General features: G+C 53.1%; 57 protein-coding genes (1 of these 57 cut by a window edge). 43 read left to right on the top strand and 14 right to left on the bottom strand.

Going from position 1 to position 56784, the window contains the following annotated elements:
• The 6 genes in view from prmB to JTI85_RS15555 are tightly spaced (at most 39 nt apart) and all read left to right on the top strand, a layout consistent with a single transcriptional unit that may run on beyond the window.
• Positions 1-765: the 3' portion of a 50S ribosomal protein L3 N(5)-glutamine methyltransferase gene (prmB, locus tag JTI85_RS15580; protein WP_043017082.1), read on the top strand. Its footprint begins 168 nt before the window's first position; 765 of the gene's 933 nt are visible here — the last part of the coding sequence; its start codon lies beyond the left edge, outside the window; the stop codon is at positions 763-765.
• A gap of 39 nt (positions 766-804) precedes the next feature.
• Positions 805-1890 (top strand): chorismate synthase, encoded by a 1086-nt coding sequence (gene aroC, locus JTI85_RS15575; RefSeq protein ID WP_048211043.1) that lies wholly within the window; start codon positions 805-807, stop codon positions 1888-1890.
• A gap of 2 nt (positions 1891-1892) precedes the next feature.
• Entirely contained in the window at positions 1893-2717 is an 825-nt protein-coding gene (gene mepA, locus JTI85_RS15570) for a penicillin-insensitive murein endopeptidase (RefSeq protein ID WP_219351713.1), read from the top strand.
• Positions 2717-3526: a sulfite exporter TauE/SafE family protein gene (locus tag JTI85_RS15565; RefSeq protein ID WP_048211044.1), complete on the top strand. Its 810-nt coding sequence runs from the start codon at positions 2717-2719 to the stop codon at positions 3524-3526. Before mepA ends, JTI85_RS15565 begins: the two co-directional genes overlap by 1 nt.
• The gene (locus JTI85_RS15560) at positions 3526-4074 is read left to right on the top strand and encodes an elongation factor P hydroxylase (RefSeq protein WP_005129723.1); all 549 of its coding nucleotides are present in this window, start codon (positions 3526-3528) and stop codon (positions 4072-4074) included. Before JTI85_RS15565 ends, JTI85_RS15560 begins: the two co-directional genes overlap by 1 nt.
• Positions 4075-4106: 32 nt before the next feature.
• Positions 4107-4385: a YfcL family protein gene (locus tag JTI85_RS15555; protein WP_172742500.1), complete on the top strand. Its 279-nt coding sequence runs from the start codon at positions 4107-4109 to the stop codon at positions 4383-4385.
• A gap of 120 nt (positions 4386-4505) precedes the next feature.
• On the opposite strand, the gene mnmC is transcribed toward JTI85_RS15555, so the two are convergent.
• Positions 4506-6506: a bifunctional tRNA (5-methylaminomethyl-2-thiouridine)(34)-methyltransferase MnmD/FAD-dependent 5-carboxymethylaminomethyl-2-thiouridine(34) oxidoreductase MnmC gene (gene mnmC / locus JTI85_RS15550; RefSeq protein ID WP_219351712.1), complete on the bottom strand. Its 2001-nt coding sequence runs from the start codon at positions 6504-6506 to the stop codon at positions 4506-4508.
• Between the two features lie 159 nt (positions 6507-6665).
• Between mnmC and fabB the strand changes: the two genes are divergently transcribed.
• On the top strand, positions 6666-7886 hold the full coding sequence (gene fabB / locus JTI85_RS15545) for a beta-ketoacyl-ACP synthase I (RefSeq protein WP_199953920.1): 1221 nt from the start codon (positions 6666-6668) through the stop codon (positions 7884-7886).
• Between the two features lie 47 nt (positions 7887-7933).
• Here fabB and JTI85_RS15540 read toward each other — a convergent pair whose 3' ends face one another.
• The 3 genes from JTI85_RS15540 to JTI85_RS15530 form a co-directional block, all read right to left on the bottom strand.
• Positions 7934-8452, bottom strand: a complete 519-nt coding sequence (locus JTI85_RS15540; RefSeq protein ID WP_086523400.1) for a YbjP/YqhG family protein — start codon at positions 8450-8452, stop codon at positions 7934-7936.
• The gene (locus JTI85_RS15535) at positions 8452-8820 is read right to left on the bottom strand and encodes a hypothetical protein (protein WP_048211048.1); all 369 of its coding nucleotides are present in this window, start codon (positions 8818-8820) and stop codon (positions 8452-8454) included. The genes JTI85_RS15540 and JTI85_RS15535 overlap by 1 nt, the downstream gene beginning before the upstream one ends.
• Before the next feature lie 163 nt (positions 8821-8983).
• Positions 8984-9229 (bottom strand): helix-turn-helix domain-containing protein, encoded by a 246-nt coding sequence (locus tag JTI85_RS15530; RefSeq protein ID WP_048211049.1) that lies wholly within the window; start codon positions 9227-9229, stop codon positions 8984-8986.
• A gap of 171 nt (positions 9230-9400) precedes the next feature.
• Here JTI85_RS15530 and JTI85_RS15525 point away from each other — a divergent pair, with 171 nt between their 5' ends.
• Both JTI85_RS15525 and JTI85_RS15520 read left to right on the top strand, forming a co-directional pair.
• Entirely contained in the window at positions 9401-9775 is a 375-nt protein-coding gene (locus JTI85_RS15525; RefSeq protein ID WP_048212552.1) for a hypothetical protein, read from the top strand.
• A gap of 179 nt (positions 9776-9954) precedes the next feature.
• Positions 9955-11133, top strand: a complete 1179-nt coding sequence (locus tag JTI85_RS15520) for an MFS transporter (RefSeq protein ID WP_219351710.1) — start codon at positions 9955-9957, stop codon at positions 11131-11133.
• On the opposite strand, the gene flk is transcribed toward JTI85_RS15520, so the two are convergent.
• Complete coding sequence (gene flk / locus JTI85_RS15515) at positions 11130-12137, bottom strand: flagella biosynthesis regulator Flk (protein ID WP_219352587.1); 1008 nt, start codon at positions 12135-12137, stop codon at positions 11130-11132. The genes JTI85_RS15520 and flk overlap by 4 nt on opposite strands.
• Before the next feature lie 108 nt (positions 12138-12245).
• Here flk and pdxB point away from each other — a divergent pair, with 108 nt between their 5' ends.
• The 15 genes from pdxB (at position 12246) to hisP (ending at position 26533) form a co-directional block, all read left to right on the top strand.
• Positions 12246-13382: a 4-phosphoerythronate dehydrogenase PdxB gene (gene pdxB, locus JTI85_RS15510; RefSeq protein ID WP_219351708.1), complete on the top strand. Its 1137-nt coding sequence runs from the start codon at positions 12246-12248 to the stop codon at positions 13380-13382.
• A gap of 68 nt (positions 13383-13450) precedes the next feature.
• Positions 13451-14464 carry an aspartate-semialdehyde dehydrogenase gene (locus JTI85_RS15505; RefSeq protein WP_048211052.1) on the top strand — a complete coding sequence of 338 codons (1014 nt, stop codon included), beginning with the start codon at positions 13451-13453 and terminating at the stop codon, positions 14462-14464.
• The gene (truA, locus tag JTI85_RS15500; RefSeq protein ID WP_061068229.1) at positions 14464-15276 is read left to right on the top strand and encodes a tRNA pseudouridine(38-40) synthase TruA; all 813 of its coding nucleotides are present in this window, start codon (positions 14464-14466) and stop codon (positions 15274-15276) included. The genes JTI85_RS15505 and truA overlap by 1 nt, the downstream gene beginning before the upstream one ends.
• A gap of 24 nt (positions 15277-15300) precedes the next feature.
• Positions 15301-15960, top strand: a complete 660-nt coding sequence (locus tag JTI85_RS15495) for a DedA family protein (RefSeq protein ID WP_003028140.1) — start codon at positions 15301-15303, stop codon at positions 15958-15960.
• A gap of 149 nt (positions 15961-16109) precedes the next feature.
• Complete coding sequence (gene accD, locus JTI85_RS15490; RefSeq protein WP_115601722.1) at positions 16110-17024, top strand: acetyl-CoA carboxylase, carboxyltransferase subunit beta; 915 nt, start codon at positions 16110-16112, stop codon at positions 17022-17024.
• Positions 17025-17216: 192 nt separating this feature from the next.
• Entirely contained in the window at positions 17217-18485 is a 1269-nt protein-coding gene (gene folC, locus JTI85_RS15485; RefSeq protein ID WP_124021812.1) for a bifunctional tetrahydrofolate synthase/dihydrofolate synthase, read from the top strand.
• On the top strand, positions 18475-19143 hold the full coding sequence (gene dedD / locus JTI85_RS15480; protein WP_061068227.1) for a cell division protein DedD: 669 nt from the start codon (positions 18475-18477) through the stop codon (positions 19141-19143). Before folC ends, dedD begins: the two co-directional genes overlap by 11 nt.
• Positions 19144-19363: 220 nt before the next feature.
• The gene (gene cvpA / locus JTI85_RS15475; RefSeq protein WP_005129678.1) at positions 19364-19852 is read left to right on the top strand and encodes a colicin V production protein; all 489 of its coding nucleotides are present in this window, start codon (positions 19364-19366) and stop codon (positions 19850-19852) included.
• A 33-nt stretch (positions 19853-19885) separates the two neighbouring features.
• Complete coding sequence (gene purF, locus JTI85_RS15470) at positions 19886-21403, top strand: amidophosphoribosyltransferase (protein ID WP_005129677.1); 1518 nt, start codon at positions 19886-19888, stop codon at positions 21401-21403.
• 96 nt (positions 21404-21499) lie between these two features.
• On the top strand, positions 21500-22069 hold the full coding sequence (locus JTI85_RS15465; protein ID WP_101742317.1) for a UbiX family flavin prenyltransferase: 570 nt from the start codon (positions 21500-21502) through the stop codon (positions 22067-22069).
• A gap of 287 nt (positions 22070-22356) precedes the next feature.
• The gene (gene argT / locus JTI85_RS15460; protein ID WP_003028123.1) at positions 22357-23139 is read left to right on the top strand and encodes a lysine/arginine/ornithine ABC transporter substrate-binding protein ArgT; all 783 of its coding nucleotides are present in this window, start codon (positions 22357-22359) and stop codon (positions 23137-23139) included.
• Positions 23140-23386: 247 nt separating this feature from the next.
• Positions 23387-24169 carry a histidine ABC transporter substrate-binding protein HisJ gene (hisJ, locus tag JTI85_RS15455; RefSeq protein WP_003028120.1) on the top strand — a complete coding sequence of 261 codons (783 nt, stop codon included), beginning with the start codon at positions 23387-23389 and terminating at the stop codon, positions 24167-24169.
• 186 nt (positions 24170-24355) lie between these two features.
• On the top strand, positions 24356-25042 hold the full coding sequence (locus JTI85_RS15450; RefSeq protein WP_003028118.1) for a histidine ABC transporter permease HisQ: 687 nt from the start codon (positions 24356-24358) through the stop codon (positions 25040-25042).
• Positions 25039-25746, top strand: coding sequence for a histidine ABC transporter permease HisM (hisM, locus tag JTI85_RS15445; protein WP_003028116.1), 708 nt, complete (start codon positions 25039-25041; stop codon positions 25744-25746). The genes JTI85_RS15450 and hisM overlap by 4 nt, the downstream gene beginning before the upstream one ends.
• A gap of 13 nt (positions 25747-25759) precedes the next feature.
• Positions 25760-26533, top strand: coding sequence for a histidine ABC transporter ATP-binding protein HisP (gene hisP, locus JTI85_RS15440; RefSeq protein WP_061068225.1), 774 nt, complete (start codon positions 25760-25762; stop codon positions 26531-26533).
• A 33-nt stretch (positions 26534-26566) separates the two neighbouring features.
• Here hisP and JTI85_RS15435 read toward each other — a convergent pair whose 3' ends face one another.
• From JTI85_RS15435 to yfcG, 4 genes are all read right to left on the bottom strand, one after another.
• A complete protein-coding gene (locus JTI85_RS15435; protein ID WP_071887365.1) occupies positions 26567-27082 on the bottom strand; it encodes a GNAT family N-acetyltransferase in 516 nt (171 codons plus the stop codon).
• A gap of 71 nt (positions 27083-27153) precedes the next feature.
• Entirely contained in the window at positions 27154-28047 is an 894-nt protein-coding gene (locus JTI85_RS15430; protein ID WP_105242182.1) for a TIGR01777 family oxidoreductase, read from the bottom strand.
• Between the two features lie 19 nt (positions 28048-28066).
• On the bottom strand, positions 28067-28429 hold the full coding sequence (gene folX, locus JTI85_RS15425; RefSeq protein ID WP_005129505.1) for a dihydroneopterin triphosphate 2'-epimerase: 363 nt from the start codon (positions 28427-28429) through the stop codon (positions 28067-28069).
• A 54-nt stretch (positions 28430-28483) separates the two neighbouring features.
• Entirely contained in the window at positions 28484-29119 is a 636-nt protein-coding gene (gene yfcG, locus JTI85_RS15420; protein ID WP_048211061.1) for a GSH-dependent disulfide bond oxidoreductase, read from the bottom strand.
• A 134-nt stretch (positions 29120-29253) separates the two neighbouring features.
• On the opposite strand from yfcG, the gene yfcF reads away from it, so the two are divergent.
• From yfcF to yfcD, 3 genes are read left to right on the top strand one after another with little or no spacing between them, the layout of a single operon-like run.
• Positions 29254-29898: a glutathione transferase gene (yfcF, locus tag JTI85_RS15415; protein ID WP_219351706.1), complete on the top strand. Its 645-nt coding sequence runs from the start codon at positions 29254-29256 to the stop codon at positions 29896-29898.
• Positions 29899-29953: 55 nt separating this feature from the next.
• On the top strand, positions 29954-30505 hold the full coding sequence (gene yfcE, locus JTI85_RS15410; protein ID WP_048211063.1) for a phosphodiesterase: 552 nt from the start codon (positions 29954-29956) through the stop codon (positions 30503-30505).
• A 56-nt stretch (positions 30506-30561) separates the two neighbouring features.
• Positions 30562-31116, top strand: a complete 555-nt coding sequence (gene yfcD / locus JTI85_RS15405) for an NUDIX hydrolase YfcD (protein WP_048211064.1) — start codon at positions 30562-30564, stop codon at positions 31114-31116.
• A gap of 86 nt (positions 31117-31202) precedes the next feature.
• Here yfcD and yfcC read toward each other — a convergent pair whose 3' ends face one another.
• The 3 genes from yfcC to ackA all read right to left on the bottom strand — a co-directional run bounded on the left by yfcC (position 31203) and on the right by ackA (position 36347).
• Positions 31203-32723, bottom strand: coding sequence for a putative basic amino acid antiporter YfcC (yfcC, locus tag JTI85_RS15400; RefSeq protein WP_219351705.1), 1521 nt, complete (start codon positions 32721-32723; stop codon positions 31203-31205).
• Positions 32724-32924: 201 nt separating this feature from the next.
• Positions 32925-35069 carry a phosphate acetyltransferase gene (pta, locus tag JTI85_RS15395; protein ID WP_137364508.1) on the bottom strand — a complete coding sequence of 715 codons (2145 nt, stop codon included), beginning with the start codon at positions 35067-35069 and terminating at the stop codon, positions 32925-32927.
• Between the two features lie 75 nt (positions 35070-35144).
• On the bottom strand, positions 35145-36347 hold the full coding sequence (gene ackA / locus JTI85_RS15390) for an acetate kinase (protein WP_061068223.1): 1203 nt from the start codon (positions 36345-36347) through the stop codon (positions 35145-35147).
• Between the two features lie 339 nt (positions 36348-36686).
• On the opposite strand from ackA, the gene yfbV reads away from it, so the two are divergent.
• The 4 genes from yfbV to JTI85_RS15370 all read left to right on the top strand — a co-directional run bounded on the left by yfbV (position 36687) and on the right by JTI85_RS15370 (position 40300).
• Positions 36687-37142 (top strand): terminus macrodomain insulation protein YfbV, encoded by a 456-nt coding sequence (gene yfbV, locus JTI85_RS15385; protein ID WP_003028087.1) that lies wholly within the window; start codon positions 36687-36689, stop codon positions 37140-37142.
• Between the two features lie 83 nt (positions 37143-37225).
• The gene (locus JTI85_RS15380; RefSeq protein WP_003028086.1) at positions 37226-37720 is read left to right on the top strand and encodes a YfbU family protein; all 495 of its coding nucleotides are present in this window, start codon (positions 37226-37228) and stop codon (positions 37718-37720) included.
• The gene (locus JTI85_RS15375) at positions 37713-38390 is read left to right on the top strand and encodes a sugar phosphatase (RefSeq protein ID WP_086523398.1); all 678 of its coding nucleotides are present in this window, start codon (positions 37713-37715) and stop codon (positions 38388-38390) included. The genes JTI85_RS15380 and JTI85_RS15375 overlap by 8 nt, the downstream gene beginning before the upstream one ends.
• Positions 38391-38467: 77 nt before the next feature.
• Complete coding sequence (locus tag JTI85_RS15370; protein ID WP_048211069.1) at positions 38468-40300, top strand: SLC13 family permease; 1833 nt, start codon at positions 38468-38470, stop codon at positions 40298-40300.
• A 102-nt stretch (positions 40301-40402) separates the two neighbouring features.
• Here JTI85_RS15370 and yfbR read toward each other — a convergent pair whose 3' ends face one another.
• Both yfbR and alaA read right to left on the bottom strand, forming a co-directional pair.
• Entirely contained in the window at positions 40403-41002 is a 600-nt protein-coding gene (gene yfbR / locus JTI85_RS15365; RefSeq protein ID WP_219351704.1) for a 5'-deoxynucleotidase, read from the bottom strand.
• Between the two features lie 83 nt (positions 41003-41085).
• On the bottom strand, positions 41086-42303 hold the full coding sequence (gene alaA / locus JTI85_RS15360; protein WP_003028082.1) for an alanine transaminase AlaA: 1218 nt from the start codon (positions 42301-42303) through the stop codon (positions 41086-41088).
• 926 nt (positions 42304-43229) lie between these two features.
• Here alaA and lrhA point away from each other — a divergent pair.
• The 12 genes from lrhA (at position 43230) to nuoL (ending at position 56783) form a co-directional block, all read left to right on the top strand.
• Complete coding sequence (gene lrhA / locus JTI85_RS15355; RefSeq protein ID WP_005129482.1) at positions 43230-44168, top strand: transcriptional regulator LrhA; 939 nt, start codon at positions 43230-43232, stop codon at positions 44166-44168.
• A 626-nt stretch (positions 44169-44794) separates the two neighbouring features.
• Positions 44795-45238 carry an NADH-quinone oxidoreductase subunit NuoA gene (nuoA, locus tag JTI85_RS15350; RefSeq protein WP_040230134.1) on the top strand — a complete coding sequence of 148 codons (444 nt, stop codon included), beginning with the start codon at positions 44795-44797 and terminating at the stop codon, positions 45236-45238.
• A 15-nt stretch (positions 45239-45253) separates the two neighbouring features.
• Complete coding sequence (gene nuoB / locus JTI85_RS15345; protein ID WP_003028075.1) at positions 45254-45916, top strand: NADH-quinone oxidoreductase subunit NuoB; 663 nt, start codon at positions 45254-45256, stop codon at positions 45914-45916.
• An 85-nt stretch (positions 45917-46001) separates the two neighbouring features.
• Positions 46002-47804 carry an NADH-quinone oxidoreductase subunit C/D gene (gene nuoC, locus JTI85_RS15340; protein WP_075551358.1) on the top strand — a complete coding sequence of 601 codons (1803 nt, stop codon included), beginning with the start codon at positions 46002-46004 and terminating at the stop codon, positions 47802-47804.
• A 2-nt stretch (positions 47805-47806) separates the two neighbouring features.
• Entirely contained in the window at positions 47807-48307 is a 501-nt protein-coding gene (gene nuoE, locus JTI85_RS15335) for an NADH-quinone oxidoreductase subunit NuoE (RefSeq protein WP_003028069.1), read from the top strand.
• Complete coding sequence (gene nuoF, locus JTI85_RS15330) at positions 48304-49641, top strand: NADH-quinone oxidoreductase subunit NuoF (protein ID WP_005129472.1); 1338 nt, start codon at positions 48304-48306, stop codon at positions 49639-49641. Before nuoE ends, nuoF begins: the two co-directional genes overlap by 4 nt.
• A 181-nt stretch (positions 49642-49822) precedes the next feature.
• Complete coding sequence (gene nuoG, locus JTI85_RS15325; RefSeq protein WP_219351702.1) at positions 49823-52549, top strand: NADH-quinone oxidoreductase subunit NuoG; 2727 nt, start codon at positions 49823-49825, stop codon at positions 52547-52549.
• Positions 52546-53523 carry an NADH-quinone oxidoreductase subunit NuoH gene (gene nuoH, locus JTI85_RS15320; protein WP_003028063.1) on the top strand — a complete coding sequence of 326 codons (978 nt, stop codon included), beginning with the start codon at positions 52546-52548 and terminating at the stop codon, positions 53521-53523. Before nuoG ends, nuoH begins: the two co-directional genes overlap by 4 nt.
• A gap of 14 nt (positions 53524-53537) precedes the next feature.
• Positions 53538-54080, top strand: a complete 543-nt coding sequence (nuoI, locus tag JTI85_RS15315; RefSeq protein WP_003028062.1) for an NADH-quinone oxidoreductase subunit NuoI — start codon at positions 53538-53540, stop codon at positions 54078-54080.
• Between the two features lie 11 nt (positions 54081-54091).
• Positions 54092-54646: an NADH-quinone oxidoreductase subunit J gene (nuoJ, locus tag JTI85_RS15310; protein ID WP_003028059.1), complete on the top strand. Its 555-nt coding sequence runs from the start codon at positions 54092-54094 to the stop codon at positions 54644-54646.
• A complete protein-coding gene (gene nuoK, locus JTI85_RS15305; protein WP_000612644.1) occupies positions 54643-54945 on the top strand; it encodes an NADH-quinone oxidoreductase subunit NuoK in 303 nt (100 codons plus the stop codon). The genes nuoJ and nuoK overlap by 4 nt, the downstream gene beginning before the upstream one ends.
• Positions 54942-56783 carry an NADH-quinone oxidoreductase subunit L gene (gene nuoL / locus JTI85_RS15300; protein WP_048211071.1) on the top strand — a complete coding sequence of 614 codons (1842 nt, stop codon included), beginning with the start codon at positions 54942-54944 and terminating at the stop codon, positions 56781-56783. The genes nuoK and nuoL overlap by 4 nt, the downstream gene beginning before the upstream one ends.
• Position 56784 lies beyond the last annotated feature (1 nt).

Here is a 56784-nt window from a genome sequence, read left to right as displayed (position 1 = left end):
CTGGATATCCCAGAAGATATGCGTACCGCGCGTCTGACCTCCAGCGAGCGCCATCGTATTGTTGAACGCGTGATTCGCCGCGTCAACGAGCGCATTCCGGTGGCTTATCTGACCAACAAAGCCTGGTTCTGCGGGCATGAATTTTATGTTGATGAACGCGTGCTGGTTCCACGTTCACCGATCGGCGAGCTTATCAATAACCGCTTTGCGGGCCTGATTAATGAGCAGCCGCAGCATATCCTCGATATGTGTACCGGCAGCGGCTGTATTGCCATTGCCTGCGCGTATGCCTTCCCGGAAGCCGAAGTCGATGCGGTGGACATTTCCACTGATGCGCTGGCGGTGACCGAGCACAACATTGAAGAGCACGGCCTGATCCATCATGTTACGCCGATCCGCTCCGATCTGTTCCGCGATCTGCTGAAAGTCCAGTATGACCTGATAGTGACCAATCCGCCGTATGTCGATGCAGAAGATATGTCCGATCTGCCAAACGAATATCGCCATGAGCCTGAGCTGGGCCTGGCCTCCGGTAGCGATGGGCTGAAACTTACCCGCCGCATTCTGGGTAACGCCCCGGACTACCTGTCAGATAACGGTATTCTGATTTGTGAAGTCGGAAACAGCATGGTACATCTGATAGAGCAATATCCGGATGTACCGTTCACCTGGCTGGAGTTCGATAACGGCGGTGACGGCGTATTCATGCTGACCAAAGAGCAGTTGATCGCCGCTCGTGAGCACTTCAGCATTTACAAAGACTAAATACACGCGCACATACACAACACGCATAACGGAGCCGTGATGGCAGGAAATACAATTGGGCAACTCTTTCGCGTAACCACCTTCGGCGAATCACACGGGCTGGCGCTCGGTTGTATTGTCGATGGTGTTCCGCCGGGCATTTCTCTGACAGAAGCTGACCTGCAGCACGATCTCGACAGACGTCGTCCTGGCACTTCGCGTTACACTACGCAGCGCCGCGAGCCGGATCAGGTGAAAATCCTCTCCGGCGTATTCGAGGGCGTTACTACCGGCACCAGCATTGGCCTGCTAATCGAAAATACCGATCAACGTTCACAGGATTATGGCGCGATCAAGGATGTTTTCCGTCCAGGACACGCCGACTATACCTATGAGCAGAAATATGGCCTGCGCGATTACCGTGGCGGCGGACGTTCATCCGCACGTGAAACGGCGATGCGCGTTGCGGCTGGCGCGATTGCCAAAAAATATCTGGCGGAAAAATTCGGCGTCGAAATTCGCGGTTGCCTGACGCAGATGGGTGATATTCCGCTGGAGATCAAGGACTGGTCTCAGGTCGAATTGAATCCCTTCTTTTGCCCGGACCCGGATAAAATTGAAGCACTGGATGAACTGATGCGCGGGCTGAAGAAAGAGGGCGACTCCATCGGGGCGAAAGTAACCGTTGTTGCAAGCGGCGTACCTGCGGGTCTCGGCGAACCTGTATTCGACCGTCTGGATGCCGACATCGCCCATGCGCTGATGAGCATTAATGCCGTTAAGGGCGTTGAGATTGGCGACGGATTTGACGTTGTAGCGCTGCGCGGCAGTCAGAACCGCGATGAAATCACCAAAGACGGTTTTCAGAGCAACCATGCGGGCGGCATTTTGGGCGGGATCAGCAGCGGGCAACAAATTATTGCCCATATGGCGCTGAAACCGACGTCCAGTATTACCGTACCAGGGCGCACCATTAATCGCTTTGGTGAAGAAGTCGACATGATCACTAAAGGTCGTCACGATCCGTGCGTTGGGATCCGCGCAGTGCCGATCGCTGAAGCAATGCTGGCGATCGTGTTGATGGATCACTTGCTGCGTCAGCGGGCGCAAAATGCGGATGTGAAGACCGATATTCCACGCTGGTAAAAATGAAAAAAACGGCACTTGCGGCGCTGGCTCTGTTTGCCAGTACCGCCTGTCTGGCGGCGACGCCCTGGCAGAAAATTACCCATCCGGTTGCGGGCAGCGCGCAGTCTATCGGCGCGTTTTCCAATGGCTGTATAGTTGGCGCAGAGACGCTGCCTGTACAGTCAGAACACTATCAGGTAATGCGCACCGATCAGCGTCGTTACTTTGGCCATCCGGATCTGGTGAGGTTTATCCAGCGTCTGAGTAATCAGGCTAATAGTCAGGGGCTGGGCACGGTGTTAATCGGCGATATGGGTATGCCGGCCGGTGGGCGATTTAATGGCGGTCATGCCAGTCACCAGACCGGGCTGGATGTGGATATTTTCCTGCAGCTGCCGAAAACGCGCTGGACCCAGTCACAACTGCTGCGGCCACAGGCGTTAGATCTGGTCTCGCAGGATGGTAAACGTGTTGTACCGTCCCTGTGGAAGCCGGAGATTTTCAGCCTGGTAAGGCTGGCTGCAAAAGATAATGAAGTAACGCGTATTTTCGTGAATCCGGCGATTAAGAAGCAACTTTGTCTGGATGCAGGAACCGACAGGGACTGGTTGCGTAAAGTGCGGCCATGGTTCCAGCACCGTGCGCATATGCACGTCCGGTTACGTTGCCCTGCCGACAGCCTTGAGTGCGAAGATCAACCGTTACCGCCACCGGGTGACGGCTGCGGCGCGGAGCTGCAAAGCTGGTTCGAACCTCCGAAACCTGGAACCACCAAGCCTGAGAAGAAGACACCGCCGCCGTTGCCGCCTTCCTGCCAGGCGCTACTGGACGAGCATGTACTCTAATGGATCATTTTGCCTCTCTGTTTATGGTGACGCCACTGCTGTTAGGTGTGCTTTTTTTTGTGGCGATGCTGGCAGGTTTTATTGATTCTCTGGCCGGAGGCGGTGGTTTACTCACCATCCCGGCATTGATGGCGGCTGGGATGCCACCTGCGCAAGCTCTGGCCACCAATAAATTGCAGGCCTGCGGGGGATCTATCTCTTCCTCCCTCTATTTCATTCGCCGGGGAGTGGTTAACCTGGCAGATCAGAAGCTCAATATCTTCATGACCTTTATTGGGTCAATGAGCGGCGCGCTGCTGGTTCAGCATGTGCAGTCAGACATTTTGCGCCAGATCCTGCCGGTTCTGGTTATCTGTATTGGCCTTTACTTTCTGTTAATGCCGAAAGTAGGGGAAGAGGACCGGCAGCGTCGATTGCACGGGCTGCCTTTCGCGCTGGTGGCCGGAGGCTGCGTCGGTTTTTACGATGGCTTTTTTGGCCCGGCAGCGGGGTCGTTCTACGCGCTGGCCTTTGTCATGCTGTGCGGCTACAACCTGGCGAAATCGACGGCCCACGCCAAAGTATTAAATGCCACATCGAATATCGGTGGGCTGCTGTTGTTTGCCCTCGGCGGTAAAGTGATTTGGGCGACCGGATTTGTGATGCTTATTGGCCAGTTTATTGGCGCACGGATGGGCTCACGGCTGGTACTCAGCAAAGGACAAAAACTCATTCGGCCAATGATCGTTATTGTCTCCGCCGTGATGAGCGCCAAGCTACTTTATGATAATCATGGACAGGAGATTCTCCACTGGCTGGGGATGAACTAATGAATAATACCCATCACTACGAACAGTTAATTGAGATTTTTAACGGCTGCTTTGCCGATGAATTTAATACCCGTCTGATTAAAGGCGACGACGAACCGATCTATCTTCCTGCGGATGCGGAATTACCGTATCACCGTATCGTTTTTGCGCATGGCTATTACGCCAGTGCGTTACACGAAATTTCACACTGGTGTATTGCGGGAAAGGCGCGTCGTGAACTGGTCGACTTCGGTTACTGGTACTGTCCGGACGGACGCGACGCGAAGACGCAATGCCAGTTTGAAGATGTAGAAGTGAAGCCGCAGGCGTTTGACTGGCTGTTTTGCATGGCGGCGGGCTACCCGTTTAACGTCAGTTGCGACAACCTGGAAGGGGACTTTGAACCGGATCGCGTGGTATTCCAGCGCCGTGTTCATGCTCAGGTGATGGAGTATCTGGACAAGGGGATCCCTGAACGCCCGGCGCGTTTCATTAACGCGTTACAGAATTATTATCACACGCCTGAACTTAAGGCGGAACAATTCCCGTGGCCCGAAGCGCTCAACTGACGCCGCTGCCACGTTTACAATGAGGAAAGAAGATGATCGCGGAGTTTGAATCACGCATTCTGGCATTAATCGACGATATGGTAGAGCACGCCAGCGATGATGAGTTGTTTGCCAGTGGTTATTTGCGTGGACACCTGACGCTGGCCGTTGCTGAGCTGGATGCTGGCGAGGACCATTCGGCTGAGGCATTGTACGCCAATGTGACCAGCAGTCTGGAGAAAGCCATCAGCGCGGGCGAACTCTCGCCGCGTGACCAGGCGTTAGTGAAAGAGATGTGGGACGCCTTGTTCCTGAAGGCGACAAAACAATAAGTACAGTAGCGTGTGCCGGATGGCGACACTGAGGTGTCTTATCCGGCCCACGTGGGCGGGTGTTTGTAGGCCTGATAAGCGTAGCGCCATCAGGCAATGATCGGCTGACACCCTATCCTTTTATTTCACCGTTTTACCCTTCAATAACTTCCGTACCCACAGACGATTCGGATTCAGCGCCGCCAGCGTGCTGGCATCCATTGGGATCGGTTCATCACTCATTTGCGCGGCCAGAATTTCTGCACATAGCGGGGCAGAACATAACCCACGTGACCCCAGCGCGCCAAACATGAACAAATCCGGGTATACCGGTGCGCTTAAAGCATGCTCTTTGTCTTCGGCAAGCGTGGCGTACTGGCTGAGTGTGGCGTTATAGTCCGGCACATTACCGACCATCGGCATGTGATCGCGCGTGGCGCAGCGCACTCCACAACGTGCGGCATTGCCACTAACGTCTACTTCTTTTGCCCACGCGGCATTCGGGAAACAATCTATTAAGCGCTGACGGTTTTGCTGCTGATCGTCAGCACGATACACCGTTTCTTCACTTCCGCGATGATAACTGGCGCCAATGCAGTGCTGCTGATTTTCCGGGTTTTGCGGGGTAAGGTAGCCGTCGTAGCACAGAACCTGACGCAGTGCGGAAAGCGCAGGCGTCGTGGGAATGTGGCTCACCTGACCGCCAACAGAATACACCGGTAGTGACTGAGTCTGTTCAAAACGGTGAATACAATGCCCATTCGCCAGAACCACGACCTCATGTGTTGCCGCTTCCCCGCTGGCGAACTGCAACTGCCAGCTATCGGTTTGATGAGCAAGTGAGGTCAGTGTGTGTTGGTAGTAAGTACGTAACCCAAGCTTTGTCGCATACTTGAGGACGGCAGTGGTAAGCTGCGCCGGACACAGCCATCCGCCGGCCGGGTACTGGATGCCATCACATTCGGTCACTACGCCTGTTGTTTGCAAAATTTGATCGGCGTCCACGCCGACGGCGAGCGCTTCGGGCAGTTCAAGGGACAACATCTGGGCGATTTTTTGCTGGCTTTTTTCGTCCCATGCGAGTTGTGTTACGCCGCACCAGTCATGCGCGAACTCAACGGGGAGGGTGTCATACAGTCGACGGGCGAAGGTAAACGCGGTGGGGAAAAAGAGATTAATAGCCGCGTCATGCTTGCTGAGTAACGGATAGAGCGCGCCCTGGCGATTACCGGATGCGCCCAGCGCAGGCTTATCGTCCGCGCAATAGAGTGTGACCTGCCAGCCTCTACGCAGTAGCGCCAGAGACAGCAATGCGCTGGCAATACCGCCGCCAATAATGGCGGCTTCGCGCTTCTCAGTTCCCGTACGTGCAAACCAGGGGGCTGAGGAAGGCAGCGCCTGAGTTTGTTCCATTACGCCACAGAGCATTTCACGTTTGCGACCAAAACCTTTGCATTTTTGCATCGTAAATCCGGCTTCCTGCAATCCCCGGCGTACAAAACCAGCCGAAGTGAAGGTCGCCAGCGTACCGCCTGGTCGGGCCAGTCTGGCCATGGCGTTAAAGAGTGTTGGCGTCCACATATCCGGATTTTTGGCTGGGGCGAAGCCGTCCAGGAACCAGGCATCAACCTGTTGGTTCAGAGACTCGTCCAGCTTACTGGTGAGTTCGTTGATGTCGCCGAACCACAGATCCAGAGTAACCCGCCCCTCATCAAGCACTAGACGATGGCAACCCGCCAGCGGCAGTGGCCACTGTGCCTGGAGTTGCTCTGCCCACGACGCCAGTTCCGGCCAGCGCTGATGCGCTAGTGTCAGATCCTCACGCGTCAGCGGAAATTTTTCAAAACTGATGAAATGTAATCTTTCCAGGGTAGCGTCAGGGTGTGCGTTGCGAAAGGTGGCGAATACCTGCCAGACCGTGAGGAAGTTTAGCCCGGTACCAAAGCCACTTTCTGCCACCACGAACACCGGGCGTGGGTGCACAGGAAAACGTTCGGCGAGGTGGTTGCCGCCAAGGAAGACGTAACGTGTCTCTTCCAGCCCGTTATCATTGGAAAAATAGACATCGTCAAAATCTCGGGAAACAGGTGTACCCTCAGCGTTGAATTCAAGGTTGGCAGGTTGTATAGCGTATTGTTTCACGTAAGTTACTCGTCTGACAGGCTGTGCCCCGATCTTAACGAGGAGTGCCTGGCTGCGCAAATTTCCACACAAAATGGCTGATCGGACTTGTTCGGCGTACAAGTGTACGCTATTGTGCCACTCGAAACTTTAAAATAGTGCGACTTACAGAGGTATTGAATGAAACGTGCAGTGATTACTGGCTTGGGCATCGTTTCCAGCATCGGTAATAACCAGCAGGAAGTCCTGGCATCTCTGCGTGAAGGACGTTCAGGGATCACTTTCTCTCAGGAGCTGAAGGACTCCGGCATGCGTAGCCACGTTTGGGGCAACGTAAAACTGGATACCACTGGCCTCATTGACCGCAAAGTAGTGCGCTTTATGAGCGACGCATCCATCTATGCTTTCCTTTCTATGGAGCAGGCAGTGGCTGATGCCGGCCTGGCTGCAGAAGATTACCAGAACAATCCGCGCGTTGGCCTGATTGCAGGTTCCGGCGGCGGCTCCCCGCGTTTTCAGGTATTCGGCGCTGACGCAATGCGTAGCCCGCGTGGTCTGAAAGCGGTTGGCCCGTATGTGGTCACCAAAGCGATGGCGTCCGGCGTTTCTGCCTGCCTCGCAACGCCGTTCAAAATCCACGGCGTCAACTACTCCATCAGCTCCGCCTGTGCAACTTCTGCACACTGTATCGGCAACGCTGTTGAACAAATTCAGTTGGGCAAGCAGGACATCGTTTTTGCTGGCGGCGGCGAAGAGTTGTGCTGGGAAATGGCATGCGAGTTCGACGCAATGGGCGCGCTGTCTACCAAATATAACGATAACCCGTCTCAAGCTTCCCGTACTTATGATGCACACCGTGACGGTTTTGTTATCGCAGGCGGCGGCGGTATGGTGGTGGTCGAAGAGCTGGAACACGCTCTGGCCCGTGGCGCGCACATCTATGCGGAAATCGTCGGTTACGGCGCAACGTCCGATGGCGCAGACATGGTTGCTCCGTCTGGCGAAGGCGCAGTACGTTGCATGCAGATGGCGATGTACGGCGTAGACACGCCGATCGACTACCTGAACTCCCACGGTACTTCTACTCCGGTAGGCGACGTGAAGGAACTGGGCGCAATCCGCGAAGTCTTTGGCGATAACAGCCCGGCCATTTCTGCAACCAAAGCCATGACCGGTCACTCACTGGGTGCGGCTGGCGTTCAGGAAGCTATCTACTCTCTGCTGATGCTGGAACACGGTTTTATCGCGCCGAGCATCAACATTGAAGAGCTGGACGAGCAGGCTGCAGGTCTGAACATCGTGACTAAACCGACCGAGCAAGCGTTGACGACTGTTATGTCTAACAGCTTCGGTTTTGGCGGCACCAACGCCACGCTGGTTATGCGTAAGCTGAAAGCATAAGTCTCGGCTAATGCAGTACACGAAAGGGAGCCGTCAGGCTCCCTTTTTTACTTATTCATCTTTTCGTACTCCGGTGCGATCTCCGCAGACCAAGCTTTCGCACGGGTAATATCCCCGGTACTGTAGATGGGCTGTTCATAACGATCGCTAATATCGCGAACGCGATAAATTTTCCAGCGCCTGTCTTCCCAACGCGTATATACCTCCAACAGCATGGGGACTTCACCTGTCGGCCCACCTAATTGTACTTCCACCTTTTCGCCACCGAGAAAAGGTTGAGCCGGTCCAACCCGTAACAGCGGGATCCACTCCGGGTCGTAATCCTGTACGTACATAAAGTAGTCCGAGTCCAGAATTTCCTGCTCATAAAGGCCGTCAATCAGCGCCAGACGATTGATAACGTCTTTCGCCACATAGCGTTGCATGAGTGCGGATGTATCCCGCTCTTGTGTGTAGGCGGACATCCACGCGAGATAGAATTGTTTTACATCCCGGGAGCTATCGTGGCGCGGTGTAGAGCAGCCGCAAAGTAACAGCACCAGAGCAATCAACGAGAATGCTTTCATTACTGCTTCCTGTAAATAGTGTATGACGGTTTTGCCGCCCGATAGCCAGGTCCGGCCCACATATCGCGTTGTCTAAAATCGGAGTACCACGCCTGACCGTCAAATATCGCCATATGCCCGCTTGGGTTTCCTCCTTCATAAGGCTGAATGATGACGACATCGCCTTCCCGGGGTTGTTCAAATGTGCCGATAGGGCTGAAACCGGCACTTTTTAGCATGGGGCCATAATCTTTAGCATGATAAGTATGCCCAAGAGTGATACCTCCTGCCTGAATGGCTTTGCGGGTAAATTCCGCGCAGCGTCCTTGAGAATGTGAACTCGCGTGTGATTTAGCGTAATTAACTGCTGTTGTTTTATTCCAGCTCATCATGACTCCTGTTAATGAAATATGTAATAAGTTCGTGTATTGCTTTAACAGGATTTAATCTGATGGGAATAGCCGATAGTGCTATTAATATCATAAATATATTTAATTGAGATATTAATCAATTTGCTGGGTAAATTCTTGAAGATATATTTATAATTGATGATTATTCTTTGTAACGGCTTTTTTTTGCTGATTTTGAGAGATAACGTGACGGCCAAATCACGTCCGGCGTGGTTTCCAGCGCCTGTGCGATGATCTGTTCTGCTCGGGGCCAGTTGCGGGTAAATACATTACGCAGCGAGTCAGGAGATAAACCTGCCGAACGTGACAACTCTCTGAGTGTAATACCTCTTTTTTCCAGTGCACTTTTAATATCTGCACGATGCCAGTCTTGGCTTTTTTGTTCCATTCTGTAATCCTAAGAAGATGTGTTATCGGCACCGATATTTTTCAGGTTATAAATTAGAAAGACAAAAGAACGTTACTTTCTTTTTGTCGTAGGAATATTGCCAGAATTAATTTGAAATTTCGCGAAAAAGAAAAAATATTTTTATTTCATCAGCAGAAAGGAAAGAAACTGATGGTAAAAGAGTGGTTCACGGTCAAGGAGTGTCTTGAATTACCGGGGTTTCCTGGAAGCGCACCCGCTGTACGCCTGCGCTTAAATACCTACAGTGAAGGGAAAGAGGGCGTTAAGCGCAAGCGAGCGAAATCTAAGGCCGAGGAATTTCATATTTCTGTGTTCCCACTGTATGTACGCTCGTATCTGAATGAAAATGAGAAAACAGAAGCACCAGATTGCAACATCGTGCAGGAAGCAGGACCCAAAGAGATTTGGGATATGATGTTCCTGCTCCTGACGCCGCAGCAGCGTGAACAGGTAACCGGGCGGTTCAGAACGAAAGGCGTTGAAGCGGTATTTCCCTTTTTGTTCGTAGAGAAGTCATCGCTTTGAAACGCACTGCTATGCTTTCACAGTTGACAGCCAGGGCCACTCGCAGGCAGACTCCAGCTTCAACATTATCCTCTTGATAATGCGTAAGCGTTTAACGTTATCCAACGCACCTTAATCCTGATAGTCAGGTAGAGGGGGCGTGGACATTCCTCGCCTTACTCTGCATTTTGGAGTAACGCATGACAGCTGTAACCCAACAAGAAAAAACACCTTCGGCGAATTTTTCGCTGTTTCGTATCGCTTTTGCGGTTTTCCTGACCTATATGACGGTCGGTTTACCTTTGCCCGTCATTCCTCTGTTTGTGCACCAGGAGCTGGGCTATGGCAACACCATGGTCGGTATCGCCGTTGGCGTACAGTTTCTGGCAACGGTATTAACGCGCGGCTACGCCGGGCGCTTAGCCGATCAATATGGTGCTAAACGTTCGGCGCTACAGGGGATGTTTGCCTGTGCGCTGGCGGGCGCGGCGTGGCTGTTAGCCGCGCTATTGCCCGTTTCCGTTCCGGTGAAGTTTGCGTTGTTGATTGTCGGGCGCTTGATCCTTGGTTTTGGCGAAAGCCAGTTGCTCACCGGAACGCTGACCTGGGGGCTGGGGCTGGTTGGGCCAACGCGTTCCGGCAAGGTGATGTCGTGGAACGGGATGGCGATTTACGGCGCGCTGGCCGCGGGGGCGCCGCTGGGGCTTTTGATCCACAGCCACTTTGGCTTTGCGGCGCTGGCAGGAACCACGATGGTATTACCGCTGCTGGCATGGGCATTCAATGGCACCGTGCGCAAAGTGCCTGCACATGCAGGAGAGCGTCCTTCGTTATGGAGCGTGGTAGGGCTTATCTGGAAACCGGGCCTGGGCCTGGCGCTGCAGGGCGTTGGCTTTGCGGTGATCGGTACATTTATTTCACTCTATTTTGTCAGCAACGGCTGGACGATGGCGGGGTTCACCCTGACCGCATTTGGCGGGGCGTTTGTGCTGATGCGCATTCTGTTTGGCTGGATGCCGGACCGGTTCGGCGGCGTGAAGGTTGCCGTTGTCTCTTTGCTGGTGGAAACCGCGGGTCTGATTTTGCTGTGGCAGGCGCCATCGGCCTGGATTGCACTGCTGGGAGCGGCATTAACCGGGGCCGGGTGTTCGCTTATCTTCCCGGCCTTGGGCGTCGAGGTCGTGAAGCGAGTGCCTGCCCAGGTTCGTGGTACGGCTCTCGGCGGTTACGCCGCGTTTCAGGATATCTCCTACGGCATAAGCGGTCCTGTTGCCGGGATTCTGGCCACTGCATACGGTTACTCCTCGGTATTCCTTGCCGGGGCGATTTCCGCGGTGGTGGGCATGTTCGTGACGCTGCTGACTCTGCGAAAAGGTTAAGCAAGCAACCAGAACAGGGCTAATGCGATCAGCAAGGCGACAAACATCAGCCCCGGTCGTGCCGACAGTGTTTTTACCGTTTCAATCACTGGTGCGAACGGGCTGAAAATGGGTTGAAGATGACGCGGATCGTTTAATTCCTGCTCCCGGTCACGTTCCACGCGGCGCAGGAAGATTTGATTGAGCAAGTCCAGCACCTGCACCGTGGTCAGAATCGATTGTGGTTGGATCTGATACGTCTGCTGTGCGTACTCTTTTATTGCCGTTAGCTCATTTGGCTCCAGCGGCAGTTTTAGCGCCGCCTGTAACGTTTGCAGCGTCGGCGCATTTTGCTGGCTGAGGGTCTGACGCGCCTGCAGCCATGTCACCAGATGCGTAAATTGTTTGGCGGGGATCAGCTCGCCGCTTTTTACGCCAGACAGCTCCAGCATCGACTGCCAGATCATTTTCCCCGACTCTCCCGTGGCGGCCGCCAGCTTAGTGACCAACTGATTCAGCGTATTGTGCTCGGCGGGTAATAAAGGGCGATCGGTTGCCGGCCGCTGTTGTGGCTGCGGTATTGAAAGCTGCCCTTGCTGCAATAGCGTGAGCACGTTCTTCAACTGCTCTGGCGTGAGCTGGCTGAGCGCTGTCTGCCCGTACTGTTGACGGATGAAATCACTCACCGCCTGGCGATTATTTCCCTGACTCAGTAATTCAGTGAGCTGCGACAGAACCTGACGGTTAGCATGATTCTGCTGAGCAACCCCCAGACGCTGATTCAGGTTTTGTTCTGCTGCGGGGAAGTGACGTGACTGCAGCGGTGTATCGTTTTTAACGCCCAAATCGTGCTTCATTCCAGCCCACACCTCAGCGCTTTGCTGTTGGGTAAGCGAAATCAAACGGGTAATCAGTCGTTCCAGTACGGTACGTTGTTGCGTGGATAACGGTTGTTCACCCGCAGCGGAAGGGGCATTTTGGCCTTCGCCGGGAGGGCGTGCGGGCGTACCTGAAATGGGCTGCATCATCTCTGTTCCTTAAATCTGTGCTGACCAGGTCTCGCAGTATGCCTGGCGGCGAGATTATGGCACACTTGCCCGGTTAACTCTCGTTCTCAAACAGGTGCGAAAGACGTGAAAATCCTCGTTGATGAAAATATGCCCTATGCCCGCGAACTGTTCAGTCGTTTGGGGGAGGTCAAAGCGGTTCCCGGTCGTCCGATTCCCGTTGCTGAACTGGATGATGCGGATGCTTTAATGGTGCGTTCGGTGACGAAAGTAAATGAATCACTGCTTGGCGGAAAACCGGTTAAATTTGTCGGTACGGCAACCGCTGGTACAGACCATGTGGATGACGCCTGGCTTGCACAGGCGGGGATCGGTTTTTCCGCCGCGCCCGGTTGTAACGCGATAGCGGTCGTAGAATATGTTTTTTCAGCGTTGCTGATACTGGCGGAGCGTGACGGGTTTGCGTTACGCGATCGCACCGTAGGCATTGTGGGCGTGGGCAACGTGGGCGGGCGTTTGCAGGCGCGCCTGGAAGCGCTGGGGATCCGCACCTTGCTGTGTGATCCACCGCGTGCCGATCGGGGCGACGAGGGCGATTTCCGCTCGCTGGACGAACTGGTAGAGCAAGCTGATGTGCTGACTTTCCATACGCCGCTGTTCAAAGATGGACCCTACAAAACGCTGCATCTGGCGGATGAGGCGCTGATTAGCCGTCTGAAACCGGGCACCATTCTGATTAATGCCTGCCGCGGACCGGTCGTGGATAATTCCGCCTTACTGAACCGACTCAACGCCGGGCAGCCGCTGAGCGTTGTGCTGGATGTCTGGGAAGGAGAGCCGGATCTCAGCGTGGCATTGCTGGAGAAAGCCGATATCGGCACGGCGCACATTGCTGGCTATACCCTCGAAGGAAAAGCGCGTGGGACAACGCAGGTCTTTGAGGCCTATAGTAAGTTTATTGGTCACGAGCAGCACGTTGCGCTCAGTACCCTGTTACCCGCACCGGAATTTGGTCGTATCACCCTGCATGGCCCGTTAGATCAGCCAACGCTGAAAAGGTTGGTTCATTTAGTGTATGATGTGCGCCGCGACGATGCGCCACTGCGTAAAGTCGCTGGAATTCCGGGTGAATTTGATAAACTGCGCAAGAATTATCTTGAGCGCCGTGAATGGTCGTCTTTATATGTGATGTGTGACGACGCAGCCGCTGCTGCCCTGCTGTGTAAGCTGGGTTTTAACGCCGTTCATCACCCGGCACATTAATGTCTTCTTAATGCTCCCTGTCGAATAATGCGACAGGGACGCTTACGTATTTCTTGGAGTAAATCACCATGTCTGAAGGCTGGAATATTGCCATTCTGGGCGCAACGGGCGCCGTAGGCGAAGCCCTGCTCGATACGCTGGCTGAACGCCAGTTCCCGGTCGGTGAAATTTATGCGCTGGCGCGTAATGAAAGCGCCGGTGAGCATCTGCGTTTTAACGGTAAATCGGTCATAGTGCAGGACGTTGCAGACTTTGACTGGACGCAGGCACAGCTGGCATTTTTTGTTGCGGGCACTGAAGCCACCGCGGCATGGGCTGAAGAAGCAACCAATGCCGGTTGTCTGGTTATTGACAGCAGTGGTCTGTTTGCGCTCGAGCCTGACGTTCCGCTGGTCGTCCCGGACGTTAACCCATTTGTACTGGCGGATTACCGCAATCGTAACGTTATCGCGGTGCCAAACAGCCTGACCAGCCAACTGCTTTCCGCGCTGAAACCGCTGATCGATGACGGTGGCCTCTCACGTATTACGGTAACCAACATTATCTCGGCTTCCGCTCACGGTAAAAAAGCCGTAGACGCACTGGCCGGACAAAGCGCGAAATTGCTTAACGGCATCCCGATTGACGAAGATGATTTCTTTGGTCGTCAGCTGGCGTTCAATATGCTGCCGCTGCTGCCCGATCGCGAAGGTAGCGTGCGGGAAGAGCGTCGTATTGTTGATGAAGTGCGCAAGATTATGCAGGATGACGGCCTGTTAATTTCAGCCAGCATCGTGCAGTCACCAGTGTTCTACGGTCATGCGCAGATGGTGAATTTTGAAGCGCTGCGCCCGCTGGCCGCAGAAGAGGCGCGTGATGCCTTTTCTCGTGGTGAAGATATTGTTCTGTCAGAAGAGACCGATTTCCCGACTCAGGTTGGCGACGCGTCAGGTACTCCGCACCTTTCCATTGGCTGCGTGCATAACGATTACGGCATGCCTGAGCAAGTTCAGTTCTGGTCTGTGGCAGACAACGTGCGCTTTGGCGGCGCGTTAATGGCGGTGAAAATTGCGGAAAAACTGGTGCAGGAGTACCTGTACTAATGTCTGACCTGCAACAGCCGTCAACTCATAAAATTGCGCTGGGCATTGAGTACGATGGCAGCAAATATTATGGCTGGCAGCGCCAGAACGAAGTGCGTAGCGTTCAGGAAAAACTGGAAAAAGCGCTCTCTCAGGTGGCGAATGAACGCATTAATGTCTTTTGTGCGGGACGCACGGATGCGGGCGTTCATGGCACAGGGCAGGTTGTTCACTTTGAAACGACGGCACAGCGTAAAGATGCGGCCTGGACACTGGGGGTAAATGCGAATTTACCGGGTGACATCGCTGTACGCTGGGTGAAAGCTGTACCCGATGATTTTCATGCCCGATTTAGCGCTACGGCTCGCCGTTATCGCTACATCATCTACAATCATCGGTTGCGTCCTGCGATTTTAGGTAAAGGGGTAACCCATTACTATGAACCACTGGATGCTGAGCGTATGCATCGTGCAGCCCAGTGTCTGATTGGCGAAAATGATTTTACCTCGTTTCGGGCGGTGCAGTGTCAGTCGCGCACACCGTGGCGTAACGTGATGCACATTAACGTTGAACGTTTCGGTGCGTATGTGGTGGTGGATATTAAAGCGAATGCCTTTGTACATCATATGGTCAGGAATATTGTCGGCAGCCTGATGGAAGTAGGTGCCCACAACCAGCCGGAGAGCTGGATAGCAGAACTGTTAGCGGCGAAGGACAGAACGCTGGCAGCGGCAACGGCGAAAGCGGAAGGACTGTATCTGGTTGCAGTAGATTACCCGGATCGGTTCGACCTGCCAAAACCGCCTATGGGCCCGCTATTTCTGGCGGACTAATTTGAGTCGTATAAAGGCATAACTATGGATCTGATTTACTTCCTCATCGATTTTATCCTGCACATTGATGTGCACCTGGCGGAGCTGGTCGCGGAATACGGTATCTGGGTATACGCTATTCTGTTTTTGATTCTGTTCTGCGAAACGGGACTGGTGGTCACGCCGTTCCTGCCAGGCGATTCTCTGCTGTTTGTTGCTGGTGCGCTTTCTGCGCTGCCAACGAACGATCTTAATGTTCATCTGATGGTGGCGTTAATGATAGTGGCGGCGATTGTGGGCGATGCGGTGAACTACACCATCGGGCGATTGTTTGGCGAGAAGCTGTTCAGTAACCCAAATTCCAAAATTTTCCGCCGCAGCTATCTGGATAAAACCCATGCGTTCTATGAGCGTCATGGCGGTAAAACCATTATTCTTGCGCGTTTCGTTCCTATCGTACGGACATTTGCGCCGTTTGTTGCCGGGATGGGACACATGTCCTACCGTCATTTTGCGATGTATAACGTCGTAGGCGCGCTGCTGTGGGTATTGTTATTCACCTACGCAGGCTACCTGTTCGGCGATTTGCCGATCGTTCAGGAAAACCTGAAATTACTGATTGTGGCGATTATCGTTCTTTCCGTATTGCCGGGCGTAATTGAAGTGATTCGCCATAAGCGTGCTGCGTCACGGGCGGCAAAATAGAAAGTAACTCAGCGGTTCGACCACTTTTTTATCCAAAGTTTCGGGCTGTTATGTTTTAATGTGCAACATTCATGGTCTGTTAGGGGCAAAAATGGCATTATGCGCCCCTTATAACAAAGCTGACTAGGGTTCAGGCAGAAAGGTCACCAATGAGCTGGATTGAACGAATTAAAAGCAACATTACTCCCACCCGCAAGGCAAGCATTCCTGAAGGGGTGTGGACCAAGTGTGATAGCTGCGGTCAGGTTTTATACCGTGCTGAGCTGGAACGTAATCTTGAGGTCTGTCCGAAGTGTGACCATCATATGCGCATGTCGGCGCGCAATCGCCTGCATAGCCTGTTAGATGAAGGTTCTCTTGTGGAACTGGGTAGCGAGCTTGAGCCGAAAGACGTGCTGAAGTTTCGTGATTCCAAAAAATACAAAGACAGACTGGCTTCTGCGCAAAAAGAAACCGGCGAGAAAGATGCGCTGGTGGTGATGAAAGGCACGCTGCATGGTATGCCGGTCGTTGCTGCAGCATTCGAGTTCGCGTTTATGGGCGGCTCCATGGGCTCTGTAGTCGGCGCGCGTTTTGTCCGTGCCGTCGAACAGGCGCTGGAAGATAACTGTCCGCTGATCTGCTTCTCCGCTTCTGGCGGGGCGCGAATGCAGGAAGCGCTGATGTCTCTGATGCAGATGGCGAAAACCTCTGCCGCGCTGGCGAAAATGCAGGAACGCGGTTTACCGTACATTTCCGTACTGACTGACCCTACCATGGGTGGTGTTTCTGCAAGCTTCGCGATGCTGGGCGATCTCAACATTGCTGAGCCGAAAGCGCTGATCGGCTTTGCAGGTCCGCGTGTTATCGAGCAAACCGTACGTGAGAAACTGCCGCCGGGATTCCAGCGCAGCGAGTTCCTGATTGAAAAAGGCGCTATCGATATGATCGTCCGCCGTCCGGAAATGCGCCTGAAACTGGCAAGCATCCTGGCGAAGCTGATGAATCTTCCTGCGCCGAATCCGGATGAGCCGCGTGAAGGCGAGGTGGTACCTCCGGTACCCGATCAGGAATCAGAGGCCTGATAGTTTACTCTATGGATTTCGAGTTGCAGGAAGGCGGAATGAGAGTGAACCCCGATGAGCTTGCACGGGCAAGTGATTCGGGTGAGCGAGAGCAGCCAACACACCTGCAGCTTGAAAGACGACGAGTAAAAAAGGGCAGGGCCAACTGGCGCTGCCTTTTGCTTTTTTCTACGTAATAAAATTACAGGCATCATGGACAATAAACGTATTCCTCAAGCCGCGTCGCCCCTGGCGTCGTGGCTTTCTTATCTGGAAAACCTGCACAGTAAAACCATCGATCTTGGCCTTGAACGTGTAAGCCAGGTGGCGCGCAAACTGGGTGTGTTGAAACCCGCGCCATTTGTGTTTACGGTGGCAGGAACCAACGGAAAAGGCACGACCTGTCGTACGCTGGAATCGGTGCTGGCCGCAGCAGGCTATAAAGTCGGGGTGTACAGTTCACCGCATCTGGTGCGCTACACGGAGCGCGTACGCGTGCAGGGGAGTGAACTGCCGGAGTCAGCGCATACCGCATCGTTTGCTGAGATCGAAGATGCGCGTGGCGATATTTCTCTGACCTATTTTGAATACGGTACGTTATCGGCGCTCTGGCTGTTTAAACAGGCGCAGATGGATGTCGTTATTCTGGAAGTGGGGCTGGGCGGGCGCCTTGACGCCACCAATATCGTTGATGCTGATGTGGCGGTGATCACCAGTATTGCGCTTGATCATACCGACTGGCTGGGCCCGGATCGCGAAAGCATTGGTCGTGAGAAAGCGGGCATTTTCCGTGCAGAGAAACCGGCTATCGTCGGCGAACCTGAAATGCCTTACACCATCGCGGATGTCGCGCAAGAGTGCGGGGCGATTTTGCAACGCTGCGGCGTGGACTGGCGCTATGCGGTTACTGAGAACGACTGGTCGTTTACGGATGCTCACGGAACGTTGGCGCATCTGCCGTTGCCGCAGGTTCCACAACCTAACGCTGCTACCGCACTGGCCGCGCTGCGCGCAAGCGGGCTGAACGTTAGCGAGCAGGCCATTCGTGACGGCATCGAACACGCGATTTTGCCGGGACGCTTCCAGATTGTGAGCGAGTCGCCGCGAGTGATTTTCGATGTTGCCCATAACCCGCATGCGGCAGAGTATCTGACCGGACGTCTGAAAAAGTTAGTGAAAAGCGGGCGTGTACTTGCGGTTATCGGTATGCTACATGATAAAGACATTGCCGGTACGTTAGCCTGGTTAAAAAGCGTGGTTGACGTCTGGTACTGTGCGCCCCTGGAAGGGCCGCGTGGCGCAACGGCAGAACAATTGCTGGAGCATCTGGGCAAAGGCGACGCCTACGATAGCGTGGCGCAGGCATGGTCTGCGGCACTGGCTGAGGCGAAGCCAGAAGATACCGTGTTGGTGTGTGGATCGTTTCACACTGTCGCACATGTCATGGAAGTAATAGACGTGGGGAGAAGCGGTGGCGAGTAAGTTTCAGAATCGATTAGTCGGCACAATTGTGCTGGTCGCGCTGGGGGTGATTGTGCTCCCTGGGCTGCTTGACGGGCAGAAAAAACATTATCAGGATGAGTTTGCGGCGATCCCTCTGGTGCCGAAACCCGGCGATCGCGATGAACCAGATATGATGCCAGCGGCAACGCAGGCGCTGCCGACCCAGCCGCCGGAAGGGGCGGCAGAAGAGGTGCGTGCGGGAGATGCTGCCGCGCCATCGTTGGATCCTTCACGTTTGACGACGGCAAACAGCGCGGAGTTAGATCCTGTCCCAGCGCCCGTAGAGCAGCCGAAACCCAAACCGAAGCCGCAGCCTGTTGCCGTCGCTCCGACGCCTGCTCCTGCGCCAGCCCCAGCGCCTAAACCGGCTGCTGAGGAACCGCCAGCGCCGACCGGCAAAGCGTACGTTGTACAGCTCGGTGCGCTGAAAAATGCGGATAAGGTCAATGAGATCGTGGGTAAACTTCGTGGCGCGGGCTTCCGGGTATATACTTCTCCGTCAACGCCGGTGCAGGGTAAAATAACCCGCATTCTCGTGGGGCCGGACGCCTCCAAAGATAAGCTGAAAAACTCGCTGGGCGAGCTGCAGAAGATCTCTGGTCTGAGTGGCGTCGTGATGGGGTACACCCCTAATTAAGGGATTGCGCTGTTTACGGCGCAGCTCTGATTCAGGCCGGATACGGTGTTTTTACCGCTATCCGGCAGTGCCCGAAGAGGCATAAAACGGTATGGCGTTGAAGATTTTTTCAGCGCCATTTTTATTTACGCGTGGAAAGGAAATCCCTACGCAAACGTTTTCTTTTTCTGTTAGAATGCGCCCCGAACAGGACGACAGGGCGTAAAATCGTGGGACACATATGGTCTGGATTGATTACGCCATTATCGCGGTGATTGGTTTTTCCTGTCTGGTTAGCCTGATCCGTGGCTTTGTTCGTGAAGCATTATCGTTGGTGACTTGGGGTTGTGCTTTCTTTGTCGCCAGCCATTACTACACTTACCTGTCTGTCTGGTTTACGGGCTTTGAAGACGAACTGGTTCGAAATGGGATTGCTATCGCGATACTGTTCATCGCGACACTTATCGTCGGCGCTATCGTTAACTTTGTGATAGGCCAGCTGGTAGAGAAAACAGGCCTGTCGGGTACCGACAGGGTGTTGGGGATTTGCTTCGGAGCTCTGAGAGGGGCGCTGATCGTCGCCGCCATCTTGTTCTTTCTCGATACATTTACCGGTCTGTCGAAAAGTGAAGACTGGAGTAAGTCGCAGCTGATCCCGCAGTTCAGTTTCATCATCAGATGGTTCTTTGACTATCTGCAAAGCTCGTCAAGTTTCTTGCCCAAAGTATAAACTTTGGGTTGTTGCTGAACGAGGAAAAGACGTATGTGCGGTATTGTCGGTATCGCCGGTGTTATGCCGGTAAACCAGTCGATTTATGACGCGTTAACGGTGCTCCAGCATCGTGGCCAGGATGCCGCTGGCATCATCACCATTGATGCCAACAACTGCTTCCGCTTGCGTAAAGCGAACGGAATGGTGAGCGACATTTTTGAAGCGCGCCACATGCAGCGTTTGCAGGGCAACATGGGCATTGGTCATGTGCGTTACCCAACGGCTGGCAGCTCCAGCGCCTCTGAGGCCCAACCTTTCTACGTCAACTCACCGTATGGCATCACGCTTGCCCACAATGGCAACCTGACCAACGCGCATGAGCTGCGTAAAAAGCTGTTTGAAGAAAAGCGCCGCCACATCAATACCACTTCAGATTCTGAAATTCTGCTGAATATTTTCGCCAGCGAGCTGGATAATTTCCGCCACTATCCGCTGGAAGCCGACAATATTTTTGCTGCTATTGCCGCAACCAACCGCCAGATCCGCGGCGCCTATGCCTGCGTGGCGATGATTATCGGCCATGGTATGGTTGCTTTCCGCGATCCGAACGGCATCCGCCCGCTGGTGCTGGGTAAACGTGATATCGGCGATGGTCGTACCGAATACATGGTGGCCTCCGAGAGCGTAGCGCTGGATACGCTGGGCTTTGAATTCCTGCGCGACGTTGCCCCTGGCGAAGCGGTTTATATCACCGAAAAAGGTCAGTTGTTTACCCGCCAGTGTGCCGATAACCCGGTCAGCAATCCGTGCCTGTTTGAATACGTCTACTTCGCACGTCCTGACTCCTTTATCGACAAGATTTCCGTCTACAGCGCCCGCGTAAACATGGGTACCAAGCTTGGCGAAAAAATTGCTCGTGAATGGGAAGATCTGGACATTGACGTGGTGATCCCGATTCCGGAAACCTCCTGTGATATCGCGCTGGAAATTGCCCGTATTCTCGGTAAGCCGTACCGTCAGGGTTTTGTGAAAAACCGCTACGTGGGCCGTACCTTTATCATGCCAGGCCAGCAGCTGCGCCGTAAATCCGTGCGCCGTAAACTGAACGCCAACCGTGCGGAATTCCGTGATAAAAACGTGTTGCTGGTGGATGACTCCATCGTGCGCGGTACGACCTCAGAACAGATTATCGAGATGGCTCGTGAGGCAGGAGCGAAGAAGGTGTATCTGGCCTCTGCTGCCCCGGAAATTCGCTTCCCGAACGTTTATGGTATCGATATGCCTACGGCGACGGAGCTGATTGCTCATGGTCGCGAAGTGGACGAGATTCGCCAGATAATTGGCGCAGATGGTCTTATCTTCCAGGATCTGAACGATCTGATTGAAGCCGTCCGTGCTGAGAACCCGGATATTCAGCAGTTTGAATGTTCCGTGTTTAACGGCGTGTACGTCACCAAAGACGTCGACCAGCAATATCTCGATTTCCTCGACTCCCTGCGTAATGACGACGCCAAAGCGATTTTGCGTCAGAACGAAGCGGAAAACCTTGAGATGCACAACGAAGGTTAATGTTTGCTCGCAAGCAAGGGCGCAACCTGCACCCTTGCTTGCAACTCACCGTAATTTCCTGCAAAGTCGGCCCTGAGCAAGTAAGGGCGATTACACATGAAACGACTCATCATTGGTATTTCTGGCGCAAGCGGGGCAATTTACGGCGTGCGCCTGCTGCAGGTTTTGCGTGACGTTACCGATGTGGAAACCCATCTGGTGATGAGTGCCGCTGCCCGGCAGACGCTGGCACTGGAAACGGACCTCACCGTGCGTGACGTACAGGCGCTGGCGAATGTGACTCACGATACGCGCGATATCGCCGCCAGTATCTCTTCCGGCTCTTTTCAGACCGCCGGAATGGTTATCCTGCCGTGTTCCATTAAAACGCTTTCCGGCATCGTTCATAGCTATACCGATGGGCTGCTGACCCGTGCGGCAGATGTGGTGTTGAAAGAACGCCGCCCGCTGGTGCTGTGCGTGCGCGAAACGCCGCTGCATTTGGGGCATCTGCGCCTCATGACCCAGGCGGCAGAAATTGGCGCAGTAATTATGCCGCCTGTCCCGGCGTTCTATCATCGCCCGCAAACGCTCGATGATGTGATTAATCAAACGGTTAACCGCGTGCTTGACCAGTTTGATATTACCCTTCCGCAGGACCTGTTCACCCGCTGGCAAGGGGCCTAAGCCGTTCCATCAGCGTGCAAAGAAACATCTGTTGCCCTGTTTCAGGGCAATTTTGTAACCGCGATCATATCCTCAACATTTAATTCGTTAAAACTCAACGAAACGCTGCGGTTCAACCGTCAGACCTGCTATCTTCAAAATCAGGACATTATTGCAACGTTTTATTAACATATTTAACGTCGAATATCCTCATCGACGCGAAAATGGCATAAGACCTGCATGAAAAAGTCTGCAAACACACAACACAACGTAAAACATAATAAAATTACGCCACTTGAGGGTTATGTATGAAGAAGACGGTTCTTGCTTTGTCTTTGCTGGTAGGACTTTCCGCCACCGCGGCCAGCTACGCAGCACTTCCGCAGACGGTTCGTATTGGTACAGATACAACATACGCACCTTTTTCCTCTAAAGATGCCAAAGGCGACTTTGTCGGCTTTGATATCGATCTGGGAAATGAGATGTGTAAGCGCATGCAGATCAAGTGTACCTGGGTTGCCAGCGACTTTGATGCGCTGATCCCGTCGCTGAAAGCGAAAAAAATTGACGCCATTATCTCCTCGCTTTCTATCACCGAGAAGCGTCAGCAAGAGATTGCGTTCTCAGACAAACTTTACGCAGCAGACTCACGTCTGATCGCCGCGAAAGGTTCCCCAATTAAACCGACTCTGGATTCCCTCAAGGGTAAACACGTTGGCGTGCTGCAAGGCTCTACTCAGGAAGCCTATGCCAATGACAACTGGCGTAGCAAAGGCGTGGATGTGGTGGCCTATGCGAACCAGGATCTCATTTATTCTGACCTGACGGCGGGTCGTCTCGACGCGGCGTTGCAGGATGAAGTCGCGGCCAGCGAAGGCTTCCTGAAGCAGCCTGCCGGTAAAGACTACGACTTTGCAGGTCCTTCGGTAAAAGATAAAAAATACTTTGGCGACGGAACCGGGATTGGTTTGCGCAAAGATGACACCGAGCTGAAAGCCGCTTTTGATAAAGCGCTGGGTGAACTGCGCAAAGACGGCACTTACGACAAAATGGCGAGTAAGTATTTTAACTTCAATGTCTACGGCGATTAATACGCCGCAGCGGGGAATTGACTGCACCATTGCGGGTAACCATTACGGTGCATAATACATTCAGTGCACTTTTTTGGTGCTTTTGTCGTTGGCTTAATAAGCATGAGTGCATACTTAAGCGCTTTTCATGCAAATAAATACCGCCGACAGGGTAGAATGCTTTGCCTTGTCGGCCTGATTAATGGCACGATAACTGCACCTGGTCCTGTAAAGATCCCCTATAAAAGACAGTCTGTTGAGGATAGTTATGAAAAAACTGGTGTTGTCTCTTTCTCTGGTTCTGGCTTTCTCCAGTGCTACCGCAGCATTTGCCGCCATTCCGCAAAAAATTCGTATCGGTACCGATCCTACTTATGCGCCGTTCGAATCGAAAAATGCGCAGGGTGAATTAGTCGGTTTTGATATCGATCTGGCTAAAGAGCTGTGCAAACGTATCAATACGCAATGTACCTTCGTGGAAAACCCGCTGGACGCGCTGATCCCTTCGCTAAAAGCGAAAAAAATCGATGCGATCATGTCCTCGCTTTCCATTACTGAAAAACGTCAGCAGGAAATTGCCTTTACCGACAAGCTTTATGCAGCCGACTCGCGTCTGGTTGTCGCTAAAGATTCTGCTATTCAGCCGACTATTGAGTCGCTGAAAGGTAAACGTGTCGGCGTGCTGCAGGGCACGACTCAGGAAACGTTCGGTAACGAGCACTGGGCGCCAAAAGGCATTGAAATTGTCTCCTATCAGGGACAAGACAATATCTATTCTGACCTGACTGCCGGGCGTATTGACGCCGCATTCCAGGATGAAGTCGCGGCCAGCGAAGGCTTCCTGAAACAGCCGGTCGGTAAAGATTACAAATTCGGCGGCCCGTCTGTGAAAGACGAGAAGTTATTCGGCGTGGGTACCGGTATGGGGCTGCGCAAAGACGATAACGAGCTGCGCGAAGCGCTGAACAAAGCCTTTGCTGAAATGCGCGCTGACGGGACTTACGAGAAGCTGGCGAAAAAGTATTTCGATTTTGATGTTTACGGCGGTTAATCACCGCAGGTGCTGATAAAGCCCGTAGATTTTTGACGCGTTGAATTTATGCCTGATGGCGCTGCGCTTATCAGGCCTACGGTGATTTTGTAGGCCGGATAAGGCAAAGCCGCCATCCGGTATTTAACGGTTAGTCTGAAATCAAAAGAGGCTTACTACTCCACCACACACGACAGGACAGGCAGCATGTTGTATGGCTTTTCAGGTGTTATTTTACAGGGCGCAATTGTTACGCTGGAGCTGGCACTCAGCTCGGTGGTACTGGCGGTTCTGATAGGTCTTGTCGGCGCGGCAGCTAAGCTGTCGCAAAGCCGGGCAATGGGGCTTATTTTCGAAGGGTACACAACGCTTATCCGCGGGGTTCCCGATCTCGTCTTAATGCTGCTCATTTTCTACGGGTTACAAATTGCGCTGAATACCATTACCGATGCCATCGGTATCGGCCAGATTGATATCGATCCGATGGTCGCGGGTATAATTACGCTTGGGTTTATCTACGGCGCCTATTTTACCGAAACGTTCCGTGGTGCGTTCATGGCTGTGCCAAAAGGTCATATTGAGGCCGCGACGGCATTCGGTTTTACCAGCTCACAAATATTTCGCCGCATTATGTTCCCGGCGATGATGCGCTATGCCTTACCGGGAATAGGCAACAACTGGCAGGTCATTCTTAAGGCCACGGCGCTGGTGTCACTGCTTGGACTTGAAGACGTAGTGAAAGCCACTCAGCTTGCCGGGAAGAGTACCTGGGAGCCGTTCTATTTTGCCGTGGTGTGCGGGGTCATCTATCTGGTGTTTACCACCGTGTCTAATGGTGTGCTGCTGTACCTTGAGCGCCGCTACTCCGTGGGTGTGAAGAGGGCTGACCTGTGATTGAGATTATTCAGGAATACTGGAAGTCCCTGCTGTGGACTGACGGATATCGCTACACTGGCGTTGCTATCACTCTCTGGCTGCTGATTTCGTCGGTGGTGATGGGCGGGATACTGGCGCTGTTTTTGGCGATTGGTCGCGTTTCCAGTAATAAATTTATCCAGTTTCCCATCTGGCTGTTCACCTATATTTTTCGTGGCACGCCGCTGTACGTTCAACTTCTGGTGTTCTATTCCGGGATGTATACGCTGGAGATCGTCAAAGGAACGGACTTCCTTAACGCATTTTTCCGCAGTGGGCTGAATTGTACCGTGCTGGCATTGACGCTGAATACCTGTGCCTACACGACGGAGATTTTCGCCGGGGCTATTCGTTCCGTACCCCATGGTGAGATTGAAGCCGCGCGCGCATACGGTTTCTCGTCATTCAAACTGTATCGCTGCATTATTTTGCCTTCCGCGCTGCGTATTGCGCTGCCGGCTTACAGCAATGAAGTCATTTTAATGCTGCACTCCACAGCGCTGGCATTTACCGCCACGGTGCCTGATTTGTTGAAGATCGCCCGCGATATCAACTCGGCAACGTATCAGCCGTTTACCGCCTTCGGTATTGCCGCTGTACTGTATTTGATAATTTCATATGTCCTGATCAGTCTGTTCCGTAAAGCGGAAAAACGCTGGTTGCAGCATGTATCCTCTAAATGATTCGAGTAACACGATGTCTGAAAATAAATTAAACGTTATCGATTTACATAAGCACTACGGCGAACATGAAGTGCTGAAAGGGGTATCGCTGCAGGCCAATGCGGGTGATGTTATCAGTATTATTGGTTCGTCAGGTTCGGGTAAAAGTACCTTCCTGCGCTGCATTAACTTTCTGGAAAAGCCGAGTGCCGGAACGATTGTGGTTAGCGGTCAGAATATTGGCCTGGTGCGCGACAAAGACGGTCAGTTGAAGGTAGCAGATAAAAATCAGCTGCGTCTGCTACGCACGCGACTGACGATGGTCTTTCAGCACTTCAACCTGTGGAGCCACATGACGGTGCTGGAAAACGTGATGGAAGCGCCGATTCAGGTGCTGGGGCTGAGCAAGCAGGAAGCCCGCGAACGTGCGGTGAAGTATCTGGCCAAAGTCGGTATTGATGAGCGCGCGCAGGGCAAATATCCGGTACATCTGTCCGGTGGTCAGCAGCAGCGCGTCTCTATTGCGCGTGCGTTGGCGATGGAACCGGAAGTGTTGCTGTTTGATGAACCCACATCGGCGCTTGACCCAGAACTTGTGGGCGAGGTGTTGCGTATTATGCAACAGCTGGCCGAAGAGGGGAAAACCATGGTGGTCGTGACCCACGAAATGGGATTCGCTCGACATGTCTCCACGCACGTGATTTTCCTGCATCAGGGGAAAATTGAGGAAGAGGGCGACCCGGAGCAGGTATTCGGTAATCCGCAAAGCCCGCGTTTGCAGCAATTTCTCAAGGGCTCGCTGAAATAAGTGAGTTGCCCGGAGGCGTTACGCTTTCCGGGCCTACCGCTTTAACGCGCTGTACTCCAGACGATAAACCCAGTCGTCATACGCTATGCCGTTCACTTCATAGGCTTTTTCAAGCACCTGAGTGCGTATAAATCCTGTTTTTTCCAGAATGCGTATCGACCCGGTATTTCCGGCTAATACATAGGCATTTATCGCCGTTACGCCAGCCTGTTGGAAGGCATAATCGCACACGGCACGTACGGCTTCGCTGGCAATCCCTTTTCCCTGCGCCCGCGGCGTGATGGCATAGCCAATATCAGCTTCCTGAGGATAAAGATGGCTTATCTGTAAGCCAATATCGCCCAGTTGCGCCGTGTTGTTGTGCTCCCGGATAACAAAGGTATGTCGAGCGGAAAGGCGTCTGGCGAAGAGCAGGCGAGTATCTTTGGTTGGGGCGATATCACCCATGAAACGCATGACGTCCGGATTTTCTCGTAGCCGCTGGAAAAAAGGCCAGTCAGCGAGTTGGTATAAAGAGAGAGTAAGTCGGGGTGTTGATATTATCGCCATAACGTCGCCATTGTGGTATTTGGTTTTTTAACCATACCACCACAATGGCAACAGTGAAGGGATATCAGACATTATCGGATGACATCGGCCAGCGCTTCTTCCAAATCGTACCAACGAAACGCAAAACCTGCCCCTTCCAGTCGCTTGGGCAACGCGCGCTGCCCCCCGAGGACCAGCACCGAGGATTCGCCCATCAGCAGCCGCATAGCGGCTGCCGGAACGCGCAGGATCGCCGGGCGGTTTAGGGCATGACCCAGCGCATGGGCGAACTGTTCATTGCGAACCGGGTATGGCGAAACCATATTGAAGGGACCGCGCAGATCGTTATCCAGCAGCCAGATAATCCCGTTGACCATATCGTCAATATGGATCCAGGCCAGGTATTGACGCCCATTGCCGATAGGACCGCCAAGCCCCAGACGAAACGGTGGAACCATCTTTGCGAGGATCCCGCCTGTAGAGGCCAATACAACGCCAGTACGCAGCAAACATACGCGGGTTTTGTCGCTTTGCGCAGCGCTGGCGATCTGTTCCCAGCGGGCGCACAACTTATGGGTGAATTCATTATGTGGCGGTTCTTCTTCCGTCACAACGACTTCACCCAGATCGCCGTAGTATCCCGTAGCGGAACCGGAGATGAGTACGGCAGGCGGCGTGTTGCTGACCTTGATTAAATCGACCAGTTTCTGCGTAATCCCCCAGCGGCTCTGGCACAAACGCTCTTTTTGCTCAGCGCTCCAGCGTTTGTCGGCGATAGGCTCTCCGGCAAGATTGATGACAGCATCAACGCCATCGAGGTTTTGCTGCTCTTCCAGCCCTTTCCATAGCGTGACCCGGGAGTCCAGAATCTGACGAGCCTTATCAGGAGTACGTGTCACTACGGTAATCTGATGCCCCAGTTCCAGCAGGCGGGGGATCAAATGACGTCCAATCAGGCCAGTACCGCCGGTAATCAGAATCTGCATGTCGCCTCCCGGGTTACGTTTAGCGCTGCCAGCTCAATGTCATGGAAACGGAGTCGGCGTAACGCAATGCGTGAAGTTTATCGATCTCCACTTCAGCATAAGTGACCCAGTGATGTTCGCGTGCGATATCGAGCACATCTTGCGTTAATTTTTCCAACAATGAGAAGCGGTTACTCTCAACGTGCGAAATGATGCTCTTGGTGATGGTGCGATAATTCAGCGCATCGTTGATATCTTCACTGGTCCGGGCTTTGTCTGCTGGATAGTGGATGGCAATATTGATGACGATATCCTGTCGGTTCAGGATCTCTTCTTCTTTAATGCCGATAAAAGTGCGCAGACGAAGGTTTTTTATACGAATAATTGCGTCAGGTTGTGACATTGCAGGTTTCCTCCATGTATGAACCTTTTCATGATACACGAGAACCGAATCGCGTTAACTTTTCTCGCTCTGCGCTTGCTGCATCGCCCGTTCTGTTGCGGGACGAGTACGGATACGTTCGTACCAGTTATTGACCGCCGGATAGTTGTCGAGGTCGATACGCTGGCGCTGGTGGAGATTAATCCACGGCCAGCAGGCAATATCGGCAATGCTGTAATGATCGCCACCCAGCCAGGGTGATATTTCCAGGCGTTTATTCATGACGTTGTACAGTCGCTGGGTTTCCACCTGATACCGTTCAATGGCGTAGGGGATAGTCTGCGGTGCGAAGTGGCTGAAGTGATGATTTTGTCCCAGCATTGGCCCAAGTCCGCTAACCTGCCAGAAGAGCCACTGCAGCGTGGTGTGGCGCTCGCGTAATTCGCCGCTGAGTAGCTTACCGCTCTTTTCTGCCAGGTAGAGTAAAATCTCGCCAGACTCAAACAGGCTAATGGGTTTTCCGCCATCCTCCGGGGCGCAGTCGATGATGGCCGGAATTTTATTATTCGGTGAAATCAGCAAAAAGTCAGGGCGGAACTGGCTGCCTCTGCTGATATCTACATGAATCAGACGGTATTTTAACTGCGCCTCTTCGAGAAACAGTGTGATTTTGTGCCCGTTTGGCGATGGAGTGTAGTAAAGGTCGATCATTTTCAGCGTCCGTTTTGTCATGAACCGGGTCACTACAAGTATAGAAGCTGCCGACGTGTGTGAGTTTTCATCAAGTGACAGCGAGAGAAAGACTCTATATTTTGAAAGAAAGCCAATACACTTCAGAGGACATTATGAGCAAACCTGCAATTACGCTGTGGTCAGATGCCAACTTTTTCTCCCCTTATGTACTGTCTGTTTATGTCGCTCTGCAAGAGAAAGGGCTGCCTTTTACGCTGAAAACTGTCAACCTCAATAGTGGCGAACACTTGCAACCTTCATGGCAAGGGTATGCGCTGACGCGGCGCGTACCGGTTCTTGACATTGACGGTTTTGAACTGAGTGAATCCTCGGCGATTGCCGAGTTCCTGGAAGAGCGTTTCGCTCCACCACAATGGGAGCGCATTTATCCGCACGATCTACAAAAACGGGCTCGTGCCCGCCAGGTTCAGGCGTGGATTCGCAGCGATTTGATGCCTATCCGTGAAGAACGATCAACGGATGTGGTTTTTGCTGGCGTGAAGAAAGGTCCGTTGACGGAAGCAGGAAGGGCCAGTGCGGAAAAATTGTTTGCCACGGCGGGCAGTTTACTGGCGCACGGTAAGCAGAATTTGTTTGGTGAATGGTGTATCGCAGACAGCGATTTAGCGCTAATGCTTAATCGACTGGTTCTGAATGGCGATGATGTACCAGAACAGCTCGCAGAGTATGCCACCTTCCAGTGGCAACGCGCTTCGGTACAACGTTTTATCGCGCTTTCAGCGAAGCGTTCCTGCTGAAAGTAGGGACGTAATCCAGTATCATTGAAAGGTATTTTTCAACGAGGGGTGAGTGATGAAACTGATGTTCGCATCGGACATTCATGGTTCGTTGCCGGCTACGGAATGCGTACTTGAACGGTTTGCCCAAAGCGGTGCGCAATGGCTGGTGATACTGGGCGATGTATTGAACCATGGGCCGCGTAATGCGCTGCCAGAGGGCTACGCGCCAGCGCAGGTCGCCGAGCGTTTGAATGAGCAGGCGTCGCGGATAATTGCGGTACGTGGTAATTGCGACAGCGAAGTGGATCAGATGCTTCTGCATTTTCCAATAACCGCGCCGTGGCAGCAAATTCTGACTGACAGCCAGCGACTCTTTCTGACGCACGGACATCTTTTTGGTCCGGATAACTTACCACCGCTCAACGCCGGCGATGTGCTGGTTTATGGACATACGCATCTGCCGGTGGCAGAGCGACGTGGGGATATCTACCAGTTTAACCCCGGTTCGGTAAGCATCCCGAAAGGGGGATTTACGGCAAGCTACGGGATTCTGGATGATAATGTTCTCAGCGTGATGGCACTCAATGATCAAAGTATTATTGCGCAGGTCGAGATTAATCCGTAAGTTACCCCACAAACGTAAACGCGCCGTAAGAGCGCTAGAAAAAAGAAGGTTTCCTGATGGTGGAACAGCGTCGTTTGGCAAGTACTGAATGGGTGGATATTGTGAATGAAGACAATGAAGTCATCGCACAATCCAGCCGGGAACAAATGCGGGCACAATGCTTGCGCCACCGTGCAACGTATATCGTTGTACACGATGGTATGGGTAAAATTCTGGTTCAGCGTCGCACTGAGACAAAGGACTTTATGCCCGGTATGCTGGATGCTACCGCGGGGGGGGTTGTTCAGGCTGATGAGCAGCTTCTGGACTCCGCGCGTCGTGAAGCTGAAGAAGAATTGGGCATTGCCGGTGTCCCGTTTGCCGAGCACGGTCAGTTTTATTTTGAAGACCAGAACTGTCGCGTCTGGGGCGGGCTGTTTAGCTGCGTTTCTCACGGACCGTTTGCGCTGCAGGAAGAAGAAATTAGTGAAGTGTGCTGGCTGACGCCGGAAGAAATTACCGCGCGCTGTGATGAATTTACACCGGACTCACTGAAGGCACTGGCGCTGTGGATGACCCGCAACGCCAAGAATGAAAGTGCGAAAGCCGAAAAACACGAAGAAGCTGAGTAAATTCAGCACCGCCGATCCTGGATGACGGGATCGGGAGTCGTTGTAGGCCGGATAAGCCGCTGATGCGCATTATCCGGCCTTGTTGTTTAATGGTAGCCCATTATCTGCGCGCCAATCACCACCACGCTGGACATAATAAACAGCAGTCCCAACAGCGTGGCGCCTACCTTCAGCCAGTTACGAAAATCCACCCGACAAACGCCTAACGTTGCCATCAGTGATGCCGACGTAGGATAGATAATATGACTGAATCCGTCACCAAACTGGAATGCCAGAACGGTGACCTGACGGTTGACGCCAACCAGATCGCCCAACGGTGCCAGCAGCGGCATGGTCAACGCAGCCTGACCGGAGCCGGAGGTAACGAAGAAATTGAATACCGCCTGGAACAGCAGCATAAACCACGCCGCAATGGCGTTATCCAGACCGCTAATGCCGTTGGCGATGCTGTGCAGCAGGGTATTCAGTACGCTGGCATCGCCCGCTTCACCATTGCCTACCAGCAGCAATATCCCCTTGGCAAAACCGACCAGCAGGGCAGGGGCAATCATCATACGCGCACCCTCAGTAAATGAGGACGCCATGATGTTAACCGTCATGCCGTTGAGCCGAAAGACGACGCCGATAATGCCAATCACCAACCCCATAGTGAAGAACTGGCTGGCAATCTCCGGGATAAACCACGCGTGGACGATAACGCCCCAAATGACCCACACGATCACGCACGTCAGCACCATCAGTACCAGCCAGTCGCCGAGCGTGAAGCGGCGCTCAATGACCTCATCCTGCTGTTCGCGGAAGAAGCGGTCAGATTCATGCACGCGTGACAGCAGCGGATTCTTTTTGATGCGTGCCGCGTAGGCCAGCGTGAACGTCAGGCCGATCATCGTCGCCACAACCCACACCACGATGCGCAGACCCGAACCCGAGAGCACAGGGACACCGGCAATACCCTGTGCGACAACCACACAGAATGGGTTCATCCACGAACTGGCAAAGCCAATTTGGGTGGCAATGTAGGTCACCAGCACGGTGGTGATACTGTCGTAACCTAAGCGCACCATCAGCGGCGCGATGATAATGGCAAAGGCGACAGCCTCTTCCCCCATGCCAAATACCGCACCACCTAAAGAGAAGAGAATAAACAGCACTGGAATAAACAGCACTTCGTTACCTCGCGTATGGCGGATCAACGCGAGAATGCCGTTATCAATGGTTCCGGTGCGCATCACGATGCCAAACGCGCCGCCAATCACCAGCATAAACATAATGATGCCAACGGCAGTACCGAATTTAGAGCCGGAGGTTAACCCTTCAAACGGGAAGTTCATCAGACCAGGACTTTCGTCACCGGTGGTAAAGAACTTAACCGGGTGATACTGCTCTTCACCGGCTTCATTGGTCAGAATTCGGAATGAGTGGGGATCAACAACCTTGCGGGTCTTGGTTTGCCCATCAACCTGATACTGCACTTCCTGACTGTCGAACATCCCGACGGGAACAACCCAGGTCGCCAGACTGGTTAAAATGGCGACGAAAAAAATTATCACCAGCGTGTCGGGCATCGCCCACTTTTTGGCTGACCGTGTTTCTGTTACTGCTGACATGAAAGACTATCCCTGTTGCAATGCAAAAGAGGGTAAGTATGCAAACAGGAGAATAGTTATTCATTGATGCAGCGCATCCCGGTAAATGTTTCAGATTATGCAAACGGGAAAAACAGATATAAAAAAACCGGAAATATTAGCTATTTCCGGTTTGATAAGCAGGATGTGTTGCCGGATAAAGCATCCGGCACACGCAGCAAATTACTGCTGCTGCTGGGAAGACTGGATCGCGGTCAGAGCGATGGTGTAGACGATATCGTCTACCAGCGCGCCACGAGACAGGTCGTTCACCGGCTTGCGCATACCCTGCAGCATCGGCCCGATGGAGATCAGGTCGGCAGAACGCTGTACCGCTTTGTAGGTGGTGTTACCGGTGTTCAGATCCGGGAAGATGAACACGGTAGCGCGACCTGCAACCGGAGAGTTCGGCGCTTTGGATTTTGCTACATCAGCCATAACGGCGGCGTCATACTGCAGCGGGCCGTCGATCATCAGGTCAGGACGTTTTTCCTGTGCCAGACGAGTCGCTTCACGTACTTTCTCTACGTCGCTACCTGCACCAGAAGTACCGGTGGAGTAGGAGAGCATTGCTACGCGCGGTTCGATACCGAAGGCAATCGCGGATTCAGCGGACTGAATCGCGATTTCTGCCAGCTGTTCTGCGGTTGGATCCGGGTTGATCGCGCAGTCGCCGTAAACGTAAACCTGATCCGGCAGCAGCATGAAGAACACAGAAGACACCAGGGAACTACCCGGTGCAGTTTTGATCAGCTGCAGCGGTGGACGAATGGTATTCGCGGTAGTGTGAACGGCACCGGAAACCAGACCGTCAACGTCGTCCTGTTCCAGCATCAGGGTGCCGAGAACGACGTTGTCTTCCAGCTGTTCGCGGGCAACGGTTTCGGTCATACCTTTGTTCTTACGCAGCTCGACCAGGCGTGCAACGTAGCTTTCGCGAACCACATCCGGGTCAACGATTTCAACGCCAGCGCCCAGTTCAACGCCCTGAGACGCCGCAACGCGGGTGATCTCATCCGGGTTACCCAGCAGAACGCAGGTTGCGATACCGCGTTCAGCACAGATAGCGGCCGCTTTAACGGTACGCGGTTCGTCGCCTTCCGGCAGAACAACGCGTTTGCCCGCTTTACGCGCCAGTTCGGTCAACTGGTAGCGGAACGCTGGTGGAGACAGACGACGGCTGCGCTCAGACGTTGCGGTCAGAGATTCAACCCAGTCGGCGTTGATGTAGTTAGCAACGTATTCCTGAACTTTCTCAATACGCTCGTGATCGTCAACCGGAACTTCCAGGTTGAAGCTCTGCAGGCTCAGAGAGGTCTGCCAGGTATTGGTGTTGACCATGAATACCGGCAGGCCGGTTTCGAATGCACGTTCGCACAGCTTAGTGATGCGCGCGTCCATTTCATAGCCGCCAGTCAGCAGCAGGGCGCCGATTTCCACGCCGTTCATCGCTGCCAGGCATGCAGCAACCAGCACGTCCGGACGGTCAGCGGAAGTCACCAGCAGAGAACCTGCGCGGAAGTGTTCCAGCATGTGCGGAATGCTGCGTGCGCAGAAAGTCACAGACTTCACGCGACGGGTATTGATATCGCCTTCGTTCACGATGGTGGCGTTCAGGTGACGCGCCATATCGATTGCACGGGTGGCGATCAGATCGAAGCTCCACGGCACCGCGCCCAGAACCGGCAGCGGGCTGGACTCCTGCAGTTTAGCCGGATCAACTTTGATCACTTTCGCTTTGGAAGAGTCGTCGAAAATCTCAGACAGATCCGGGCGAGTACGGCCCTGCTCATCAACCGGTGCGTTCAGTTTGTTAACGATTACGCCGGTGATGTTGGTGTTTTTCGCGCCGCCGAAGCTGCTGCGAGTCAGTTCAATACGCTCGTTCAGCTGTTCCGGGGTATCGGTACCCTGAGACATGACGAAGACGATTTCCGCGTTCAGCGTTTTCGCGATTTCGTAGTTCAGAGACTGCGCGAACTGATGTTTACGGGTTGGGACCAGGCCTTCAACCAGTACAACTTCAGCGTCTTTAGTGTTCGCGTGGTAGTTCGCGATAATCTCTTCCATCAGCACATCTTTCTGATTGCTGGACAGCAGAGATTCAACGTGGCTCATCTTCAGCGGCTCAGCGGCTGGCAGAGAAGAGTTAGCACGCACGATGCTGGTAGTCTGGTCAGGCGCATCGCCACCGGCACGAGGCTGAGCGATAGGCTTAAAGACGCTCAGACGAACGCCTTTGCGTTCCATAGCACGGATCACGCCAAGGCTGACGCTGGTCAGGCCGACGCTGGTTCCGGTAGGGATCAGCATAATAATACGGGACACGGTTTATCCTCTTTCGTTACCGCCAATTTAGACGGGTTACAAAACAGCACCGCCAGCTAGGCTGGCGGTGTGAAATCAGGCAGTCAGACGGCTCGCGTCTTGCGCGATAACCAGTTCTTCGTTGGTTGGGATAACCACCGCAGGACGGGTACCTTCTTTGTTGATGAAACCAGATTTGCCGAAACGTGCGGCCAGGTTACGTTCGTGGTCAACTTCGAAGCCCAGAACGCCCAGTTTGCCCAGAGACAGTTCACGAACCATCGCGGCGTTTTCACCAATGCCACCGGTGAAGACAACCGCATCCAGACGACCATCCATCAGCGCGGTGTAGGAACCGATGTATTTCGCCAGACGGTGGCAGTAAACGTCCATTGCACGTTTAGCGTCTTCTTTGGTGGTGTAGTTGTCTTCAACATAACGGCAGTCGCTGGTGACTTCAGTCAGACCCAGCAGGCCAGACTCTTTGGTCAGCATTTTGTTGATCTGGTCAACGCTCATGCCCAGGGTGTCGTGCAGGTGGAAGATGATCGCCGGGTCGATGTCACCGGAACGCGTACCCATCACCAGACCTTCCAGCGGGGTCAGACCCATGGAGGTATCAACACATTTACCGTTACGGATTGCAGAAACAGAACCGCCGTTGCCCAGGTGGCAAGTGATGATGTTCAGTTCATCAACCGGTTTGTTCAGCATTTTTGCCGCTTCCTGAGTCACGAAGAAGTGGCTGGTACCGTGCGCGCCGTAACGACGAATGCCATGCTCTTTGTACAGGCTGTACGGCAGGGCATAGAGGTAAGATTCTTCCGGCATAGTCTGATGGAACGCGGTGTCGAATACGGCCACGTTTTTGTCTTTCAGATTCGGGAAGGATTTCAGCGCTTCAGCGATACCGATCAGGTGTGCAGGGTTGTGCAACGGTGCAAAAGAGGCTGCATCTTTGATACCCTGAATAACGGAATCGTCGATAACTACAGAGCCGGTGTATTTTTCGCCGCCGTGAACAACACGGTGACCAATCGCAGTCAGCTGAGCAGACAGTTCTGGTTTTTGTGCCAGAATAGTATTAACGATAAAATTCAGCGCTTCACTGTGAGCGGCGCCTGCACCTAAAGCCGCTTCTTGTTTACCGCCATCCATTTTCCATTTGATACGTGCTTCTGGGAGATGGAAACATTCGGCTAAACCAGAAAGGTATTCTTCACCGTTTACTGCATCGATGATGGCAAATTTCAGTGAGGAGCTACCGCAGTTCAGAACCAGTACTAACTTACTCGACATGGAAGTACCTATTTATGATACGTGGCTAAAAAAACGTCAGGGAGTCATAGAGCGTAGCGCATGATGACACCGACGTTTATGATTAACATCATGCGCCAGGGTCTTTTTGGGCACGATGGAATAAATACCTTTGAGTCTATGTCATTTTGCGTATTTTTCAGCCAATGGCATACTATGTGTCAATTTGACGACTCAATGATTTTGGACTAAAGGCCTTACAGGCCGGCACAGGATACCTGAATGTGGGTATCAAAGACAAAATGTTTTGAACGATGTCCTTTGTAGTTGTTGTTTTGCACAAATTTTTTAATTTTTATATGTGAAGTTGAGGTAACCGCCATGTCGACACCGGATAATCGTTCCGTCAATTTTTTTAGCTTGTTCCGCCGGGGGCAGCACTACGCGAAGACGTGGCCAATGGAAAAGCGCCTCGCGCCCGTGTTTGTAGAGAACCGCGTGATCCGTATGACACGTTACGCAATCCGTTTTATGCCGCCTATCGCCGTCTTCACGTTATGCTGGCAAATTGCGTTGGGTGGTCAGTTGGGACCGGCTGTGGCAACGGCGCTATTTGCGCTGAGCCTGCCAATGCAGGGCATGTGGTGGTTGGGTAAGCGTTCCGTGACACCGCTGCCGCCTTCGATTCTCAACTGGTTCTACGAAGTTCGGGGGAAATTACAAGAAGCCGGACAGGCGTTATCGCCGGTTGAAGGGAAGCCTGATTACCAGGCGCTGGCTGACACGCTTAAGCGTGCCTTCAAACAACTGGATAAAACTTTCCTCGATGATTTGTAATTGACCCCTGATTACGCATATAAAAGAAGGCACAAGATGCCTTCTTTTTTTTCATCGCAGTAGTAGTGATACAGGAGTCCCAAATGGAAATGACCAACGCTCAACGTCTGATTTTGTCGAATCAGTACAAAATGATGACTATGCTCGATCCCACTAACGCCGAGCGTTATCGTCGTTTGCAGACGATTATTGAACGCGGTTACGGTTTGCAGATGCGCGAGCTGGATCGTGAGTTTGGTGAGCTGACGGAAGAAACCTGCCGTACGATTATCGATATTATGGAGATGTATCACGCATTACATGTGTCCTGGACTAATCTTAAGGATGCACAGGCCATTGATGAGCGCCGCGTGACCTTCCTCGGTTTTGACGCCGCAACGGAAGCCCGTTTCCTCGGATACGTTCGCTTTATGGTCAATGTGGAAGGTCGCTATACCCACTTTGATGCGGGTACGCATGGCTTCAACGCCCAGACCCCGATGTGGGAAAAATATCAGCGTATGTTGAACGTCTGGCACTCTTGCCCGCGCCAGTATCACCTGAGCGCGAATGAAATTAACCAAATCATTAATGCCTGAGGGGGCGAGCGTGCAGTGCAAAGGTTTTCTGTTTGATCTGGATGGAACGCTGGTTGATTCCTTACCCGCAGTAGAACGCGCGTGGTGCAACTGGGCCGATCGTTTTGGCCTCGATCACGACGAGGTGCTCGGATTTATTCATGGCAAGCAGGCCATTACCTCTCTACGACACTTTATGGTGGGCAAATCTGAGGCTGAGATCGCTGCGGAGTTCACCCGTCTGGAGCAGATCGAAGCGACGGAAACCGCTGGGATCACCGCGCTGCCGGGGGCTGTTGAGTTGCTCAACCACCTCAATAAAGCGGGTATTCCGTGGGCGATTGTGACCTCCGGTTCTATGCCAGTCGCACGAGCGCGCCATCGTGTCGCGGGGCTTCCCGCGCCTGAAGTGTTTGTTACAGCTGAGCGGGTAAAAAGAGGGAAACCAGAACCAGACGCTTATCTGTTAGGCGCTCAACTGCTGGGTCTCGCACCGCAAGAGTGTACCGTGGTTGAAGATGCGCCCGCTGGTGTGCTTTCAGGACTGGCGGCTGGGTGTCATGTGATCGCGGTCAATGCGCCTGCGGACACGCCGCGCCTGGATGAGGTCGACTTTTCGTTGACCAGTCTGGAACAGATTTCCGTGACCAAGCAACCCAACGGAAATGTGGTCGTAGTAAGAAATACCTGATCATGATTTAGCCCCAGATTGTTGGGGCTTTTTTATGGCAGAATCAGTCCATCCCTCTCATTTAACAAGGATATGTTGTGAACGGTGAATTGATATGGGTTCTCTCATTGCTGGCGATTGCCGTCGTTTTGTTTGCCACTGGCAGAGTGCGTATGGATGCAGTTGCTCTGTTGGTCATCATTGCCTTTGTTCTGAGTGGAACACTGAGCATCTCAGAGGCTTTTTCGGGTTTCAGCGATCCTAACGTTATTTTGATTGCGGCTTTATTTATCATTGGTGACGGCCTGGTGCGTACCGGGGTGGCAACGGTGATGGGGGCATGGCTGGTGAAGGTGGCCGGCAGTAGTGAAGTCAAAATGCTGGTTTTGCTGATGATCACCGTCGCCGGGCTCGGTGCCTTTATGAGTTCCACTGGCGTAGTCGCGATTTTTATTCCTGTTGTTTTAAGCGTATCTATGCGCATGCAAACCTCGCCCTCGCGTCTGATGATGCCGCTTAGCTTCGCGGGGCTTATCAGCGGCATGATGACGCTGGTGGCGACGCCGCCCAACCTGGTCGTCAACAGTGAGTTACTGCGCGAGGGACTCAACGGTTTCAGCTTTTTCAGCGTGACCCCGCTTGGGCTGGTTGTTCTGGTGCTCGGCATCATTTACATGCTGCTGATGCGTTTTATGCTCAAAGGTGAGGACTCCGGGCAACAGGGGGATGGCTGGAAACGCCGGACCTTTCGCGATCTTATCAAAGAGTATCGTCTGACGGGGCGCGCCCGCCGCCTGGCTATTCGTCCCGGCTCGCCGATGATTGGCCAGCGTCTTGACGACCTGAAGCTGCGTGAGCGCTACGGGGCGAACGTGATTGGTGTTGAGCGCTGGCGTCGCTTTCGGCGCGTGATTGTGGACGTTAATGGGGTCTCTGAGTTCCGTGCCCGTGACGTTTTGCTCATTGATATGTCCGCCGCTGATGTCGATCTGCGCGAATTCTGCAGTGAACAATTGCTGGAGCCGATGGTGCTGCGCGGCGAGTATTTTTCCGAACAGGCGCTTGATGTGGGGATGGCTGAGATTTCGTTGATCCCGGAATCAGAATTAATCGGTAAAACGGTAAGGGAAATCGCGTTTCGTACGCGTTACGGCCTGAATGTCGTCGGGGTGAAGCGTGATGGTACGGCGATGGACGGCGCGGTAGTGGATGAACCGTTGCTGATGGGCGATATCATTCTGGTCGTGGGTAACTGGAAACTTATCACATCGTTGGGTAAAAAAGGCCGCGACTTTGTGGTGTTGAACATGCCGGTCGAAGTCAGTGAAGCGTCTCCGGCGCACAGCCAGGCACCGCACGCGATTTTCTGCCTGGTTCTGATGGTTGCGTTAATGCTGACGGATGAAATACCCAATACGGTGGCCGCAATTATCGCCTGCCTGCTGATGGGGAAATTCCGGTGTATTGATGCAGAGAGCGCCTATAAGGCGATCCACTGGCCAAGCATTATCTTGATCGTCGGGATGATGCCTTTTGCGCTGGCTTTACAAAAGACCGGCGGTGTCGATCTGGTGGTAAAAGGACTCATGGACGTCGGTGGGGGATATGGCCCGTACATGATGCTGGGTTGTCTGTTTGTCCTGTGCGCGACCATTGGGTTATTTATCTCTAACACCGCGACGGCGGTACTGATGGCGCCGATTGCGCTGGCAGCGGCAAAGTCGATGGGCGTTTCGCCGTATCCTTTTGCGATGGTGATTGCGATGGCGGCTTCCGCAGCCTTTATGACGCCAGTGTCTTCACCGGTAAACACACTGGTGCTCGGGCCGGGTAACTACAGCTTTAGCGACTTCGTGAAGATTGGCGTACCGTTTACGGTGATTGTCATGGCAGTGTGCGTGGTGATGATCCCGATGCTGTTCCCGTTTTGACCGCCGCAGTAAACGCCTGATGGCGCTGCGCTTATCAGGCCTACGGATATCACGCCTACCTGTAGGCCGGATAAGGCGTTAGCCGCCATCCGGCAAAATCGCTTAAAGCGGTGAATCCTGACTGATTTCATCTAATGAGAGGTGAAAACTCGGGACGAACACGTCCATAAAGTAGTCCATCTCTTCGCTGCGTCGTGACTCCAGCGTTTTTTCCAGACGCGTTTTCGCCAGCAGAAATTCGTTGTTACCGGCGGAGAGTTCCTCCAGGCACTTCAGATACGCGCACAGGGCATCGGCCTGTTTAACAATCGATCTTTCTTCTTCACTTAAGGCATGTTCATCAATGAGTGGTGCAAAAATATCCCGCAACTCGTCGGGAACCATATCGACCAGTTTTTGCTGGGCAATTTTCTCTATCGCTTTATATTCCTGAGCAATCTGCGAGTTGAAATATTTCACTGGGGTAGGGAGATCGCCGGTTAACACCTCTGACGCATCGTGATACATCGCCAGCAGGGCAATACGCTCAGCATTTACCTGACCACAAAATTTACGGTTTTTGATCGCGGCCAGCGCATGAGCAACCATAGCAACCTGCAGACTGTGTTCGGACACGTTTTCGGTGCGCACGTTGCGCATCAGCGGCCAGCGGTTAATGAGTTTCAGACGGGAGAGGTGGGCAAAAAAGTGGCTCTGCTTCATAACGACCCTTACTCAGTGACTTCAGTAACGGTATTTTGCGCAGAGAGTGCTACCGGATGCAAACCCGGTAGCACTTTGCGTGGTTACAGCTGGCGATACCCTGACAGGAAACGCTCAAATTTACTCAACGACATTTCGATATCGTCAATACGCGGCAGTGTGACGATACGGAAATGATCCGGCCACGGCCAGTTGAAAGCCGTTCCCTGAACCAGCAGGACTTTTTCCTGCAGCAGAAAGTCGAGAACCATCTTCTGGTCGTCGTGAATATTGAAGCGTTTGGCATCAATTTTCGGGAACATATACAGCGCGCCGCGTGGCTTCACGCAGGAGACGCCCGGAATATCATTAAGTAATTCCCAGGCCCGGTTGCGCTGTTCATACAAACGTCCGCCTGGCATGATAAATTCGCTGATGCTCTGGTATCCACCCAGCGCGGTTTGAATGGCGTGTTGCGCTGGAACGTTGGCGCATAAACGCATGGAGGCCAACATTTCAAGACCTTCAATATACCCTTTGGCATGTTTCTTCGGTCCGTTCAGTACCATCCAACCCTGGCGGAACCCCGCAACACGATAAGTTTTTGACAGGCCATTGAAGGTAATAGTCAGCAGATCCGGGGCCATTGCCGCAATTGAGTGATGCTCGGCATCATCATAGAGAATTTTGTCATAAATCTCGTCAGCAAAGATAATGAGGTTGTTCTGGCGAGCAATCTCAACTATCTCCATCAGCAGCTCTTTAGAGTAAACGGCGCCGGTAGGGTTGTTTGGGTTAATTATGACGATCCCACGTGTGCGCGGGGTGATTTTTGCCCGAATATCATCAAGGTCCGGGAACCAGTCTGACGATTCATCACACAGGTAGTGCACGGCATTACCGCCAGAGAGCGATACTGCCGCTGTCCACAGCGGGTAATCAGGTGCAGGAACCAGCATTTCGTCCCCACTGTTCAGCAACGCCTGCATCGCCTGAACGATTAATTCAGAAACGCCGTTACCGATATAAATGTCCTCCACGGTAACATCGCGCATCCCGCGGGCCTGGTAATGCTGCATGATCGCTTTGCGGGCTGAATAAAGGCCTTTGGAATCGCAATATCCTTGCGCAGTTGGCAAATTGCGGATCACATCGACCAGAATTTCATCTGGTGCTTCAAACCCGAATGGCGCAGGGTTGCCGATGTTGAGTTTCAGAACTTTATTGCCTTCTTCTTCCAGGCGCTTTGCTTCCTTCAGAACCGGGCCACGAATGTCATAACAGACATTTTCTAATTTGCTGGATTTTTCAATGGGGGACATGAATCTTGACCTTTTTAGCTGTGAATGCCACTCCCTGCCGTGGAAGTCAGCACAGAACAATGTACTCCCCCGACGGTGAGTTTTGAAGGGTCTTTAGTAGAAGATTTCGAAAGTTGCGAGGTTATAATTAACTGTTAATAACTAAATAATGAAATTAATATAGAATTATAATCTTGATATTTTTGTTTTTGTGGTTATATATTTCGATGTGGCGGCTCGGGTATGGTGATTTGTTTTGGTAAAAATAGTGAGATGTGCAAAACGGGGCGCGGTCGGGAGTATCTGCTGTATTGCGCAATTCGAAAATACTGAGGTTTGAGCCTGACAAACTGTTATCGGCCTGATCTAACAACGATGCGGTGTGAATCTATTGTTAAGTATAATTAATGAATGGTGGCATTCTTAATTAATTATTATTTAATATTTAAACAGTATTTATTGAACGCGTTAATAATACGAAAACTGCCAGTCTGAGTTATCACCTTTTTGCTTCGATTAATTCGCGATAACACTTATAAATATAGTGGTTTTAGGTTAAGATAAGTCCCATGAAATGGTACGCAACTTGTGTTTTGCGATAATTCTAATGTTAGTTAAGAGTTTCTAACATACTGAAAAGTTAGTTTTTAATGTGTAAATTAGTGTTCGTTAACTATTTTTCAAATTTACAAAATTTACATGTTTTCCATTAGTCAGAATCATCCAACAGCTAAAAAAATGACTCTTTCTCGTTGCTATATTCCGATGAGTGTCACGGGTATTATATAGCGCTGAAAGGGAATTGTTTCGTTTGTTAAAGCAAATACATCCTTATTTTCACCTGGTTACACCTGGTGAAACTGCGAGGGAGGCCCATTACAAATGGAGTTGTTTGTTTCTGAATGCACAGCATTAACCCGGTATGACCCGCGAGTAAGTGAAAAATTATGATAAATGCAAATCGTCCGATAATTAACCTCGATCTCGATCTGCTGAGAACCTTCGTTGCCGTTGCCGATCTGAATACCTTCGCGGCTGCGGCAGCTGCGGTATGTCGCACTCAGTCTGCGGTGAGTCAGCAAATGCAACGTCTCGAACAACTTGTGGGGAAAGAGTTGTTCGCGCGCCATGGACGTAACAAACTACTGACCGAGCATGGGATTCAGTTGCTGGGTTACGCCAGAAAAATATTGCGTTTTAATGATGAGGCATGCTCATCATTGATGTTTAACAATCTTCAGGGAGTGTTAACTATTGGCGCTTCTGATGAGTCAGCGGATACTATCCTTCCTTTTCTGCTGAACCGGATAAGTTCGGTTTATCCGAAGCTTGCGCTGGATGTCAGAGTGAAACGCAACGCTTACATGGTGGATATGCTGAAGTCACAAGACGTTGATCTGGTGGTGACAACCAACCGGCCAGGCGATTTTGAGTGTCTGAATCTGCGTACCTCACCTACGCACTGGTATTGTGCGGCCGAATATATTTTACAAAAAGGTGAGCCGGTGCCGCTGGTGCTGCTGGATGATCCGAGTCCGTTCCGCGATATGGTACTGGCAACGCTGAACGCTGCACAGATCCCGTGGCGTCTGGCCTATGTTGCTTCAACATTAGCGGCTGTTCGTGCGGCAGTGAAGGCGGGGTTGGGCGTGACTGCCCGTCCTGTAGAAATGATGAGCCCGGATTTACGCGTACTGGGCGCGGCGGACGGATTGCCACCGTTGCCGGAAACGGAGTACTTGCTGTGCTGCGACCCTGCATCACAAAATGAGCTGGCTCAGGTGATCTTTAAGTCGATGCAGACCTATCAAAATCCCTGGCAATACAACCAGTTTACCCCTGAAGGGGGAGACGATTCGCTGATTGTCGAAGGCGACTTTGAGTGATGTACCATAAATAATCGTTATAAAATGTAAGTGCAAAAAAGAGTCGCTGGTGATGAAAAAACATCCAGCGGCTCTTTTTTTATGCAAATAATGGTCGGAGATGGCATTTTGTATACCAAAACTTAACAAAATCAGTAGGTAAAAAAATCACCTACAAATAGTGCAAAAAACAATCACTCGAGGCGCTATTCATTTTCATGTTAAAAAACTAGAGAAATTGTTGCTGTTTTTTATGGTGAATTAACAAAAGCGTGTCACAGATCAAGAAAATACTCCCATTTAGGGGGAGGCATCTGTGTGAATTCCTGTCAAAATAGACGGGTATCATTTTTTTACTTCACTACGGACACGATTCAACAACATTAAAAATGACCGATGACGCGATCGAAATGGGTCTAAATAGCACTTTATGTTAATGGTGTTGGAGTTGTGTAAAATAATGTGAGGAAACTTTTGTTAAAGTTGACAAAAGGTTATAGAAAGGAGTAAAAAACCCCATCAATTAGCTGTCTAAAATGATTTTTCACAGTGATTGTAAGGTTTTTTTTATTCCTCCCCATGAATCGATGTGGCGTTCATCTGCCGAAAAGAGCAGAGAATTTGGCGCTACTTTTGATGAGTAAGCAATGAGTATGTCAACATCCACTGAAGTCATCGCTCATCACTGGGCATTCGCTATCTTTCTTATTGTCGCCATTGGCCTGTGCTGCCTGATGCTCGTCGGCGGCTGGTTTTTAGGTGGTCGCGCACGCGCGAGATCTAAAAACGTGCCGTTTGAATCAGGTATCGACTCGGTCGGCACCGCCCGCTTGCGCCTGTCTGCCAAGTTTTATCTGGTAGCCATGTTCTTCGTTATCTTCGACGTTGAAGCGCTGTATCTGTTCGCATGGTCAACCTCTATCCGTGAAAGCGGTTGGATTGGCTTTGTGGAAGCTGCAATTTTTATTTTTGTGTTACTGGCAGGTCTGGTTTATCTGGTGCGTATTGGCGCGCTGGACTGGACGCCCGCGCGTTCACGCCGCGAGCGTATGAACCCGGAAACGAACAGTATCGCTAATCGTCAACGCTAACCGCGAGGCATTAAGATGGATTATACGCTCACCCGCATAGATCCTAACGGTGAGAACGACCGTTACCCCCTGCAAAAACAGGAGATCGTAACCGACCCCCTGGAGCAGGAAGTTAACAAAAATGTGTTCATGGGCAAGTTGCATGACATGGTTAACTGGGGCCGTAAAAACTCAATTTGGCCATATAACTTTGGCCTGTCCTGCTGCTACGTAGAGATGGTGACCTCGTTTACCGCCGTGCATGACGTGGCCCGTTTTGGTGCAGAAGTATTGCGTGCATCGCCGCGTCAGGCTGACCTGATGGTCGTAGCCGGAACCTGCTTCACCAAAATGGCACCGGTTATTCAGCGCCTCTACGATCAGATGCTGGAACCGAAATGGGTTATTTCCATGGGCGCCTGCGCCAACTCCGGCGGTATGTACGATATCTACTCGGTAGTGCAGGGCGTTGATAAATTTATTCCGGTCGATGTGTACATCCCGGGATGCCCGCCGCGTCCGGAAGCGTACATGCAGGCACTGATGCTGCTGCAAGATTCCATTGGCAAAGAACGCCGTCCGCTCTCCTGGGTGGTTGGCGATCAGGGCGTTTATCGCGCCAATATGCAGTCAGAACGCGAGCGTAAACGCGGCGAACGTATTGCTGTAACGAATCTTCGTACACCAGACGAGATTTAATTTGCGCCTGTCGGCAGCAGCACTTCCTTCGCTTACCACTACATAAATAGCGCGAAGCACTGCCGACCACCACGGACCATTTGCAATGGTGAACAATATGACCGACTTAACCGCGCAAGACGCCGTATGGCAAACACGGGATCACCTTGATGACCCGGTCATTGGCGAACTGCGCAACCGTTTTGGGCCGGATGCCTTTACCGTTCAGGCTACTCGCACTGGGGTACCCGTTGTCTGGGTCAAGCGTGAACAGTTACTCGAAGTTGGCGATTTCTTAAAGAGACTGCCGAAACCTTACGTCATGCTGTTTGACTTACACGGCATGGACGAACGTCTGCGTACGCACCGCGAAGGGTTACCCGCCGCGGATTTTTCCGTTTTCTATCACCTGATCTCCATTGAACGCAATCGCGATATCATGCTCAAGGTGGCTTTGTCTGAAAACGATCTGCGCGTACCGACTTTCACCAAACTGTTCCCGAACGCCAACTGGTATGAGCGTGAAACCTGGGAAATGTTTGGCATCGACATCGAAGGTCACCCGCACCTGACGCGTCTGCTGATGCCGCATACCTGGGAAGGCCATCCGCTGCGTAAAGACTACCCGGCGCGTGCGACCGAATTTGACCCGTTTGAGCTGACTAAAGCCAAACAGGATCTGGAAATGGAAGCGCTGACCTTCAAACCTGAAGACTGGGGCATGAAGCGTAGCACCGAAAACGAGGACTTTATGTTCCTCAACCTCGGTCCTAACCACCCGTCTTCCCATGGTGCGTTCCGTATTGTCCTGCAGCTTGATGGCGAAGAAATCGTCGACTGCGTACCTGACATCGGCTACCACCACCGTGGCGCTGAAAAGATGGGCGAACGTCAGTCCTGGCACAGCTACATTCCGTACACTGACCGTATCGAGTACCTCGGTGGCTGCGTGAACGAAATGCCGTACGTGCTGGCAGTCGAAAAGCTGGCGGGTATTACCGTACCGGATCGCGTCAACGTGATTCGCGTCATGCTGTCTGAACTGTTCCGTATCAACAGCCACCTGCTGTACATCTCCACGTTCATTCAGGACGTCGGCGCGATGACTCCGGTATTTTTCGCCTTTACCGACCGTCAGAAAATCTACGACGTCGTGGAAGCGATCACCGGTTTCCGTATGCACCCGGCCTGGTTCCGTATCGGCGGTGTGGCACACGATCTGCCGCGCGGTTGGGACAAACTGCTGCGTGATTTCCTCGACTGGATGCCAAAACGTCTGGATTCTTACGAGAAAGCCGCACTGCGTAACACCATCCTGAAAGGCCGTTCGCAGGGCGTTGCCGCTTACGGCAAGAAAGAAGCGCTGGACTGGGGCTGTACCGGTGCTGCGCTGCGTGCGACCGGTATTGATTTCGACGTGCGTAAAGCGCGTCCGTACTCTGGCTACGAAAACTTTGACTTTGAAGTCCCGGTTGGCGGCGGTGTGTCCGACTGCTATACCCGCGTGATGCTGAAAGTTGAAGAGCTGCGCCAGAGTCTGCGCATCCTTGAGCAGTGCCTCAATAACATGCCGGAAGGCCCGTTCAAAGCGGATCACCCGCTGACGACGCCGCCGCCGAAAGAGCGCACGCTGCAACATATCGAAACCCTGATCACCCACTTCCTGCAGGTTTCGTGGGGACCGGTTATGCCGGCAAACGAGTCCTTCCAGATGGTGGAAGCGACCAAGGGTATCAACAGTTACTACCTGACCAGCGATGGCAGCACCATGAGTTATCGTACCCGTATCCGTACTCCGAGCTATGCGCACCTGCAGCAGATCCCGGTAGCGGTACGTGGCAGCCTGGTGTCCGACCTGATCGTCCATCTGGGTAGTATCGATTTTGTTATGTCAGATGTGGACCGCTAATTATGCACGAGAACCAACAACCACAAACCGAGGCTTTTGAGCTGAGTGCGGCTGAGCGTGAAGCGATTGAGCACGAGAAGCACCACTACGAAGACCCGCGTGCGGCGTCCATTGAAGCGCTGAAAATCGTTCAGAAGCAGCGTGGCTGGGTGCCGGATGGGGCGATCTACGCGATCGCTGACGTGCTGGGTATCCCGGCAAGCGACGTCGAAGGTGTTGCGACATTCTACAGTCAGATCTTCCGTCAGCCGGTCGGTCGCCACGTGATCCGCTATTGCGACAGCGTCGTGTGCCATATCAATGGCTACCAGGGGATCCAGGCTGCGCTTGAGAAAAAACTCAACATCAAGCCGGGGCAGACGACCTTTGATGGTCGCTTTACGCTGCTGCCGACCTGTTGCCTGGGGAACTGCGACAAGGGGCCGAATATGATGATCGATGAAGATACTCACGCTCATCTGACCCCGGAAGGCATTCCCGAACTGCTGGAGCGGTATAAATGAAAGACATTATCCGTACTCCCGAAACGCATCCGCTGACCTGGCGTCTGCGTGATGACAAACAGCCGGTATGGCTGGACGAATATCGTAGCAAGAACGGTTATGAAGGTGCGCGTAAGGCCCTGACCGGGCTGTCACCGGATGAAATCGTCAACCAGGTAAAAGACGCTGGCCTGAAAGGGCGCGGCGGCGCAGGCTTTTCCACCGGTCTGAAGTGGAGCCTGATGCCGAAAGACGAATCCATGAACATCCGTTACCTGCTGTGTAACGCCGATGAAATGGAACCCGGCACCTATAAAGACCGCTTGTTGATGGAACAGCTGCCGCACCTGCTGGTGGAAGGCATGCTGATCTCCGCGTTTGCGCTGAAAGCGTACCGTGGTTACATCTTCCTGCGCGGTGAATATATCGAAGCGGCTGTGCATCTGCGCCGCGCGATTGCCGAAGCGACCGAAGCCGGTCTGCTTGGCAAAAACATCATGGGCACCGGTTTCGATTTCGAACTGTTTGTGCACACCGGGGCAGGGCGTTACATCTGCGGTGAAGAAACTGCACTGATCAACTCCCTCGAAGGTCGCCGTGCGAACCCGCGCTCCAAGCCGCCGTTCCCGGCAAGCTCTGGTGCATGGGGTAAACCGACCTGCGTTAACAACGTCGAAACCCTGTGTAACGTACCGGCTATCCTCGCAAACGGCGTGGAGTGGTACCAGAACATTTCGAAGAGCAAAGACGCGGGCACCAAACTGATGGGCTTCTCTGGTCGCGTGAAGAATCCGGGACTGTGGGAGCTGCCGTTCGGCACTACTGCGCGTGAAATCCTCGAAGATTACGCGGGCGGCATGCGCGATGGCCTGAAGTTCAAAGCCTGGCAGCCGGGCGGCGCGGGGACTGACTTCCTGACTGAAGCACATCTCGACCTGCCGATGGAATTCGAAAGCATTGGTAAAGCCGGTAGCCGTCTGGGCACCGCGCTGGCGATGGCGGTTGACCACGAGATTGGCATGGTTGGGCTGGTGCGTAACCTCGAAGAGTTCTTTGCCCGCGAGTCCTGTGGCTGGTGTACGCCGTGCCGTGATGGTCTGCCGTGGAGTGTGAAAATTCTGCGTGCGCTGGAGCGTGGCGAAGGCCAGCCTGGGGATATCGAGACACTTGAGCAACTGTGTCGTTTCCTCGGCCCGGGTAAAACCTTCTGTGCACACGCACCGGGTGCGGTGGAACCGCTACAGAGCGCCATTAAATATTTCCGCGAAGAATTCGAAGCTGGCATTAAGCAGACCTTCAGCAATACCCACGCTATTGGTGGTATTCAGCCGAACCTGCTGAAAGAGCGCTGGTAAACGTTTTACGCGAAAGCATTCAAGATGCGTCAAGGCGGCAACCGAGAGAACCCCTGAGCTTACTAAAGTAAGTGACTGGGGTGGCGAGGGAAGCCAACGCCGAGGCAGCTTGAAGGATAAAGCGGAAAAGAAATTCGATTAATGCTCGGTCACGACCGAGCCAACTGGAAGCATGCTGACTATGGCTACGATTCATGTAGACGGCAAAGAATATGAGGTCAACGGAGCGGACAACCTGCTGGAAGCTTGTCTGTCTCTTGGCCTTGATATTCCGTACTTTTGCTGGCACCCGGCGCTGGGAAGCGTCGGTGCTTGCCGCCAGTGTGCGGTGAAGCAATATCAGAACGCGGAAGACACGCGTGGTCGCCTGGTGATGTCTTGTATGACACCGGCCACCGAAGGTACCTTTATTTCTATTGATGACGAAGAAGCGAAGCAGTTCCGCGAAAGCGTCGTCGAGTGGTTGATGACCAACCACCCGCACGACTGCCCGGTCTGCGAAGAGGGCGGTAACTGCCACCTTCAGGATATGACCGTCATGACTGGTCATAGCTTCCGTCGCTACCGCTTCACGAAGCGTACACACCGCAACCAGGATTTGGGGCCGTTCATCTCTCACGAAATGAACCGCTGCATCGCCTGCTATCGCTGCGTGCGTTACTACAAAGATTACGCCGATGGCACGGATCTGGGCGTTTATGGCGCACATGACAATGTCTACTTCGGTCGTCCGGAAGACGGTACGCTCGAAAGCGAATTCTCTGGCAATCTGGTAGAAATTTGCCCGACCGGCGTCTTCACCGATAAAACGCACTCCGAGCGTTATAACCGTAAATGGGACATGCAGTTTGCGCCGAGCATCTGCCAGCAGTGTTCCATCGGCTGTAACACCAGCCCGGGCGAGCGCTACGGTGAACTGCGTCGTATCGAAAACCGCTACAACGGTACCGTTAACCACTACTTCCTTTGCGACCGTGGTCGTTTCGGCTATGGTTACGTGAACCTGAAAGACCGTCCGCGTCAGCCAGTACAGCGTCGTGGCGATGACCTGATCACGCTGAACGCCGAGCAGGCGATGCAGGGCGCGGCAGATATTCTGCGTCAGTCGAAGAAAGTGATCGGTATCGGCTCTCCGCGCGCCAGTGTTGAGAGCAACTTCGCGCTGCGTGAACTGGTCGGTGCGGATAACTTCTATACCGGTATAGCCCAGGGCGAGCAGGAACGTCTGCAACTGGCACTGAGCGTGCTGCGTGACGGCGGGATTCATACCCCGGCACTGCGTGAAATAGAATCTTACGACGCCGTTCTGGTACTGGGCGAAGATGTCACCCAAACCGGTGCGCGTGTTGCGCTGGCGGTGCGTCAGGCAGTGAAAGGTAAAGCTCGCGAAATGGCGGCGGCACAAAAAGTGGCCGACTGGCAGATCGCAGCAATCCTTAACATCGGCCAGCGTGCTAAGCATCCGCTGTTCGTTACCAACGTCGATAACACCCGCCTGGATGATATCGCCGCTTGGACCTATCGTGCACCGGTTGAAGATCAGGCGCGTTTAGGTTTCGCTATCGCTCATGCGCTGGATAACAACGCTCCGGCGGTTGACGGTATCGACCGTGGCCTGCAGAACAAAATTGACGTTATCGTTCAGGCACTGGCCGGGGCGAAGAAACCACTGATTATTTCCGGCACCAACGCCGGTAGCTTAGAGGTGATTCAGGCCGCAGCCAACGTGGCGAAGGCGCTGAAAGGCCGTGGCGCAGACGTCGGCATCACCATGATTGCTCGCTCGGTTAACAGCATGGGCCTCGGCATGATTGGCGGTGGTTCCCTTGACGATGCGCTGACCGAGCTGGAAACAGGCCGCGCTGACGCCGTTGTGGTGCTGGAAAATGACCTGCATCGCCATGCTTCAGCCGCCCGCGTTGATGCCGCGCTGGCGAAAGCGCCGCTGGTACTGGTTGTTGACCATCAGCGTACGGCAATTATGGAAAACGCCCATCTGGTGCTTTCCGCTGCAAGCTTCGCCGAAAGCGATGGTACGGTGATTAACAACGAAGGCCGCGCCCAGCGTTTCTTCCAGGTCTATGACCCATCCTACTACGACAGCAACACCGTAATGCTCGAAAGCTGGCGCTGGCTGCACTCGCTGCACAGCACCGTGCAGAGTCGTGAAGTGGACTGGACGCAGCTCGACCACGTTATCGACGCGGTCGTTGAGAAGTTGCCGCAGCTGGCAGGCATTAAAGATGCCGCGCCGGACGCAAGCTTCCGTATCCGTGGACAGAAGCTGGCTCGTGAACCGCACCGCTACAGTGGGCGTACCGCAATGCGCGCCAACATCAGCGTACACGAACCGCGTCAACCGCAGGACAAAGACACCATGTTCGCCTTCTCTATGGAAGGGAACAACCAGCCGTCTGCGCCGCGTTCACAAATTCCGTTTGCCTGGGCTCCGGGCTGGAACTCCCCACAGGCGTGGAACAAGTTCCAGGATGAAGTGGGCGGTAAACTGCGTCATGGCGATCCGGGCGTGCGCCTGATCGAAGCTTCTGCGGATGGTATGGATTACTTCACTACCGTTCCGGCGAGCTTCCAGGCTCAGGATGGTCAGTGGCGTATCGCGCCGTACTACCATCTGTTTGGCAGTGACGAAATGTCCCAGCGTGCGCCGGTCTTCCAGACCCGTATGCCGCAGCCGTACATCAAACTCAACCCGGCTGATGCCGCGAAGTTGGGTGTTAATGCCGGTACGCGCGTTTCTTTCAGCTACGATGGCAACACGGTTACGCTGCCGGTTGAAATCGCTGAAGGATTAACGGCAGGGCAGGTTGGTTTGCCGATGGGCATGCCTGGCATCGCGCCGGTTCTGGCAGGTGCGCGTCTTGAGGATCTGCAGGAGGCACAACAATGAGTTGGATTACACCCGATCTGATTGAGATCCTGCTGAGCATTCTCAAAGCGGTGGTGATCCTGCTGGTGGTGGTCACCTGCGGGGCATTCATGAGCTTTGGCGAACGTCGTCTGCTGGGTCTGTTCCAGAACCGTTACGGACCGAACCGTGTTGGCTGGGGCGGTTCGCTCCAGCTGGTTGCGGACATGATCAAGATGTTCTTTAAAGAAGACTGGATCCCGAAATTCTCGGATCGCGTCATCTTTACCCTGGCACCGATGATCGCCTTCACCTCGCTGCTGCTGGCTTTCGCCATCGTGCCGGTGAGTCCGAACTGGGTAGTGGCCGACCTGAACATCGGGATCCTGTTCTTCCTGATGATGGCGGGCCTCGCGGTATACGCGGTGCTGTTCGCCGGCTGGTCCAGTAACAACAAATACTCCCTGCTCGGTGCGATGCGTGCGTCTGCGCAGACGCTGAGCTACGAAGTGTTCCTCGGACTTTCCCTGATGGGCGTGGTGGCGCAGGCCGGTTCATTTAACATGACCGACATCGTCAACAACCAGGCTGATATCTGGAACGTTATTCCGCAGTTCTTTGGTTTTGTCACCTTTGCCATCGCGGGCGTGGCGGTGTGTCACCGTCACCCGTTTGACCAGCCAGAAGCCGAGCAGGAACTGGCCGACGGTTACCACATTGAATATTCCGGTATGAAATTCGGTCTGTTCTTCGTGGGTGAATACATCGGTATCGTCACCATTTCTGCGCTGATGGTTACCCTGTTCTTCGGTGGCTGGCATGGCCCGTTCTTACCACCATTCGTCTGGTTCGCGCTGAAAACCGCGTTCTTCATGATGATGTTCATTTTGATTCGTGCGTCGTTACCGCGTCCTCGTTATGACCAGGTAATGTCCTTCGGCTGGAAAGTCTGTCTGCCGCTGACGCTCGTCAACTTGCTGGTAACGGCGGCTGTCATTCTCTGGCAGGCGCAATAAGGGACACAAAGACCATGACCTTAAAAGAATTGTTCGTAGGTTTCGGCACCCAGGTACGCAGTATCTGGATGATCGGCCTGCATGCGTTCGCGAAACGCGAAACGCAGATGTACCCGGAAGAGCCGGTCTATCTACCGCCCCGTTTTCGTGGTCGTATCGTTCTGACTCGTGATCCAGACGGTGAAGAGCGCTGCGTTGCCTGTAACCTGTGTGCGGTAGCGTGTCCGGTAGGCTGTATCTCTTTGCAAAAAGCAGAGACCAAAGATGGCCGCTGGTATCCGGAGTTTTTCCGCATTAACTTCTCACGCTGCATTTTCTGCGGCCTGTGTGAAGAAGCCTGTCCGACAACGGCTATTCAGCTGACTCCAGATTTCGAGCTGGGTGAGTACAAGCGCCAGGACCTGGTTTACGAGAAAGAGGATCTGCTGATCTCCGGTCCGGGCAAATACCCGGAATATAACTTCTACCGGATGGCAGGTATGGCAATCGACGGCAAAGATAAGGGCGAAGCAGAGAACGAAGCTAAGCCTATCGACGTCAAGAGCCTGTTACCGTAAGGAGAGGGGCAATGGAGTTCGCTTTTTATATCTGTGGCCTGATAGCCATTCTCGCAACCTTGCGGGTGATCACCCACACCAATCCGGTACACGCACTGCTGTATCTGATTATTTCGCTGCTGGCGATTTCCGGGGTGTTCTTCTCGTTAGGCGCTTACTTCGCCGGTGCGCTGGAAATTATCGTCTACGCGGGCGCCATCATGGTGCTGTTCGTATTCGTGGTAATGATGCTCAACCTCGGTGGTTCTGAAATTGAACAGGAACGCCAGTGGCTGAAACCTCAGGTGTGGATTGGACCGGCGATTCTGTCGGCCATCATGCTGGTGGTTATTGTTTACGCCATTCTGGGCGTTAACGATCAGGGCATCGACGGGACACCAATCAGCGCGAAAGCAGTCGGTATTTCCCTGTTCGGACCGTATGTACTGGCGGTCGAACTGGCTTCGATGCTGCTGCTGGCGGGTCTGGTTGTGGCCTTCCACGTGGGGCGCGAAGAGCGTTCAGGTGAGGTGCTGAGCAATCGCACCGATGACCGCGCGAAAAGAAAAACGGAGGAGCACGCATGATCCCCTTACAACATGGACTGATCCTCGCTGCGATTTTATTCGTCCTGGGTTTGACCGGTCTGGTTATCCGCCGCAATCTGCTGTTTATGCTGATCGGGCTGGAAATCATGATTAACGCCTCTGCGCTGGCCTTTGTGGTCGCCGGAAGCTACTGGGGCCAGACCGATGGTCAGGTGATGTACATTCTCGCCATCAGCCTTGCGGCTGCGGAAGCGAGCATTGGACTTGCGCTGCTGCTGCAACTTCATCGCCGTCGCCAGAACCTGAACATCGATTCAGTAAGTGAGATGCGTGGATGAACATGCTTGCCTTAACCATTATTCTGCCATTTATTGGCTTTGTATTACTGGCGTTTTCTCGTGGTCGTTGGTCAGAAAATCTGTCCGCTACCGTGGGTGTCGGGTCGATTGGCCTGGCCGCGCTGGTGACTGCGTTTGTTGGCGTTGATTTCTTTGCCAATGGCCAGCAGGCTTACAGCCAGCCGCTGTGGACGTGGATGTCAGTCGGCGACTTCAACATCGGTTTTAACCTGGTGCTGGACGGCCTGTCGCTGACCATGCTCTCCGTGGTGACCGGCGTCGGTTTCCTGATCCACATGTTCGCCTCCTGGTATATGCGCGGAGAAGAGGGCTATTCTCGTTTCTTCGCCTACACCAACCTGTTTATCGCCAGCATGGTGGTTCTGGTGCTGGCGGATAACCTGCTGCTGATGTACCTCGGCTGGGAAGGCGTGGGCCTGTGCTCCTATCTGCTGATTGGTTTCTACTATACCGATCCGAAGAATGGCGCTGCGGCAATGAAAGCCTTCGTGGTAACCCGTGTTGGTGACGTATTCCTGGCATTCGCACTGTTCATTCTCTACAACGAGCTGGGCACGCTGAACTTCCGCGAAATGGTGGAACTGGCGCCTGCGCACTTTGCAGACGGTAACAACATGCTGATGTGGGCAACCCTGATGCTGCTGGGCGGTGCGGTCGGTAAATCTGCACAGCTGCCGTTGCAAACATGGCTTGCTGATGCGATGGCAGGCCCGACGCCTGTCTCTGCGCTGATCCACGCTGCGACGATGGTTACCGCCGGTGTCTACCTGATTGCACGTACGCACGGCCTGTTCCTGATGACCCCGGAAATCCTGCATCTGGTGGGGATTATCGGTGCTATCACGCTGGTACTGGCGGGTTTTGCTGCGCTGGTACAGACCGACATCAAACGCGTTCTCGCTTACTCCACGATGAGCCAGATTGGCTACATGTTCCTAGCGCTTGGCGTTCAGGCGTGGGATGCGGCGATTTTCCACCTGATGACGCACGCCTTCTTTAAAGCGCTGCTGTTCCTGGCATCCGGCTCGGTTATCCTGGCCTGCCACCACGAACAGAACATCTTCAAGATGGGCGGCCTGCGTAAGTCTATTCCGCTGGTGTATCTCTGCTTCCTGATTGGTGGCGCGGCGCTGTCGGCTCTGCCGCTGATTACCGCTGGCTTCTTCAGTAAGGATGAGATTCTTGCCGGTGCGATGGCGAACGGTCATATCAATCTGATGGTTGCAGGTCTGGTCGGTGCGTTCATGACCTCGCTGTATACCTTCCGTATGATTTTCATCGTGTTCCACGGTAAAGAACAAATTCACGCTCACGCCGGGAAGGGGATTACCCATCATCTGCCGCTGATTGTGCTGATGATCCTGTCCACCTTTGTTGGCGCGCTGATTGTGCCGCCACTGCATGGCGTACTGCCTGCGACGACCGAGCTTGAGCATGGTCGCGTCATGACGCTGGAAATTACTTCCGGTATCGTCGCGATTGCGGGCATCCTGATCGCTGCATGGCTGTGGCTGGGTAAACGCCAGCTTGTGACATCGATTGCCAACAGTGCGCCAGGCCGTTTGCTGGGTACCTGGTGGTATAACGCCTGGGGCTTCGACTGGCTGTATGACAAAGTGTTCGTCAAGCCGTTCCTCGGTGTTGCATGGCTGCTGAAACGCGATCCGCTGAACGCAATGATGAACATTCCGGCGATCCTGTCTCGCTTTGCAGGTAAAGGCCTGCTGTTAAGCGAGAACGGCTATCTGCGCTGGTATGTGGCATCAATGAGCATCGGCGCCGTTGTTGTGCTGGCACTGTTGATGGTACTGCGTTGAG

It is taken from the genome of Citrobacter sp. Colony219, assembly GCF_019382635.1.
Taxonomy (GTDB): Bacteria; Pseudomonadota; Gammaproteobacteria; order Enterobacterales; family Enterobacteriaceae; genus Citrobacter; species Citrobacter youngae.
Note: the sequence above shows the minus strand (reverse complement) of the source record. Positions and strands in the feature narration are given on the sequence as shown.

What these genes read in the sequence shown, in the direction of transcription:
- nuoI (WP_003028062.1), top strand. Translation starts at nt 53,538, where the DNA reads ATGACCTTAAAAGAATTGTTCGTAGGTTTCGGCACCCAGGTACGCAGT.
- JTI85_RS15530 (WP_048211049.1), bottom strand. Translation starts at nt 9,229, where the DNA reads ATGGAACAAAAAAGCCAAGACTGGCATCGTGCAGATATTAAAAGTGCA.
- alaA (WP_003028082.1), bottom strand. Translation starts at nt 42,303, where the DNA reads ATGTCCCCCATTGAAAAATCCAGCAAATTAGAAAATGTCTGTTATGAC.
- nuoK (WP_000612644.1), top strand. Translation starts at nt 54,643, where the DNA reads ATGATCCCCTTACAACATGGACTGATCCTCGCTGCGATTTTATTCGTC.
- fabB (WP_199953920.1), top strand. Translation starts at nt 6,666, where the DNA reads ATGAAACGTGCAGTGATTACTGGCTTGGGCATCGTTTCCAGCATCGGT.
- JTI85_RS15465 (WP_101742317.1), top strand. Translation starts at nt 21,500, where the DNA reads ATGAAACGACTCATCATTGGTATTTCTGGCGCAAGCGGGGCAATTTAC.
- JTI85_RS15560 (WP_005129723.1), top strand. Translation starts at nt 3,526, where the DNA reads ATGAATAATACCCATCACTACGAACAGTTAATTGAGATTTTTAACGGC.
- yfcG (WP_048211061.1), bottom strand. Translation starts at nt 29,119, where the DNA reads ATGATCGACCTTTACTACACTCCATCGCCAAACGGGCACAAAATCACA.
- JTI85_RS15520 (WP_219351710.1), top strand. Translation starts at nt 9,955, where the DNA reads ATGACAGCTGTAACCCAACAAGAAAAAACACCTTCGGCGAATTTTTCG.
- JTI85_RS15495 (WP_003028140.1), top strand. Translation starts at nt 15,301, where the DNA reads ATGGATCTGATTTACTTCCTCATCGATTTTATCCTGCACATTGATGTG.
- hisJ (WP_003028120.1), top strand. Translation starts at nt 23,387, where the DNA reads ATGAAAAAACTGGTGTTGTCTCTTTCTCTGGTTCTGGCTTTCTCCAGT.
- JTI85_RS15380 (WP_003028086.1), top strand. Translation starts at nt 37,226, where the DNA reads ATGGAAATGACCAACGCTCAACGTCTGATTTTGTCGAATCAGTACAAA.
- nuoC (WP_075551358.1), top strand. Translation starts at nt 46,002, where the DNA reads ATGGTGAACAATATGACCGACTTAACCGCGCAAGACGCCGTATGGCAA.
- mepA (WP_219351713.1), top strand. Translation starts at nt 1,893, where the DNA reads ATGAAAAAAACGGCACTTGCGGCGCTGGCTCTGTTTGCCAGTACCGCC.
- JTI85_RS15540 (WP_086523400.1), bottom strand. Translation starts at nt 8,452, where the DNA reads ATGAAAGCATTCTCGTTGATTGCTCTGGTGCTGTTACTTTGCGGCTGC.
- yfcD (WP_048211064.1), top strand. Translation starts at nt 30,562, where the DNA reads ATGGTGGAACAGCGTCGTTTGGCAAGTACTGAATGGGTGGATATTGTG.
- nuoB (WP_003028075.1), top strand. Translation starts at nt 45,254, where the DNA reads ATGGATTATACGCTCACCCGCATAGATCCTAACGGTGAGAACGACCGT.
- JTI85_RS15565 (WP_048211044.1), top strand. Translation starts at nt 2,717, where the DNA reads ATGGATCATTTTGCCTCTCTGTTTATGGTGACGCCACTGCTGTTAGGT.
- nuoL (WP_048211071.1), top strand. Translation starts at nt 54,942, where the DNA reads ATGAACATGCTTGCCTTAACCATTATTCTGCCATTTATTGGCTTTGTA.
- nuoA (WP_040230134.1), top strand. Translation starts at nt 44,795, where the DNA reads ATGAGTATGTCAACATCCACTGAAGTCATCGCTCATCACTGGGCATTC.
- aroC (WP_048211043.1), top strand. Translation starts at nt 805, where the DNA reads ATGGCAGGAAATACAATTGGGCAACTCTTTCGCGTAACCACCTTCGGC.
- yfcE (WP_048211063.1), top strand. Translation starts at nt 29,954, where the DNA reads ATGAAACTGATGTTCGCATCGGACATTCATGGTTCGTTGCCGGCTACG.
- folX (WP_005129505.1), bottom strand. Translation starts at nt 28,429, where the DNA reads ATGTCACAACCTGACGCAATTATTCGTATAAAAAACCTTCGTCTGCGC.
- hisP (WP_061068225.1), top strand. Translation starts at nt 25,760, where the DNA reads ATGTCTGAAAATAAATTAAACGTTATCGATTTACATAAGCACTACGGC.
- JTI85_RS15450 (WP_003028118.1), top strand. Translation starts at nt 24,356, where the DNA reads ATGTTGTATGGCTTTTCAGGTGTTATTTTACAGGGCGCAATTGTTACG.
- JTI85_RS15375 (WP_086523398.1), top strand. Translation starts at nt 37,713, where the DNA reads ATGCCTGAGGGGGCGAGCGTGCAGTGCAAAGGTTTTCTGTTTGATCTG.
- nuoG (WP_219351702.1), top strand. Translation starts at nt 49,823, where the DNA reads ATGGCTACGATTCATGTAGACGGCAAAGAATATGAGGTCAACGGAGCG.
- nuoE (WP_003028069.1), top strand. Translation starts at nt 47,807, where the DNA reads ATGCACGAGAACCAACAACCACAAACCGAGGCTTTTGAGCTGAGTGCG.
- flk (WP_219352587.1), bottom strand. Translation starts at nt 12,137, where the DNA reads ATGCAGCCCATTTCAGGTACGCCCGCACGCCCTCCCGGCGAAGGCCAA.
- JTI85_RS15435 (WP_071887365.1), bottom strand. Translation starts at nt 27,082, where the DNA reads ATGGCGATAATATCAACACCCCGACTTACTCTCTCTTTATACCAACTC.
- yfcF (WP_219351706.1), top strand. Translation starts at nt 29,254, where the DNA reads ATGAGCAAACCTGCAATTACGCTGTGGTCAGATGCCAACTTTTTCTCC.
- JTI85_RS15525 (WP_048212552.1), top strand. Translation starts at nt 9,401, where the DNA reads ATGGTAAAAGAGTGGTTCACGGTCAAGGAGTGTCTTGAATTACCGGGG.
- yfcC (WP_219351705.1), bottom strand. Translation starts at nt 32,723, where the DNA reads ATGTCAGCAGTAACAGAAACACGGTCAGCCAAAAAGTGGGCGATGCCC.
- yfbV (WP_003028087.1), top strand. Translation starts at nt 36,687, where the DNA reads ATGTCGACACCGGATAATCGTTCCGTCAATTTTTTTAGCTTGTTCCGC.
- JTI85_RS15555 (WP_172742500.1), top strand. Translation starts at nt 4,107, where the DNA reads ATGATCGCGGAGTTTGAATCACGCATTCTGGCATTAATCGACGATATG.
- JTI85_RS15505 (WP_048211052.1), top strand. Translation starts at nt 13,451, where the DNA reads ATGTCTGAAGGCTGGAATATTGCCATTCTGGGCGCAACGGGCGCCGTA.
- nuoJ (WP_003028059.1), top strand. Translation starts at nt 54,092, where the DNA reads ATGGAGTTCGCTTTTTATATCTGTGGCCTGATAGCCATTCTCGCAACC.
- cvpA (WP_005129678.1), top strand. Translation starts at nt 19,364, where the DNA reads ATGGTCTGGATTGATTACGCCATTATCGCGGTGATTGGTTTTTCCTGT.
- nuoF (WP_005129472.1), top strand. Translation starts at nt 48,304, where the DNA reads ATGAAAGACATTATCCGTACTCCCGAAACGCATCCGCTGACCTGGCGT.
- yfbR (WP_219351704.1), bottom strand. Translation starts at nt 41,002, where the DNA reads ATGAAGCAGAGCCACTTTTTTGCCCACCTCTCCCGTCTGAAACTCATT.
- JTI85_RS15535 (WP_048211048.1), bottom strand. Translation starts at nt 8,820, where the DNA reads ATGAGCTGGAATAAAACAACAGCAGTTAATTACGCTAAATCACACGCG.
- JTI85_RS15430 (WP_105242182.1), bottom strand. Translation starts at nt 28,047, where the DNA reads ATGCAGATTCTGATTACCGGCGGTACTGGCCTGATTGGACGTCATTTG.
- accD (WP_115601722.1), top strand. Translation starts at nt 16,110, where the DNA reads ATGAGCTGGATTGAACGAATTAAAAGCAACATTACTCCCACCCGCAAG.
- purF (WP_005129677.1), top strand. Translation starts at nt 19,886, where the DNA reads ATGTGCGGTATTGTCGGTATCGCCGGTGTTATGCCGGTAAACCAGTCG.
- nuoH (WP_003028063.1), top strand. Translation starts at nt 52,546, where the DNA reads ATGAGTTGGATTACACCCGATCTGATTGAGATCCTGCTGAGCATTCTC.
- argT (WP_003028123.1), top strand. Translation starts at nt 22,357, where the DNA reads ATGAAGAAGACGGTTCTTGCTTTGTCTTTGCTGGTAGGACTTTCCGCC.
- folC (WP_124021812.1), top strand. Translation starts at nt 17,217, where the DNA reads ATGGACAATAAACGTATTCCTCAAGCCGCGTCGCCCCTGGCGTCGTGG.
- ackA (WP_061068223.1), bottom strand. Translation starts at nt 36,347, where the DNA reads ATGTCGAGTAAGTTAGTACTGGTTCTGAACTGCGGTAGCTCCTCACTG.
- truA (WP_061068229.1), top strand. Translation starts at nt 14,464, where the DNA reads ATGTCTGACCTGCAACAGCCGTCAACTCATAAAATTGCGCTGGGCATT.
- lrhA (WP_005129482.1), top strand. Translation starts at nt 43,230, where the DNA reads ATGATAAATGCAAATCGTCCGATAATTAACCTCGATCTCGATCTGCTG.